This is a genomic window from Corallococcus terminator, assembly GCF_049194865.1.
Taxonomy (GTDB): Bacteria; Myxococcota; Myxococcia; order Myxococcales; family Myxococcaceae; genus Myxococcus; species Myxococcus terminator_A.
The window spans coordinates 1-57,671 of the sequence record NZ_JBLZWL010000109.1; the positions used below are offsets into that span (position 1 = coordinate 1).

Annotated in this window: 44 protein-coding genes (1 of these 44 running past the window's edge); 21 read left to right on the plus strand and 23 right to left on the minus strand. The window is 69.9% G+C overall.

All coding sequences use genetic code 11. The features are described 5' to 3' along the window. Positions 1 to 12 precede the first annotated feature (12 nt). Positions 13 to 141 carry a MetQ/NlpA family ABC transporter substrate-binding protein gene (locus tag ACN469_RS32720; RefSeq protein WP_498774772.1) on the plus strand — a complete coding sequence of 43 codons (129 nt, stop codon included), beginning with the start codon at positions 13 to 15 and terminating at the stop codon, positions 139 to 141. Positions 142 to 157: 16 nt separating this feature from the next. On the opposite strand, the gene ACN469_RS32725 is transcribed toward ACN469_RS32720, so the two are convergent. Next, entirely contained in the window at positions 158 to 1,582 is a 1,425-nt protein-coding gene (locus ACN469_RS32725; RefSeq protein WP_498774365.1) for a sigma-54-dependent transcriptional regulator, read from the minus strand. Beyond that, entirely contained in the window at positions 1,579 to 3,039 is a 1,461-nt protein-coding gene (locus ACN469_RS32730; RefSeq protein ID WP_498774367.1) for a sensor histidine kinase, read from the minus strand. The genes ACN469_RS32725 and ACN469_RS32730 overlap by 4 nt, the downstream gene beginning before the upstream one ends. A 1,414-nt stretch (positions 3,040 to 4,453) precedes the next feature. Here ACN469_RS32730 and ACN469_RS32735 point away from each other — a divergent pair. After that, the gene (locus tag ACN469_RS32735) at positions 4,454 to 4,669 is read left to right on the plus strand and encodes a hypothetical protein (protein WP_498774369.1); all 216 of its coding nucleotides are present in this window, start codon (positions 4,454 to 4,456) and stop codon (positions 4,667 to 4,669) included. A gap of 665 nt (positions 4,670 to 5,334) precedes the next feature. Further along, positions 5,335 to 5,544, plus strand: coding sequence for a hypothetical protein (locus ACN469_RS32740; protein ID WP_498774371.1), 210 nt, complete (start codon positions 5,335 to 5,337; stop codon positions 5,542 to 5,544). Positions 5,545 to 5,566: 22 nt separating this feature from the next. Here the strand turns inward: ACN469_RS32740 and ACN469_RS32745 are convergent, their stop codons facing one another. Continuing rightward, positions 5,567 to 6,526, minus strand: a complete 960-nt coding sequence (locus tag ACN469_RS32745; protein ID WP_498774373.1) for an alpha/beta fold hydrolase — start codon at positions 6,524 to 6,526, stop codon at positions 5,567 to 5,569. 96 nt (positions 6,527 to 6,622) lie between these two features. Here ACN469_RS32745 and ACN469_RS32750 point away from each other — a divergent pair, with 96 nt between their 5' ends. Beyond that, a complete protein-coding gene (locus ACN469_RS32750; RefSeq protein WP_498774375.1) occupies positions 6,623 to 7,558 on the plus strand; it encodes an MBL fold metallo-hydrolase in 936 nt (311 codons plus the stop codon). A gap of 31 nt (positions 7,559 to 7,589) precedes the next feature. Next, complete coding sequence (locus ACN469_RS32755; RefSeq protein ID WP_498774377.1) at positions 7,590 to 9,353, plus strand: M14 family zinc carboxypeptidase; 1,764 nt, start codon at positions 7,590 to 7,592, stop codon at positions 9,351 to 9,353. 142 nt (positions 9,354 to 9,495) lie between these two features. On the opposite strand, the gene cglD is transcribed toward ACN469_RS32755, so the two are convergent. Further along, complete coding sequence (gene cglD / locus ACN469_RS32760; RefSeq protein ID WP_498774774.1) at positions 9,496 to 12,882, minus strand: adventurous gliding motility lipoprotein CglD; 3,387 nt, start codon at positions 12,880 to 12,882, stop codon at positions 9,496 to 9,498. A gap of 217 nt (positions 12,883 to 13,099) precedes the next feature. Here cglD and ACN469_RS32765 point away from each other — a divergent pair, with 217 nt between their 5' ends. Together ACN469_RS32765 and ACN469_RS32770 are read left to right on the plus strand one after the other, a co-directional pair. Next, positions 13,100 to 13,897 carry a TIGR02266 family protein gene (locus ACN469_RS32765; protein ID WP_498774379.1) on the plus strand — a complete coding sequence of 266 codons (798 nt, stop codon included), beginning with the start codon at positions 13,100 to 13,102 and terminating at the stop codon, positions 13,895 to 13,897. 3 nt (positions 13,898 to 13,900) lie between these two features. Further along, positions 13,901 to 14,830, plus strand: coding sequence for a serine/threonine-protein kinase (locus ACN469_RS32770; protein WP_498774381.1), 930 nt, complete (start codon positions 13,901 to 13,903; stop codon positions 14,828 to 14,830). Between the two features lie 10 nt (positions 14,831 to 14,840). Here the strand turns inward: ACN469_RS32770 and ACN469_RS32775 are convergent, their stop codons facing one another. Together ACN469_RS32775 and ACN469_RS32780 are read right to left on the minus strand one after the other, a co-directional pair. Beyond that, positions 14,841 to 18,734, minus strand: coding sequence for an AAA family ATPase (locus tag ACN469_RS32775; protein ID WP_498774383.1), 3,894 nt, complete (start codon positions 18,732 to 18,734; stop codon positions 14,841 to 14,843). Continuing rightward, on the minus strand, positions 18,731 to 19,975 hold the full coding sequence (locus tag ACN469_RS32780; protein ID WP_498774385.1) for an exonuclease SbcCD subunit D C-terminal domain-containing protein: 1,245 nt from the start codon (positions 19,973 to 19,975) through the stop codon (positions 18,731 to 18,733). The genes ACN469_RS32775 and ACN469_RS32780 overlap by 4 nt, the downstream gene beginning before the upstream one ends. Positions 19,976 to 20,211: 236 nt before the next feature. On the opposite strand from ACN469_RS32780, the gene ACN469_RS32785 reads away from it, so the two are divergent. Beyond that, the gene (locus ACN469_RS32785; RefSeq protein ID WP_498774387.1) at positions 20,212 to 20,847 is read left to right on the plus strand and encodes a hypothetical protein; all 636 of its coding nucleotides are present in this window, start codon (positions 20,212 to 20,214) and stop codon (positions 20,845 to 20,847) included. Here ACN469_RS32785 and ACN469_RS32790 read toward each other — a convergent pair. From ACN469_RS32790 to ACN469_RS32805, 4 genes are all read right to left on the minus strand, one after another. Beyond that, complete coding sequence (locus ACN469_RS32790) at positions 20,838 to 23,630, minus strand: PQQ-dependent sugar dehydrogenase (RefSeq protein WP_498774389.1); 2,793 nt, start codon at positions 23,628 to 23,630, stop codon at positions 20,838 to 20,840. The genes ACN469_RS32785 and ACN469_RS32790 overlap by 10 nt on opposite strands. A gap of 39 nt (positions 23,631 to 23,669) precedes the next feature. Next, the gene (locus ACN469_RS32795; protein WP_498774391.1) at positions 23,670 to 25,553 is read right to left on the minus strand and encodes a hypothetical protein; all 1,884 of its coding nucleotides are present in this window, start codon (positions 25,551 to 25,553) and stop codon (positions 23,670 to 23,672) included. A gap of 9 nt (positions 25,554 to 25,562) precedes the next feature. Beyond that, positions 25,563 to 26,288 (minus strand): lysophospholipid acyltransferase family protein, encoded by a 726-nt coding sequence (locus ACN469_RS32800; RefSeq protein ID WP_498774393.1) that lies wholly within the window; start codon positions 26,286 to 26,288, stop codon positions 25,563 to 25,565. Between the two features lie 125 nt (positions 26,289 to 26,413). After that, positions 26,414 to 28,522, minus strand: a complete 2,109-nt coding sequence (locus ACN469_RS32805; protein WP_498774395.1) for a PAN domain-containing protein — start codon at positions 28,520 to 28,522, stop codon at positions 26,414 to 26,416. A gap of 211 nt (positions 28,523 to 28,733) precedes the next feature. On the opposite strand from ACN469_RS32805, the gene zwf reads away from it, so the two are divergent. The 3 genes from zwf to gnd are packed head-to-tail and all read left to right on the plus strand — an operon-like array spanning position 28,734 to position 32,402. Then, the gene (gene zwf, locus ACN469_RS32810; protein ID WP_498774397.1) at positions 28,734 to 30,275 is read left to right on the plus strand and encodes a glucose-6-phosphate dehydrogenase; all 1,542 of its coding nucleotides are present in this window, start codon (positions 28,734 to 28,736) and stop codon (positions 30,273 to 30,275) included. Then, positions 30,272 to 30,943, plus strand: coding sequence for a 6-phosphogluconolactonase (gene pgl / locus ACN469_RS32815; protein WP_498774399.1), 672 nt, complete (start codon positions 30,272 to 30,274; stop codon positions 30,941 to 30,943). Before zwf ends, pgl begins: the two co-directional genes overlap by 4 nt. Positions 30,944 to 30,965: 22 nt before the next feature. Beyond that, positions 30,966 to 32,402 (plus strand): NADP-dependent phosphogluconate dehydrogenase, encoded by a 1,437-nt coding sequence (gnd, locus tag ACN469_RS32820; protein WP_498774401.1) that lies wholly within the window; start codon positions 30,966 to 30,968, stop codon positions 32,400 to 32,402. Positions 32,403 to 32,445: 43 nt separating this feature from the next. Here gnd and ACN469_RS32825 read toward each other — a convergent pair whose 3' ends face one another. The 4 genes from ACN469_RS32825 to ACN469_RS32840 form a co-directional block, all read right to left on the minus strand. After that, positions 32,446 to 34,092 carry an acetate--CoA ligase gene (locus ACN469_RS32825; RefSeq protein ID WP_498774403.1) on the minus strand — a complete coding sequence of 549 codons (1,647 nt, stop codon included), beginning with the start codon at positions 34,090 to 34,092 and terminating at the stop codon, positions 32,446 to 32,448. Between the two features lie 147 nt (positions 34,093 to 34,239). Beyond that, positions 34,240 to 35,673 carry a zf-HC2 domain-containing protein gene (locus ACN469_RS32830; protein WP_498774405.1) on the minus strand — a complete coding sequence of 478 codons (1,434 nt, stop codon included), beginning with the start codon at positions 35,671 to 35,673 and terminating at the stop codon, positions 34,240 to 34,242. Further along, positions 35,670 to 36,227, minus strand: coding sequence for an RNA polymerase sigma factor (locus ACN469_RS32835; RefSeq protein ID WP_498774407.1), 558 nt, complete (start codon positions 36,225 to 36,227; stop codon positions 35,670 to 35,672). Before ACN469_RS32835 ends, ACN469_RS32830 begins: the two co-directional genes overlap by 4 nt. Positions 36,228 to 36,401: 174 nt before the next feature. Then, entirely contained in the window at positions 36,402 to 36,578 is a 177-nt protein-coding gene (locus ACN469_RS32840) for a hypothetical protein (protein ID WP_498774409.1), read from the minus strand. Positions 36,579 to 36,726: 148 nt separating this feature from the next. Here ACN469_RS32840 and ACN469_RS32845 point away from each other — a divergent pair, with 148 nt between their 5' ends. After that, complete coding sequence (locus ACN469_RS32845) at positions 36,727 to 37,737, plus strand: cupin-like domain-containing protein (protein WP_498774411.1); 1,011 nt, start codon at positions 36,727 to 36,729, stop codon at positions 37,735 to 37,737. Between the two features lie 12 nt (positions 37,738 to 37,749). Here ACN469_RS32845 and ACN469_RS32850 read toward each other — a convergent pair whose 3' ends face one another. Then, entirely contained in the window at positions 37,750 to 40,497 is a 2,748-nt protein-coding gene (locus ACN469_RS32850) for a CHAT domain-containing protein (protein WP_498774413.1), read from the minus strand. A gap of 491 nt (positions 40,498 to 40,988) precedes the next feature. Between ACN469_RS32850 and ACN469_RS32855 the strand changes: the two genes are divergently transcribed. Continuing rightward, positions 40,989 to 42,038: a heparin lyase I family protein gene (locus ACN469_RS32855; protein WP_498774415.1), complete on the plus strand. Its 1,050-nt coding sequence runs from the start codon at positions 40,989 to 40,991 to the stop codon at positions 42,036 to 42,038. Positions 42,039 to 42,149: 111 nt separating this feature from the next. Here ACN469_RS32855 and ACN469_RS32860 read toward each other — a convergent pair whose 3' ends face one another. From ACN469_RS32860 to ACN469_RS32870, 3 genes are all read right to left on the minus strand, one after another. Next, positions 42,150 to 43,691, minus strand: coding sequence for a DHA2 family efflux MFS transporter permease subunit (locus tag ACN469_RS32860; RefSeq protein ID WP_498774417.1), 1,542 nt, complete (start codon positions 43,689 to 43,691; stop codon positions 42,150 to 42,152). 2 nt (positions 43,692 to 43,693) lie between these two features. After that, positions 43,694 to 44,941, minus strand: coding sequence for an HlyD family secretion protein (locus ACN469_RS32865; protein ID WP_498774419.1), 1,248 nt, complete (start codon positions 44,939 to 44,941; stop codon positions 43,694 to 43,696). 108 nt (positions 44,942 to 45,049) lie between these two features. Continuing rightward, positions 45,050 to 45,571, minus strand: coding sequence for a MarR family winged helix-turn-helix transcriptional regulator (locus tag ACN469_RS32870; protein ID WP_498774421.1), 522 nt, complete (start codon positions 45,569 to 45,571; stop codon positions 45,050 to 45,052). 167 nt (positions 45,572 to 45,738) lie between these two features. Between ACN469_RS32870 and ACN469_RS32875 the strand changes: the two genes are divergently transcribed. Next, the gene (locus ACN469_RS32875) at positions 45,739 to 45,972 is read left to right on the plus strand and encodes a hypothetical protein (RefSeq protein ID WP_141643471.1); all 234 of its coding nucleotides are present in this window, start codon (positions 45,739 to 45,741) and stop codon (positions 45,970 to 45,972) included. 37 nt (positions 45,973 to 46,009) lie between these two features. After that, a complete protein-coding gene (locus tag ACN469_RS32880) occupies positions 46,010 to 46,561 on the plus strand; it encodes a metal-dependent hydrolase (RefSeq protein WP_498774423.1) in 552 nt (183 codons plus the stop codon). A 10-nt stretch (positions 46,562 to 46,571) separates the two neighbouring features. Here the strand turns inward: ACN469_RS32880 and ACN469_RS32885 are convergent, their stop codons facing one another. Then, positions 46,572 to 47,678: a tetratricopeptide repeat protein gene (locus ACN469_RS32885; protein WP_498774425.1), complete on the minus strand. Its 1,107-nt coding sequence runs from the start codon at positions 47,676 to 47,678 to the stop codon at positions 46,572 to 46,574. Positions 47,679 to 47,691: 13 nt separating this feature from the next. After that, complete coding sequence (locus ACN469_RS32890; RefSeq protein WP_498774426.1) at positions 47,692 to 48,885, minus strand: D-Ala-D-Ala carboxypeptidase family metallohydrolase; 1,194 nt, start codon at positions 48,883 to 48,885, stop codon at positions 47,692 to 47,694. A gap of 350 nt (positions 48,886 to 49,235) precedes the next feature. Here ACN469_RS32890 and cobT point away from each other — a divergent pair, with 350 nt between their 5' ends. Genes cobT through ACN469_RS32905 form a run of 3 tightly spaced genes read left to right on the plus strand, consistent with a single transcriptional unit; the run spans position 49,236 to position 51,737 of the window. Continuing rightward, complete coding sequence (gene cobT, locus ACN469_RS32895) at positions 49,236 to 50,297, plus strand: nicotinate-nucleotide--dimethylbenzimidazole phosphoribosyltransferase (RefSeq protein ID WP_498774428.1); 1,062 nt, start codon at positions 49,236 to 49,238, stop codon at positions 50,295 to 50,297. 52 nt (positions 50,298 to 50,349) lie between these two features. Continuing rightward, positions 50,350 to 51,090: an adenosylcobinamide-GDP ribazoletransferase gene (cobS, locus tag ACN469_RS32900; protein WP_498774430.1), complete on the plus strand. Its 741-nt coding sequence runs from the start codon at positions 50,350 to 50,352 to the stop codon at positions 51,088 to 51,090. 26 nt (positions 51,091 to 51,116) lie between these two features. After that, a complete protein-coding gene (locus tag ACN469_RS32905) occupies positions 51,117 to 51,737 on the plus strand; it encodes a histidine phosphatase family protein (RefSeq protein WP_498774432.1) in 621 nt (206 codons plus the stop codon). Positions 51,738 to 51,746: 9 nt separating this feature from the next. Here ACN469_RS32905 and ACN469_RS32910 read toward each other — a convergent pair whose 3' ends face one another. Genes ACN469_RS32910 through ACN469_RS32920 form a run of 3 tightly spaced genes read right to left on the minus strand, consistent with a single transcriptional unit; the run spans position 51,747 to position 54,351 of the window. After that, the gene (locus ACN469_RS32910) at positions 51,747 to 52,691 is read right to left on the minus strand and encodes a FecCD family ABC transporter permease (RefSeq protein WP_498774434.1); all 945 of its coding nucleotides are present in this window, start codon (positions 52,689 to 52,691) and stop codon (positions 51,747 to 51,749) included. Continuing rightward, complete coding sequence (locus tag ACN469_RS32915; RefSeq protein WP_498774436.1) at positions 52,688 to 53,482, minus strand: ABC transporter ATP-binding protein; 795 nt, start codon at positions 53,480 to 53,482, stop codon at positions 52,688 to 52,690. The genes ACN469_RS32910 and ACN469_RS32915 overlap by 4 nt, the downstream gene beginning before the upstream one ends. Continuing rightward, a complete protein-coding gene (locus tag ACN469_RS32920; protein ID WP_498774438.1) occupies positions 53,479 to 54,351 on the minus strand; it encodes an ABC transporter substrate-binding protein in 873 nt (290 codons plus the stop codon). The genes ACN469_RS32915 and ACN469_RS32920 overlap by 4 nt, the downstream gene beginning before the upstream one ends. 62 nt (positions 54,352 to 54,413) lie before the next feature. On the opposite strand from ACN469_RS32920, the gene ACN469_RS32925 reads away from it, so the two are divergent. The 3 genes from ACN469_RS32925 to ACN469_RS32935 all read left to right on the plus strand — a co-directional run. Continuing rightward, complete coding sequence (locus tag ACN469_RS32925; protein ID WP_498774440.1) at positions 54,414 to 55,886, plus strand: cobyric acid synthase; 1,473 nt, start codon at positions 54,414 to 54,416, stop codon at positions 55,884 to 55,886. Positions 55,887 to 55,949: 63 nt separating this feature from the next. Continuing rightward, on the plus strand, positions 55,950 to 57,215 hold the full coding sequence (locus ACN469_RS32930; protein WP_498774442.1) for a hypothetical protein: 1,266 nt from the start codon (positions 55,950 to 55,952) through the stop codon (positions 57,213 to 57,215). 148 nt (positions 57,216 to 57,363) lie between these two features. Beyond that, positions 57,364 to 57,671 carry the start of an MXAN_6577-like cysteine-rich protein gene (locus ACN469_RS32935; protein ID WP_498774444.1) on the plus strand. The gene runs 1,303 nt beyond the window's last position, so only the first 308 of its 1,611 coding nucleotides appear in the window; its start codon is at positions 57,364 to 57,366; its stop codon lies off the right edge, out of view.

Here is a 57,671-nt window from a genome sequence, read left to right on the forward strand (position 1 = left end):
CCGTATGCGAACGTGCTCGTCGTCCGGAAGGGCGACGAGTCCCGCCCCGAGGTCCGGGTGCTGCTCAAGGCGCTCCAGTCCGGCGAGGTGCGCCGCTTCATCGAGTCCCAGTACGGCGGCGCGGTGGTGCCAGCGTTCTGAGGCGTGTGGTGGCACGTCACTCGGAGCGCTTGAAGTCCTCCGAGCGCACTGCGTAGCGCTTGAGCAACCGGTGGAGGCTCTCGCGCTCCATGCCGGCGCGCTCGGCGGCGTGGGTGACGTTGCCGCTGAACTCCTGCATCAACGCGGTGAGGTACTCGCGGGACACCGTGTCGCGGGCGCCGTCCACCGCTTCGCGGTAGGGCAGCTTCGCCAGGGATTCGGCCGTGGCCCTCACGCCCGGAGCCGTGGCGCCCGAGGTGACACCGCGTGACGTGGCCACCTCGGGAGGGAGGTCCTCGGGAGTGATGCGGGTGCCTCGAACCACGGCCACGGCTCGCGCCACCGCGTTCTCGAGCTGGCGCACGTTGCCCGGCCAGTCGTAGGACGCGAGCGCGCGCAGGGCCTCGGGGGTGAAGCTCTCCACTTCCGGCCGCCCGGAGCGGGACAGGAAATGCATCGCGAGCAGCGGGACGTCCTCGCGTCGCTCTCGCAGCGCGGGCAGGCGCACCGTCACCACGTTGAGGCGGTAGTAAAGGTCCTCGCGGAAGCGGCCCGAGGCCACCTCGGCGGACAAGTCACGGTGTGTGGCCGCCACCACGCGGACGTCCACCTTCACCGGCACGGTGGTGCCCACGCGGCGGACTTCCTTCTCCTGGAGGGCCCGGTTGAGCTTCACCTGCACGGGCAGCGGCAGATCGCCAATCTCGTCGAGGAAGAGCGTGCCGCCGTGGGCCTCCTCGAAGAGTCCTGGCTTCGCCACCGTGGCGCCAGTGAAGGCACCCTTCGCATGGCCGAACAGCTCGCTCTCCACCAGGTCCGCGGGGAGCGCGCCACAGTTCACCGCCACGAAGGGCTTCGCGGCACGGGGGCTCTCCTTGTGGACGGCCCGCGCGGCCAGCTCCTTGCCCGTGCCTGTCTCACCCGTGAGCAGCACGGTGAGGTCCCTCGCCGCGACCTGGGAGAGCAGGCCGTGCAGGGCGTGCATCGCGGCGCTCCCACCCAGCAGCCCGTGAAGTTCGGGGGCCGACGCCAGCCGGGCCTTCAGTCCCGCGGCCTCACGTCCCTGGCGACGCTTCTCCAGCGCACGTGCCACGACGAGCGCGACCTCGTCAGGGTCGAACGGCTTGGAGAGGTAGTCGTAGGCGCCTTCCTTGATGGCCTCGACGGCCTTGGGGATGCTGGCGAACGCGGTGACGAGAATCACCTCCGTGTCGGGCGCGCGGCGCTTCACCTCACGCAGCACGGCGAAGCCGTCTGCTCCGGGCATCTGGATGTCCGTCACCACCACGTCGAAGTCGCGCGAGGCCAGGAGGGACATGGCCTGCTCGCCGTCAGCAGCCTCCGTCACGACGTAGGCGTCGCCGAGGATGCGGGAGAACAGCTTGCGCATGTTCTCCTTGTCGTCGACCACCAGGACACCCGGTTGGATTTGCGTGCTCACGCCATCGCCTCCCGCTCCGCTGACACGGGAGGCAGGCGCAGCGTGAAGCGCGCACCTCCCAGCGGGCCTGTGTCCGCTTCGATGCGTCCTCCGTGGGCCTCCGCGATGGCCTGACTCACCGCGAGCCCCAGGCCCGTGCCCGTGGACTTGGTGGTGAAGAAGGGCTCGAAGAGGCGGCGGCGGTCCTCGGGCTTCACACCGGGGCCGGAGTCGGAGACGGCCACGCTGGCGCCGCCGTCCTTCGCGGGTGCGATTCGGACCTCGACGGTGCCACCGGTTCCGGCGGCCTCGGCGGCGTTCTTCACCAGGTTGAGGAGCACCTGGCGCAGTCGCGAGGGCTGGGCCCACGCGCTCGCCGAGCCCTCCACACGCACGTCCACCTGCCCGAGTCTCTCGGCCTCACGCAGCCTCGCCACCACGTCCTCACACGTCTCGCGCAGGGGGATTTGCTCCACCGGGCCCTGGCCCGGACGGGAGAGGTCGAGGAGTCCTTCGACAATCTGCTGGCAGCGCACGGCCTCCTCCTCCACCACTTTCAGGTCCTCCGCCAGGGCGCCTTCCGCCTTGCGTTGGAGGATGCGCACATAGCCGAGGATGACGCCGAGCGGGTTGTTGATTTCGTGCGCGACACCCGCCGCGAGTCGGCCGACGCTGGCGAGCTTCTCGTGTTGGACGAGCTGGGCCTGATGCGTGCGCAGGGCCTCGGTCATCCGATTGAACTGCGCGGCGAGTCTGCCGAGTTCTCCCGGGTCGTCCTCGGGGATGCGGATGTCCAAATCTCCCTGGGCGAGTCTCGCGGCGCCTTCGGACAGACGTGCGACGGGGCGGGCCACGGAGTTGCCGATGTAGATGCCCACGCCCACGGCGAACAGCGTGGCGCCGCCGAGGAGGAGCAAGGCCCAGCGAAAGCTGGTGTGCTCGACGGCGGCGACGTGTTCCTCGAAGGAGCCGATGGACGTGTCGAAGCGGCGAGCCAGGGCCTCCGCGCGGGCCTGGATGAGGGACACGCGCTCCAGGGCGCGGCCATGGGCGGCGGTGACGGCGGCGTGGTCCTTCGCCAGCACGGCGGGCAGGAGCGTTTCGCGGTACAGGCGGTCCAGCGCGTCACCGTTCTCCTGGATGTCCGCCACCCAGGCGCGCTCCTCGGCGTCTTGAGCCTGCTCTCGGAGCTTACGGGTGAGCGTCTCGACGCGTGCTCGCGACTCCTCGTGGAAGTGAACGTGGCTGGCGTTGCCGAGGATGATGGTGTGGGCCAGATGCGCGTACTGGTCTCTGACGGCGGTGGCCAGCTCGAGTGCTTCACGAACCCGGCCGCCGGCTTCGCGCAGCTCGTGCGACGCATCGTGAATGTCCGCCAGCCGAGCGAGCGCGAAGCCCGAGGCGGCGGTGAACAGCGCCACCAGCGCCCCGAAGGCGAGCAGCAGCTTGCGAGTCGTGGAGCCGGAGGTGGGCAGCATCGCGTTCTATATAAGGGAGTGCGAGGCCGTGTGGGTGAGCGATGTCGGCGCGTGCACAGTCTCACTCGCCCCATCACCCAGGTTGGCTCCGGGACTTCCTACCTTCGGTAGAATGCCTGTGTCGTTTCCTCAGTTGGGGGGACACAGCGATGCCATGGCCGACCATCTGGGTCTGTGCGCTGTCCTGCGCCGTCATGGGCTGCCCGGAGGTGCACCGACGTGACGGCCTCGTGGACCGGGCCGCGCATCAGGATGCGCTGGAGAGCATTCCCACGAACTGCTCAGCGGACGACTTCAGGGGCTTCTGCACCAACGGTCGCGAGCAAAGCGAAGAGTGCATCCGAAGGTGCGGCGAGCAATGAACGTGCGAACGATGTTGGGAGCAGGCATCGCATTGTTGATACCGCTCCCCCTTGTCCTCACGACAAGCAGCCTGCTGCAACCAGACTTTCCTGAATACGTCAAAGGCCGGCGAGTCAGTCCAGTGTTCACGCCAGAAGAACGCTCACGATTCCAGACCTACCATCGAAACTGCGGTGCAAAAGTGGGGTGCGAACCGCCACTGGGTTGCCTCTTCGATGAGCGTGCTCGCGCGCTCTATTGCGCGGACAGCCAGTGCTTCACCGATGCGCAGTGCCCAGATGGCCATGCCTGTCGACTCATCGCCACCGCGAGACAGGACCCCGTGGTGCGACACTGCGTGCCCGTGGGCATTCGCAAGGAAGGCGAGCGATGCGTGGAGATCTCCGACACCCAGGAAGGCGCCTGTGGCCCCGGACTGCGTTGCTCCAGTGAAGGAAGCTTCTGCGGGCGACCGTGCAGTCTGGATGACGCAAACACCTGCCCATCCCACTTCTTCTGCGTGGACGACTATCCCGAACCGCTCTGCCTCCCCACCTGCGAGAAGAGCGGCTGCCCCGAGGGACAGCACTGCATCCGCCACGAAGAAGGCGCCTCCGCGTGCGCCAGGGTGTTCGGCCCACAGTGCCAACAGACACCCTGCCCCTCGGGCCAGACGTGCGAGTTCAGGCACGCCTCCCGGTTCCCCGACCGCATCTGGTCCGAGTGCGAAGAGCGCTGCGGCAAGGACTTCCCGCCCTGCCCCGACGGCCGCGTCTGCGACGGCTGGTCCTGCGAGCAACCCTGCGACCCCAAGGGTCCCAACATTTGTGACGAAGGCTACCGCTGCTTCCAACGCCGTCCCTCGAATCCCTGGGTCTGCCACCCCGACTGGTGACGCCGTTCCCTTCAACTCAATCCGATAGCCACAAACAACCGCGCGACTCCGCATGAATCACTGGTAAGGAGAGTTCGCAGTGTCCTTCCATACACAGTCGCGAAGCCCCCTCGGCAGCCAAGAGCCAGCCTTCTGCAAACTGACTTCGCAGCGCATCCTCTCCCGGGGGACACAGCGATGCCGTGGCTGACCATCTGGGTCTGTGCGCTGTCCTGCGCCGTCCTGGGCTGTCCCGAGGTCCACCGGCGTGACGGCCTCGTGGACCGGGCCTCGCATCAGGATGCGCTGGAGAACATCCCCACGCGCTGCTCCAGCGTGGAGCTAGAGCGCTACTGCGGCGGCGAGGCCGCGAACGACCCGGAATGCATCCAACGCTGTGGTGAAGCGGAATGAACTGGCGAACACCCATGTGGGTCGGTGTCTCGCTGCTTCTTCCACTGCCGTTGGTACTCATCCTCGGCGGCACACTTCAACCTGAGCGGCCGGAACATCATCGAGGGCGCCCTGTCAGTCCCCTTCTCTCAAAGGAAGAACACGGCACCCTGCGGACCTATCACCGGAACTGCGCCCGGAGCACCGACTGCGATGCACCGCTGGGTTGCCTCATGGATGCGCGAGCACATGCCCAGTACTGCGCCGACAGCCAGTGCATCACCCATGCGCAATGTCCGGATGGGCAGCACTGCCAACTCCTCGCGACGGAGGGCCAAGGCCCCATGGTGCGCTACTGCCTGCCACCAGGTATCCGCTCGGAAGGAGAACGATGCATCAAGGTTCCTGCCACTCGGGAAGAAGCCTGCGCACCTGGATTGCTCTGCGGAAGTCGCGGAGGTTTCTGTGCACGCCCCTGTGCACTGACCGAGCCGGAAAGCTGCGCTCAAGACTCCTTCTGCGCGGACACTCAACCCGAACCGCTCTGCCTCCCCACCTGCGAGAAGAACGGCTGCCCCGAAGGCCAGCACTGCATCCGCCACGAAGAAGGCGCCTCCGCGTGCGCCAGGGTCTTCGGCCCCCAGTGCCAGCAGACACCCTGCCCTTCGGGCCAGACGTGCGAGTTCATGCACGCATCCCATCTACCCGACCGCATCTGGTCCGAGTGCGAGCAACGCTGCGGCAAGGACTTCCCGCCCTGCCCCGATGGCCGCGTCTGCGACGGCTGGTCCTGCGAGCAGCCCTGCGACCCCAAGGGCCCCAACACCTGCGACGAAGGCTACCGCTGCTTCCAGCGCCGCCCCTCCAGTCCCTGGGTCTGTCACCCCGACTGGTGACAGACCCGAGCCCACCTCGACGTCACGCGGGCAGCGACTTCAAGAACGACAACAGCGCCGCATTGACCTCGGCAGGGCGCTCCTGCTGAACCCAGTGCCCCGCGCCGGGAACAACGAGCACGTCCTTCAAATGAGGCACCAGCGGCTTCATCACCTCCACCGGTGCCAGCGCGCGCCCCGGGTCCTTCTCTCCCGTGATGAACAGCGCCGGTTGCTCGATTCGCAACGTCGCCAGTTCCGGCAGCTCCTCCCAGTCCCGGTCCATGTTGCGATAGCGGTTCAACCCACCCCGGAACCCACTGCCCTCGAGCTCCTTCACGAAGTACGCGACATCCTCCTCCGTGAGCCAGGCGGGCAACGTCTTGGGCGTCTCGAGGCCCGTGAGAAACCCGTCCCCCTGCTTCCTCGCGCGCACCAACTCCGACGTCGTGTCGAAGCCCGCGACGCTGCCCGCCAGCACCGTGCGCACCGTCCGCGACACATCCGCCTCCAGCTCCGCCTCCGCGACACCGGGCTGCTGGAAGTACTGGATGTAGAACCACTTCTCTCCAAACACCGCCTTGAAGAGCTGCGTGGGCGGCATGGGCGTACGCCCCAGATGCGGAACACTCATGCCGACAACAGCCCTGAAGCGGTCCGGATGAAGCGCGGCACAGGTCCACGCCATCGCCGCACCCCAGTCGTGCCCCACCACCACCGCCGTCTTCTCCCCGAGCGCATCCAGCAGCCCCACGAAGTCCGCCACCAGGTTCTTCATGCTGTACGCCTCGACGGACCCCGGCTTGTCGCTGCGTCCATAGCCTCGAACGTCCGGCGCGACGGCGCGATAGCCCGCGGCCGCGAGCGCCGGAAGCTGATGCCGCCACGAGTACCAGGACTCCGGCCACCCATGGAGCAACAGCACGAGTGGCCCCTTCCCTGCCTCCGCGACATGAAGGCGAATCCCATTCGTCTCGAGCGTGCGATGTGTGATGTCGACCATGGTAGGGGCTCCATTCCCCTTGCGAACTGCACCGTCCCGCGAGCATGACAGACGCGCGGAGCCTCGGGCTCCGGTGTCTTTCGAGGAGCACGCATCATGGCTTTACGCTTCAAGAACCTGGACGGCAGCGGCCCTCAGCCGTTCAGCAGCGTCTTCAAATGGGCAGTGGCCGACAAGCTCTCCGGCCGCCGCCGCAAGTCGCCCGACCATGCGCCCGTCCCCCGCGTCGAGCCGGACCTCGCCCTGCTCGCCACGCCCCCCGCTCCCGGCGAGGGCGCGCGCCTCACGTGGCTGGGCCACGCAAGCTGGCTCGTCCAGCTCGACGGCCTGTCCCTCCTCATCGACCCCGTGCTGCGCGACGCCATCAACGTCGTCATCCACCGCAACGTCCCGCCCGGCGTCCCCATCGACAAGCTGCCGCCCATCGCCGCCAGCCTCGTCTCCCACAACCACTACGACCACCTGGACCTGCCCACGCTCACCGACGTGGGCGCCCCCATCGTCACCGGCCTGGGACACGCCCCCGTGTTCAAGGGCTCCAAGCTCGCCGTCACCGAGTTGGACTGGTGGCAGTCCACTCAAGTCGGCCCCGTCACCGTCCACTACGTCCCCTCGCAGCACTGGAGCCGACGCGGCCTCAACGACGCCAACGAGATGCTCTGGGGCGGCTTCGTCGTCGAGGGCTCCAGCGCCCGCGTCTACCACTCCGGTGACACCGCCTGGTTCGACGGCTTCCAGGAGATTGGCCGCCGCTTCCCCAAGCTCGACGCCGCCCTGCTCCCCATTGGCGCGTATGACCCGGAGTGGTTCATGAGCCGCCAGCACATGAACCCCGAGGAGGCCGTCCGCGCCTTCGAGGCGCTCGGCGCCCGGGAGTTCCTCGCCATGCACTGGGGCACCTTCAAGCTCACCGACGAGCCGCTCGACGAGCCGCCCCGCCGCCTGGACGCCGAGTGGAACCGCCGAGGCTGGCCACAAGAACGCGTCCACGTCCTACCGGTGGGTGGAACGCTCACCGTGCGAGGCGGTTGAAACCCACCGGGGCCTGTGTTGAGGGGTGGCCATGCTCCTCGCCACCGCCCTCTCCCTGGCGCTCTCCCAGGCTCCACCGCCGCTCACCACCGCGTCCGAGCAGAGCGGCTGGACTCGCACCGGCCGCTACCCCGAGGTGGAGTCGCTCTGCCGCGCCTTCCCCAAGGCCTTCCCCGGCAAGGTGCGCTGCGACACGTTCGGCACCACGCCCGAGGGCCGGCCCATGCTCGCCCTCGTCGCCAGCGCCGACGGCACCCTCACGCCCACCGCCAACACGAAGAAGAACCGCCCCGTCGTCTTCTTCCAGGGCGGCATCCACGCCGGTGAAATCGACGGCAAGGACGCGGGCTTCGCGCTGCTGCGCGACATCCTCTCCAACAAGACGCTGCCGGGGGTCCTCAAGGGCGTCACCGCCGTCTTCGTCCCCGTCTTCAACGTCGACGGACACGAGCGCTTCGGCCCCAACAACCGCCCCAACCAGGTGGGCCCCGAGGAGATGGGCTGGCGCGTCACCGCGCAGAACCTCAACCTCAACCGCGACTACGCCAAGGCGGAGAGCCCGGAGATGGTGGCCCTGCTGCGCTACCTGCACTCCTGGAACGCGCTCGTCTACGCGGACCTGCACGTCACCGACGGCGCCAAGTTCGAGCCCGACGTCGCCGTCGCCATCGAGCCGCAGCAGTCCGGCCCTGAGAGCCTGCGCACCCTGGGCGTGAAGCTGCGCCAGGAGCTGTTCCAGGAACTGGAGACGCAAGGGCACCAGCCCCTGGAGTTCTACCCCTCGTTCCTCGAGGACGATGACCCGACGTCTGGCTTCGCCTACGGCGTGCCGCCCCCGCGCTTCAGCCACGCCTACGCCGCCGCGCACCACCGGTTCGGCGTGCTGGTGGAGACGCACTCGTGGAAGCCCTATGCGCAGCGCGTGAAGGCCACGCGCAACGTCGTCGCCGGCCTCTTGCGCCTCGTCGCCCGCGATGGCGCCGGGCTGATGAGCGCCGTGAAGGCGGTGGACGCGGAGGCCCAGGCCGGCAAGGTGCGCGACGTCGTCGTCGCGTGGAAGAACACGTCGCAGAGTCACCCCATCGCCTTCCGAGGCTACGCCTACGAGCGCGGCGCCTCTGACGTCTCGGGCCAGACGTGGATTCGCTACGACGACTCCAAGCCGCAGGTGTGGAACGTGCCGTACTTCGACAAGGTGGAGCCCGCGCTTACCCTCTCCATCCCCTCGGGCGGCTACCTGGTGCCGCCGTCCCACGCCGCCTGGGTGGCCCAGAAGCTCACCACCCACGGTCTGCGCTTCCAGCGCCTGTCCCGCCCGACGCCCGCCTCCGACGTGGAGGTCTTCCGCGCCACCGAGGCGAAGTGGAGCCCCCAGTCCAACGAGGGCCGGCAGACGCTCTCCGTGAAGGGCGCGTGGGAGAAGCAGTCCCAGGCACTGGCCGCGGGCGCGCTGTACGTCCCCACCGCGCAGCCGGGCGTGGAGCTGGTGGCCCACCTGCTGGAGCCCACCGCGCCGGACTCGCTCCTCGCGTGGGGCTTCTTCAACGCCCACTTCGAGCAGAAGGAGTACGTCGAGGACTACGTGCTGGAGCCCTTCGCGCGGGAGCTGCTCGCCAAGGACGCCACCGTGAAGGCCGAGTGGGACGCGAAGCTCAAGGACCCCGACTTCGCCAAGGACCCGCGCGCGCGCCTGCGCTTCTTCTACGAGCGCCACCCCGCTCGCGACACTCAGCACCGCGTCTACCCCATCCTCCGCACCGCCACCGCGCCCACGGGCCTCACCGCCGGCCGGTAGCCAAGGGGCTTCCGGGCCTCGTCGCCCGGGCTCACAGTGCCCTGAAACACGAAGGCCCCGGAGGCGCGCCGCCACCGGGGCCTTCTTCATGCTTCGAGGAAGCACCGGCCCTCAAGAGGAAGGCCGGCGCTTCACGTCACCGTCAGCCGATGATGCCTTCGCAGACGCAGGTGCTCGGGTTGCACGCCGTGTTGGACGGGCAGCCGCCGCAGTCCGCCTTGCACGCGCAGGAGCACGAGGCCGCATCCGGCTGAGCCGTGGAGCCGCAGCTCAGCGACGACGTGTCACACGCGCAGGCGCACACGTTCGGGTCGAACTTGTAGCCCGCCGCGCACGTGGCCGTCTGGACGCACGAGCACGCGCACGTCGCCGAGTTGCACGACTCATACGTGCCGCACGTCCCGCCGCAGTCCGAAGCGCACGTGTAGGCGCACACCGCCGGGTCCGTGTTGCACACCTGGCCCGGAGCGCCACCCCCACCACCGCAGTCGGACGGGCACTCGCACTTGTCCGTCGTCCGGTTGCAGGAGAGCTTGCCGTCGCAGTAGTCCGCTTCCGTCGCGTCGTAGTACGGGTCCGCGCGGCACGGAGGAGGCACGCCGTTGGCGTTCGTCGTCCGGTCGCTCCAGTAGCGGTAGGACACAGCCGCTCCCGTGGTGTCCGCCTGCGGGCGGCAGCCGCCGAAGAACGACAGCGTGCGGTTGATGCCATCCACGTCGAAGCCGTTGGTGCGGCTGCGCGGCAGGTCCGACGCCGTGGGGCACGCCACCGCGTCCGCCACCGCGGCCACCGACACCTTCACCGACGCGCCGATGGGCGGCTGCTGCGTGCGGTAGCCCACCGACGCGATGACGCTGTCGATGATGCCGTTGATGGTCGTGGTGATGGAGGTGGAGTTGCGGATGCTGCCCACCACGCCGCCCGTCGCCTGGATGATGTCCAGGTGCTTCGGGTTGCGGGGGTCCTCCTGGTTGTGACACCACGTCGCCGTGCTGCTGGTGGCGAACTCCGGCGGGCAGATGATGCCGTGGACCTGGATGACCTGGTTCAGCGGGTTCTTCGTCGCGGGCGTGGTGCCGGTGCTCCTGAAGTACTGCTCGAAGGTCGCGATGGAGTCCGACGAGTAGTCGTGCGTGTCCGTGAGGATGACGACCACCACCTTGGCGCCCTCGCGGATGCGCGAGTCCGAGGACGTGCCATTCGGCACGAGCACGTTGTTGATGGCGGACCGCGCCGCGTCCATGGGCTTCTCATCGCCCCAGCCGCTCAAACCCACCCAGCACGACTGGTTGTTCGTACAGGTGGTGGGCGTCGTCCCCGTGGGGATGGTGAGGTTGTTGCACTGGCCGGTGGCGCAGGTGCTGTTCTGCGTCAGCCACGCACGGAACTGGTTGACGTTCCGCGTGAAGCCACGCACCAGGTTGCGGTTGACGTGGTTGTTGTTGGTGGAGGTGTAGCTGGTGGTGATCATCGCCAGACGCCAGTCCAGCGTGGAGTTGGCCAGCTTGTTCGCCACGGCCGTGGCCGCGTCCGCCAGCGACTGCTGCGAGCTGGACATGGAGCCGGAGTCGTCCACCACGAAGAGGAAGTCCACCACCGCCTGGCGCGAGGTGAACAGCTCGCACTGCACCGCGTCCGCGTCACCGAACTGCGCCAGCGCCGAGCCGCCCGCCGTGTCCGCCAGCGCGAAGAGGCTGCCCTGCTCGTTGTATTGAGTCGTGGGGGTAATCGCGAGCACCACCAGCACGCTGTCGTTGGAGCGGTGGACGTACTGCGCCTGGATGGTGAACGGACCGTTGATGCCCGCCGTGCCCGCCAGCGAGCCGGCGCTGTTGGGCACCAGTGACCGCACCAGCGTGTTCGTCTGCTCCTTCAGGTCATCGCCGCCCGCCAGCGAGTAGCGCGCCGCGAGCGCCGCGTAGCCGTCCCAGGTGGTGAAGGTCTGCGCGTAGTCGCTCGTCGCGGTGGAGAACGCGCTGCCGCGGATGCCCGCCTCGTCGCCCGCGGGCGTGGTGGAGCCGCCCACCTGGGGACGCTTGTACGCAATCAGCGTCACCTGCTTCGTGTCGTCCCAGCCGATGACGCCCACCGTGGAGCCCGCCACGGTGATGTTGGTGATGTTGGCGTTCTTGAAGGTGGCGGGCAGCGCGAGCCGCACGTCCGCGCCGTTGTCCTCCTTGAAGGTGACAGGGCGCAGGTTGTTCGCGCGGCACGCCTGACCCGCCGGCGTGTTGGGCGCGCCGTCCGCCGGGTTCTTCGGGTCCAGCTCGCCCTGATTCACCTGGCCGTTCTGGTTCGCGTCCTCCGCGCCGTCCGCGATGCCGTCACCATCCGAGTCCGCCGTCGTGGGGCTCGTGGTGGTGCTCGGGTCCACATCCCCCGCGTAGCCACAGTCCTTGCGCGGCGCCGCGGCCGTCGTCACACCGCGCTCCAGGCCGTCGCGCAGGCCGTCGCCGTCCGTGTCCGGGTTGGTGGGGTCCGTGTCGCTCCCGTCCACCTTGCCGTTGCCGTTGGCGTCCTCACCCAGGAAGCCATCCCTGCCCGAGCCATCCTGCAGACCGTCACAGTCCGTGTCCGTCAGGCGCGGGTCGGTCTCGTTCGCGTCCACCTTGCCGTTCTTGTTCTCGTCCTCGATGCCGTCGTTCAGGCCATCGCCGTCCGTGTCCGCCTTGTCCTTGTTGGTGCCGGTGGCAATCTCCACCGCGTCGGGGATGCCGTCGAAGTCCGCGTCGGGGATGGAGGCGGCGCAGTCAGCCACCTTCGGGTCCGTCTCGCCGCTGTCCCGCACGCCGTTGCGGTTGCGGTCCTCCTCGCCGTCGCTGCACGAGTCGCCGTCGGTGTCCGGATTGAGCGGGTTGGTGCCCATGGTCCGCTCCTGGCTGTCCGACAGGCCGTCGCCGTCCGTGTCGCGCTTGCGCGGGTCCGTCTCGCCGGGGCTCACCGTGCCGCTCTGGTTGGCGTCCTCGATGCCGTCCGCCAGCCCGTCACCATCCGAGTCGATGGCGTTGGGGTCCGTCTCACCCACCTCCCGGGCGCCATTGCGGTTGGTGTCCTCCAGGCCGTCGGGGATGCCGTCGCCGTCCGTGTCCGCCTTCACCGGCGAAGTCACCGAGGTCGGGTCCATGTCCGCGCGGAAGGAGCAGCCGGTGTTGATGCTGGAGGTGCGACCCACTTCCACGCCGTCGCGAATGCCGTCGCCGTCGGTGTCACGCTTACCCGGGTCCGTCTTCAACCCACCCGCGTAGACGTTGGCGAACTCTTCCGCGTCCGTGAGGCCGTCGCAGTCGGAGTCCTTGGTCGGGTTCTTGCTGTCGTTCACATCCGTCGGCACCGTCCCCGGGTCGGGGTCCGGGTCAGGCTCGACGCCCGCGTCCTCCGGCGGCGGCGGGCCACTGTCCGGGATGGTCGTACCCGCGTCGTCGTCACCATTTCCGGGGGGCTTGGGGTCTGGGTCTGAATCACCGCAGCCGGCCAGCAACGAAGCTGACACGAGCACGCAGGCAATGAGCCGGGCGAAGGGCATGCGCATCATTCGACTCCATGGCCCTGACTCCGGGGGGGTTGCGATGAGTCAGGGGAAACCGAAGTCTATGAAGACTTGGGCTTTTTGGTCAGGGACTATTCCCCTGCGTACGAGTTCTCCGTCGCTCTTCGTATGCTCGCTGTCCAACCTCATGGGCGGATTGCGCCATGACTGTTGGCGAACAGAGTTCGCGGGGTGGGAAGCGTCGGTTATCGTCTCTTTCGTGCCTGTCTTCGGTCTCGCGGCATTGTGGAATAGAGGGGCTTCACCAGAACGCGCCGCGGCGGTGGTGGAGGGGCTTGGCGAGCTGCTGCCCTCCGCTCAATCGATGCAGCTCGTGGTCGCCGTGCAGGCCGAGCAGGCCGGTATCGAGCTCAAGGTGGAGGCCCCTGGCTATCCGCGTGCCGCGGTGGAGCGGCTCGCCGACGAGGTGAAGCGCAGTGGTGGCACCTTCGTGGAGCTGTGGCGCCTGCCCAAGCCGGAGCGCGATGCGCTTCGCAACAACACCTTCGCGGGAGGACGCGCCTTTGGGGGTGACGAGCGCACCGCCGCCGCGCGCGCGTTGGAGCAGCAGGTGAGCGCGCTGGGCACCCGGCCCGAGGCGCCCGCGCCTCCCGCGCCCCCGGCGACACCGCCCGCGGTGGCCACGCCCATGGCGGAGGATGATCCACGCCGTGTGCCCTCCGCGCCGTTGGGGAGTCCCCAGCGGCGGGGCCGCCGCTTCGCGGTGCGACTGGAGCTGGAGTTCCGCACCGAGCTGGACTTCGTGCGGGAGCACGCGCTGAACATCTCCAACGGGGGACTCTTCGTGCGCACCGCGCACCGGCCTCCGCCCGACAGCGTCGTCACCGTGGACGTGAGGCTGCCCAACGGAGACCACCTGCAGGGTGAGGCCGTGGTGGTGCACGTGCTGGATGACCCCTACAGCGGCGGCGTGGGGCTCGCGTTCCTCAATGACGACGCCACCTTCTCCCGGACGCTGGACGGCTACCTGGCCAGCCTGGTGGGTGGGGCGAACTGAGTCATGGACGTCGTGGTGGAGACCTGGCCGAGGGACTGTGGCCGCTTCGAGTTGCTGTCCCGCCTGGGACGCGGCGGCATGGCGGAGGTGTTCCTCGCGCGCGTGAAGGAGGGCCCGAGGGCCGGAGAGCACGTGGCCCTCAAGCGCGTGCGTCCCGAGCGCTCGCGCGACGACGAGGCGCATGAGCAGCTCCTGCATGAAGCGGAGCTGGCCCGGTGCCTGCGCCACCCGCACATCGTCGGCTTCGTCGAGTACGGTGAGCTGCCCGACGGCGGCTATCTCGCGCTGGAGCTGGTGGAGGGGCCGGACCTGGGACGCGTGCTGGCGCAGTGTCGGCGGCGGCACATCGAGCTGCCCATCGACATCTCCGTGCTCATCGTCCGGCAGGTGCTGGAGGCCCTGGCGCACGCCCACAAGGCCACGAGCACCACGGGCCGCCCGCTGGGCGTCGTGCACTGTGACGTGTCGCCGCACAACGTGCTGCTGTCGCGCACCGGTGAGGTGAAGCTGGCGGACTTCGGCGTGGCGCGCTCACGGGCGGGGATGGCGCTGGATGCGCGGCGCCTGGGCAAGCAGCACTACCGCTCGCCGGAGCTGCTGGCGGGCGAGGTGTCCGTGGCGGTGGACCTGTGGGCCACCGCGGTGCTGCTGTACGAGCTGCTGTCGCTGGAGTCCCCCTTCCCCTCCGGCCCCGGCGAGGAAGTGGAGTCCGCCATCCGGCATGGCCGGGTGAAGCCGGTGCGGATGCAGGTCCCCGAGGTGTCGGACGCGCTCGCGCTGGTGCTGGACCGCGCGCTGGCGCCCCATCCCTCGCAGCGCTTCAGCTCCGCGGAGCAGTTCGCGCGAGCCCTCGCGGCGCTCTCGGATGACCGCGTGGCCACCCCGCTGGCCGTGGCCGCCGTGGTGCGGGGGTTGATGGGCACGGGCACGTGAGGCGCGGGCCTCACGCGAGCTGCTGAACCGCGACGTACGGCAGGCCCAGGTCCCCCTCCACCACCAGCCGGCTGCGGCCGCCGCCCTGCTTCACCACTCGCACCTGCACGCCAATGCGCTCGGCCAGTCCGGAGACGTGGGAGATGATGCCCACCTGTCGCCCCGTGGCCTGGAGCGCGTCCAGCGTCGCCAGCGCCACCTCCAGCGTCTCCGGGTCCAACGTCCCGAAACCCTCGTCGATGAAGAGCGTCTCCACCTGCGTGGTCTCCGAGGACAGCGAGGCCAGCCCCAGCGCGAGCGCCAGGGACACCAGGAAGCTCTCACCACCGGACAGACTGGCCACGCCGCGCACCTCGTCGCCCATGTCCCCGTCCACCACCTGGAGGTCCAGGTCATGCCCGGGCACGCGCATCAGCCGGTAGCGCCGCGCCAGCTCTTGAAGGTGCGCGTTGGCGTGCAGCAACAGCGCATCCAACGTGAGGCTCTGGGCGAAGACCTTGAAGCGCTTTCCATCATGCGAGCCGATGAGGTCGCCCAGCGCCTTCCACACCTCACCCGCGCGCCTGCGCTCCGCGATGGCCTGCGCCTCACTGCCGTGACGGGCCCGGGCCGAGTCGTCCGCTTCCAGCCGCGCACGCAGCATCGCCTCCGCTCGTCGCCGGACCTCCACGTCTCCACGAAGACGCTCACGGGCGGTGGTCGCTTCTTCCTCCGACAGGCGCGGCGGGCCGCTCGCCTCGTGACTCGTGCGCCGCTCGCGACGCTCGTCGTGCACCGCGCGCGCCTGGGCCTGGGCCTCGCGCAGCACGGCCAGCGCCCGAGCCTCCGCCTCGCACCACGCGGCGTCGTTCGCCAGCAGCGCCTTCACCACGTCCAGGGAGACACCCTGGGCCGCCAGCCGTTGCTCCAGCTCCTCGTGGGCCAGCGCGAGGGACTCCTGCGCCCGAGCGAGGTCTCGCGCGGCGTCCTCTTCACGGGCCAGCGCCACGCCCTCCGCCTGACGCGCTGATTCAGCCGACTCGCGCGCCTTCTCGTAGGCCGCCAGCGCGGAGTCCACCTTCGCTCGCAGCTCCGCGCGGACCTCCTCCGTGGGGCGCCCATCCAACAGCGCCGCGCGAGCCCGTGTCGCGGCATCCCGGGCCTGTTCCTTGAGCGCGGCTTGCGCGGCGTCCTCCTCGGCGCGACGAGCACTCATGTCCAACGAGCCCTGGGCGCGTGCGCGGTCTCGCTGCTCCGCTTCCTCAAGGTCCTTCGCCTTCTTGACGGTGTCTTCTCGGTCCTTCCACATGAAGACGCGCTTGCCGCACTTCTGCCGAAAATCCGCGGGGTCGGTCTCCAGCTTGGCCTCCCATCCCGCGTCCGAGGCGAAGATGGGGGACACGTCCGAGAGGACCTGGCGCACCGTCGCGTCCGCCACCTCCATCCGAGTCAGGACCTCCTTCAGCGCACCTTCCGCTCGAGTGAAGGACTCCTCCGCGCGCCGGAGCGCTTCGGAGGCCACCTCACGTCGATTGCGCTGCGCCTCCAGCGCCGCACGCGCCTCGCGCGCCGTCCGAGCCAGTCCCTCGGCGGCTTCTTCTTGGGCCTTCAGCGCGGCCAGCTTCGCCAGAACGTCAGCGACCATCGCCTCCAGCCAGGTTCCAGCCTCTGGTGCAGAGCCCATTTCAGGCGCGGCATCGCGCGTGTCGACGCTCCGCGGGCGCACGCCTTCGCCACGCCGTGACGCAGCCTCCGCGCCCACCCGAGCCATCGCCTCCTGCTCCCCATCCAATGAGGCCGAACCGTGCGCCCCCTGGGCCTGAACCCGTCGCCACTGCTCGCGACCCCGTGCCCACCCGTCTCGGTGCTCTACACAGCGGGCCGCCGCGCCCTCGCGCCGTGACTCCGCTTGCGTGACTCGCGCTCTCGCCGCCGCCTGCCTCGCGCTCGCGTCCACCTCTTCTCGCGAGCACTCGTTGCGCTCGGACTCCAGCGTCTCCACGCGCGCGGCGGACTCCGCCACCAACCCCGCCAGGGCAGGCACCTCGTGCCGATAGGGATGCTCCGTGGCACCACACAGCGGGCACGCCTCGCCCTCGCGCAGCAGCGCCCGCTGCGCCACGTGGCCCTGCGTCGCCTGCGCCACGGACAGCGCACGACGCGCTTCCTTCAGCGCCGCTTCACGCTCCAGCCGTCGAGTCCCCGCGTCTCGCACCGCTCCCGACGCGGACTCTGATTCCTCCTGGGCCGCCGCCGCCTCACGCGCGGCGTCTCGCGCCTCCGCCTCCCCCGCGCACAACCCCTGACGGGCCGACTCCAGCGCGCGCAGCGTCTCCTGCCTCGCGAGCAGCGACTCCCGCTGCACCCGGCGCTCCACGCCCGTCCCCTCACCCAGCGAAGCCTCCGCATGGGTCGCCGCCGCCTGCACCCGCGCCTCGGCCTCCGCCGCCGAGTCCCGCTCCTGACGCCTCGAGCGCTCCGCGTCTCGCAGCAGGTCCACGTCCCCGCGCAGCTTCTCCACGGTCGCCCGCGCTGTCCGCCCCTCGCCCAGCGCCACCTCGTACCGCTCCAGCTCGCGCTGCCAGCGCGGCCACTCCCTCGCCAGCGGCTCCCAGTGGGCCTTCTCCGACAACCAGACCCGAGCCCCCTCACCCGCCACCCGCGCGGCCTCCTCGCGGACCACGACCTCCTCGAGCACCGACCGGGCCTTCGCCGCCTCGTCCTCCGACACCCGCGCCCGCGCTCGCGCTTCCTCCGCTTCACGCGTCGCCGTCGCACTCCGCGCATCCAGCTCCGCCGCCGCCTCCAACGCGGGCGTCGCCACCTCCAACTCCGACCGCGCTGTCCCCCGCCCCTCCTCCGCCACCCGCAACGCCCCCGACAACCCGGCCGTCCGAGCCTTCGCCTCCTCCACCTCCGCGCCTCGAGTCCGGCGCGCGACGTCCGCCTCCTCCCGCCGCCGCCGAGCCCCTTCCGCCGCCGTCACCGGCCCCCGGAACGCCTCCGCCGCGCGGACCTCCTCCAGCTTCTTCGCCCGAGGCGCCGCCGACGTCAGGGCCTCCGTCGCGCGCGCCTCCCTCGCCTCCGCCTCCTGCTGCGCGACCACCAGCGCCGTCCGCTCCGCGTGCCACGCCGCCGCGCCCTCCGCCTCCCCCAGCCGCGCCTCCACTTCCTTGCGCGCCTGCGCCTCCTCGACGAGCCGCCCCTCCGCCGCGCCGCGCTCCCCCGCCTCCATCAACGCAATCGCCGCCAGCCCCTGCTCGCGGCGCGCCAGCTCCTCCTGCTCACCCTTGTTCTTCTCGTGGGCGGCCATGGACAGCCGGCTGTACACCTCCGTGCCCGTCATCCGCTCCAGCAGCTCCGCGCGCTCGCTCGCATCCGCCTTCAGGAACGCCGCGAACTCACCCTGCGCCAGCAACGCCGAGCGGCGGAACTGGTCGAACGACAACCCCAGCCGCTCCTGGATGGCCGCCAGCACCTCGCCCTTGGTGCGGCCGAACTGCTGCCCCGTGGCCACCTCCGTGAGCGTCATCTCCTGCGGCCGGAAGCGCCCCTCCGCGCGACTGCGCGCGCGCCACACAGACCAGCGCGCCCGGTAGCGCTTCCCATCCTTCCCCTGGAAGTCCACCTCCGCGAAGCCCTCGCCCGCGCCCCGCCGCAGCATCCCGCGCACGTCGTACGCGGACAGCCTCGCCTCCTCCTCCTCGTCCGCGCGCCCCACCGGCACACCACCGCGTCCGCCCAACCTCGGCGTCCGGTCGAACAGCGCCAGACACAGCGCGTCCAGCAGCGTGCTCTTGCCCGCGCCCGTCGCGCCCGTAATCGCGAACAGCCCCAACCTGTCGAGCGGCGGCCGGTCCAACTCCAGCGCGAAGTTCCCCGCGAAGCTCGTCAGGTTGTTGCCCCGGATGCAGAGGACCTTCATGGCGCGTCCTCCTGCACCTGGGTCAGCAGCGTGTGGAACGCCTCCAGCAACACCTCCGAGGGCGCCTCCTCGTAGTCCCGCGCATACCGCGCCCGGAAGACGTCCTCGGGCGTGCGCTCTCGCAGCGACAGCCCTGGACTCACCTCCGCCAGCGCGCCTCCCGTGCCCGTGTACGCGGGCGTCAGCTTCACCAACCGCGCCGCGCGCCCTTCCAGCGCCTTCTCCACTTTCTGCCGCAGCGACGGCTCCGGACGGGGCAGCGACACACAGACCTCCAGGTAGGGCCTCCGCCACTCCTCCGCGTCCGCCTCCAGCGCCGGCAGCGCCTCCAGCAACGCCAGCACGTCCTCCAGCGTCGCGGCATCCCGCGCCGGCACGCGCACCATCTCCGCGCGACGCGGCACCGGCAGGGACTGCACGCCCTCCAGCACGTCCCCTTTCAAGTCCACCAGCAACACCTGGTGCCGATACCCCGCCTCCGACAGCGACAACGGCAGGGGCGAGCCGCTGTAGCGAACGCCCTCGCGCCCGCCCACGCGCTGCGCCTTGTGCAGGTGCCCCAGCGCAACGTACGCGACGTCGTCCGAGAACAGCTCCACGGGCAGCGCATGCTGATTGCCGCCCAGAATCTTCCGCTCGCTGAGCACCGACAGCTCCGAGCCCGTCATGTAGCAGTGGCCCATGGCCACCAGCGCCTGCCCCGGCTGACGGCGGTGCCTCGCGGCCTCCAGCACCTCCGAGTACACCGCGCGCACGCCCTCCACCAACCGGTCCCCCGCGTCCTCCGCCACCGGCGGCAGGTCCGCCGGCCGCAGATAGGGCACCGCCGCCACCCACGCCCCCACGCGCCCCTTCGCGTCGTGCAACGGCACCAGCAGCCGCTCCAGCTTCAACGCCCCCTGCTCACGCGGCAGCCCGCCCACCACCTTCACGCCCAGCGCCGCGAACAACGGGTCCGGCGCGTCCAGCCGCGCCGCCGAGTCGTGGTTGCCACCGATGACGACCACGTCCAGCCGGGGCAGCCGCCGCCGGGCCTTGGCCACGAACTGGTACCAGGCCGCCTGGGCCTCCGCGCTGGGGTTGGAGGTGTCGAAGATGTCGCCGGCCACCAGCAGCGCGTCCACCGCCTGGGCCTCCAGCGTGTCCAGCAGCCACTCCAGGAACGCGCCGTGCTCCGCCTCCCGCGAGACGTCGTACAGCGTGTGTCCCAGGTGCCAGTCCGACGTGTGCAGCAAGCGCATCCCGCGTTCACCCTCCCTCACCCCTCGGCACTCAGGCCGCCCGGCAGCCTCCTCCGGGGAAGCCGCCTGCTCCAAGCGCCGGGCGCCTGCTCCCTTACACGCTCCCCCTGACATGCGGGCAAGCACCTGGAATTTCGCGCCTTTGCGGCCCCACCCGGCCCCACGCGTCCTACAGGCCCGGTGAACCCCCAGGGGAGACTGGCCGAGCCCGTCCCGTCGGGGGGATGCTTTCCTCCATGGAATCCCCCCTCTTCCCCGTGCTCGCGCTCCTGGGCACGGCGCTCTTCGCCGTGCTCGTCCTCGCCCTCGCCGCCAGGGACAAGCGTCGGCAGCGCAAGGCGTGGCTCGTCTTCGCGACGCGGCGAGGCTGGAGCTTCACCAGCTCCAAGGACTTCATGGAGGTGCAGGGGCTCCACCACGAGCGGCAGCTCTCCCTGCTCACCGAGGTCCGCGGCCGGGGCCAGGGCACGTACCAGGTGATGGTGCTGCGACTGGACGTGAGCGACCTCGTCCCCCAGGAGCTGACCCTGGAGACCGAGGGACTGGGCGACAAGTTCCTGAAGCTGTTCGGCACGCGCGACGAGGAGCTGGGTGACGTGGCGCTGGACTCGGCGCTCGACCTGAAAGGCCTCTCGCCCGAGTCGCGCGCCCTGCTCACCACGCCCCAGGTGGGCGAGCACCTGCTGCGCGCCCATCGTCACTACCAGCGCTGCTCCATCGTCGCCGGACTGCTGGAGGCGGAGCACCGGGGCGTCCCCCAGTCCACCGAGGCGCTGGAGACCCACATCGCTCCGGCGCTCGCCCTGGCCGACACCCTGATTCAGGCGGCCGGGCGAGCACCGGTGCTCAAGGCACGCGTTCGTCAGTCCTGACGGCGACGGCGGCGCGACATCGCCAGCGCGGCCAGGGCCACCCACGCGAGCGGGCCCACCGGCGCGGCGCCACAGCCGCAGCCGTCATCCTCCCCCGGCAACTGAGTGACGGGCCCGGCGTCCGGCTGTGCACCCGCGTCCGGTGACACTCCCGCGTCCGGCTGTGCACCCGCATCCGGTGACACTCCCGCGTCCGGCTCCGAGCCCGCGTCCGGCTGCTGCGGCACCAGCGTGCAGTCGCCGTCACCGACACACACCTTCACCTCGACCTCGTTCCGGTTCCCCGCGGTGTCCACCACCGCGAACTTCACCAGGTGGCCACCAGGCGACAGGTCCGTCGTGTCCCAGCGGTTGTGCTCGCCGCCGAAGTGGAAGTGGTTGTCCGTGCGCTCATCGACGTAACGCTGCACTCCGTCGACGAAGAACTCAGCGCGCGTGCAGCCGTAGTCGTCGATGCAGTCGCCGTAGAACTCCGAGGACGCACCGGACACGCGCTCCTCCGCCGTGGGACGCGTGAGGACCGCGCGGGGTGCCTCGTCCTCCTTAACGACGATGGAGAAGGTCTGCGTCGCGTCCGGGGACACGGTGTTGGCCACGCGCACCACGACCTCCACCGTCATGGCCGTGGTGGGCGTCCAGGAGATGAGGCCCGTGGCCGCGTCGATGGACATGCCCGGCGGCGAGGTGGTGAGCGAGTACGTGGGCGTTGGCCGCGCGCGCGCCTCCACGTCGTAGCGGTACGGGTTGCCCACCACCGCGGTGGTGAGGGACGTGGAGGTGATGACGGGGGCCAGTGGCTCGTCGTCCACCTCCGTCACCGTCACGGTGCGCGAATCCAGGCTCGGCGATGACGCGGTGGATGACACGGTGAAGGTGGCGACGCCATCCGCGTTGTCGGCGTCCTGGGCGGCGCTCAGCGTGACGGTCTGCGGCGTGTTCCAGTTGGCCGTCGTGAAGGTGAGCGAGGCTCCGGACTGCACGGAGAGGTCCGTGTCGCCCGCGGTGCGCGCCACGGTGACGGTCGCGTTCCTCACGGGCGCGCGGGTCAGCGACACGTCGAACGTCGCCGTCCCACCCTCGGTGATGCTCACGTTGCTGGACGAGAGCACGAGCTGCGCGGAGTTGTCCTCGATGGTGGTCGCGAGCACGGACTCGGAGGTGAGCCCGCTCGACGCCACGGTGAAGGTGGCCGTGTCCACGACCGCGTCCGCGTCCTCCAGCGCCTCGATGGTCACGACGCGGGGAACGCTCCAATCCGCCGGCGTGAAGGTGAAGGTGGAGACGCCGGACAGGCGCAGGTCGGTGCTGCCGCCCGCCGCCCGGAAGGCATCCACGACTATCGGGGCCGAGGGAGCCTCCGCCAACCGCACGGTGAAGGTGGCCCGGCCGCCCTCCACGACGCGCGGGTAGAGCCCGGTCACCACCAGACGCTGTCCGGTCATGGTGGGAACGATGCGGCGCAGGTGTCCGCCGGAGACGCCGATGGTGTACAGCGCCCCGTCCGGTCCCACCGACGCGTCGACATACGCGCTGAAGCTCGTCCCCCAGAGGTCCACCGTCGCCACGGAGTTGTCCTGCGCCAGCGTGGCGCGCATGAAGTTGGTGGAGACGTAGTCGCCGAAGAAGTAGTTGCCTCGGTATTCGGCCGGAAAGAGCGTGGAGTCGTAGAAGACGCCGCCGTTCATGCAGCCGCCCAGGCGTTGGGTCTTCGCGGTGCCACCGCCGCTGCTGACATCGGGCAGGCCCGCCTGCGTCACCGTGAAGGTCGTCGCGCTGGGGACGCTGGCGACGTAGAAGTCCCCGTTGAAGGATGCGTCCGTGACCCCCTCGAAGGTGAGCTTCTCGCCCTTGCGGAAGAGGTGGTTGCCCGTGGTCGTGAAGGTGGCGATGCCGCCCGCGCGCACCGCGCCCGCCGGGGTGAGGTTGCGCGTGTCCTGGTTGCTGGTGCGGTACTTGATGACAGGGGTGATGTAGTCGTTTCCGGACGGCTGGTTGTTCTCGTAGTCGTCGTAGCCAGCGTGGTTGCGCCGGTTCACCACGAAGGTCTGCTCGTAGCCGTCGCCCACCACGTTGACCCAGAGCAGGCCGGTGCTCGGCTGGAAGGTGAGCGTGAACGGATTGCGAACGCCGCGCGCCCAGACGTACTCGTTGTTCGGCCCCACGCCATCGTTGAACGGGTTGTCATTCGCCGGGGTGCCGTCGCGGTTGGCGCGGTTCACCTTCGCCGCCATCAACGTGAGGTCCGCGTCCACGCCGGTCCTGTTGCCCAGGTCTCCGACGGCGAAGTACAGCTTGCCGTCCGGCCCGAAGCCGATGCCACCACCGTCGTGGTTCTCTCCGCGCGTGGGCAGCCGGGAGACAATCACCGTGCGCGCCGTGCCCGTGCCGTTGGAGTCCGTGTAGCGGACAATCTGCTGCTCCGTCGCGGAGACGGTGACGAAGATGTAGACGTAGCGGTTGACGGTGTAGTTCGGGTCGAACGCGATGCCGATGACTCCACACTCGCTGTTGGTGTGGACGGTCGGCTCCGTCGCGAACAGGCTCGTCACCAGCGCGGTGCCACCAGCCTGCGTCGTCTGCGGCAGGCCGTTCACCGTCGAGACCACCCGGATGGCCCCCGACTTGATGGTGATGAACAAGCGCCCGGAGCCGTCGGGTGCCCACGCCATGCCCGTGGCTTCGCTCAGGGCGCTCGACGTGTAGACGGTTTCGGTGAAGCCGGTGGGTACAGCGGCCCAGACTGGCGCGGCGAGCAATAGGAGCAGAATCAAGAGGTGGCGCATGGCCCGGAAGATACAGCACGGAGAGCGCGCACCCCGTACCTACCAGTCGGTGCCGGTGACCCGATACATGACGGCGGAGCTGAGAGGACAGTCGAAGAGCCGCTCGAAGGCCTGGCCCCGTGCGCGCAGCAGACGCTCGGCGGGACTCTCTCGACGCACGCTCACCCAGCGCGGACGCAGGGCACGAAGCTGGTCGAGGTACACGCCGTCATTGCCCTCGTGATTGACGTACTCGACGCGGTTGCGCAGGTCCTCCGTCCAGTACTCGCCCAGGAAGGACGTCGCGCTGTCGTAGGCCACCACGTCACCGGGGCGCAGCTCCTGCTCGCGCAAGCGCATCGCCTCCAGCGGCCACAGCCAGCCAATCTGCAGACGAATCCGGTCCTCGTCCCGCACGTCCGGCGCGGCGCGCGGGCCCACCGTGGGCAACACCCGGTAGCCCACGGCGGCCTTCGCGAAGGACGCCACGCAGAGGAAGGCCGCGAGGGCGGACAGCGGCGCCTGGAGGTAGCGCGTGCCCAACTGCCGGTGCAGCACGGCGAACGCGACCAGCCCCGCGGCGGGGAGCGCCAGCGTGAAGCGGCCCCACCACGCGGCGGGCACCAGCACCGCCAGGCCCGCGAGCAGCGGCAGCGACAGCCGGAACCAGCGCTCGCGACTGAAGAGGGCCGACGCGCTCACCCACAGCAGCGCGGGCAGGAGCAGGTACGGAAAGAGCCAGCCAAACGCGCGCTCGCGCACGTCGGGCCAGTACATCCCCTCTCGCGCGCTCCAGTTGTCCACCATGCGCTCGAAGGCCCCGGGCGCGCCGAAGAAGGCCGGCGGGCCGGCAATCTCGTCCGCGCCAATGGGGCCCACCAGCTCACGGCCCAGCACGCGCATTCGCGCGGGCCAGAACGGATTGCCAGTGCGCGCGGCGTTCTCCACGTACGTGGGCGCGCCCAGCCAGAGCAACAGCAGCACCGCGAGCCCCGCCTGCCCCAGCGTCCGCCACCGCGCGCCCTTCGCGCGCCGCAGGACGAGCCCCCCACGCACGAGCAGCAGCGGCGACAACAGCGCGAGGTGGAAGAGTCCCGTCACCTTGGTGCCCGCGTACAAGCCCAGCGCCAGCAGCGTCAGCGTGCGCGCGACGGGGCTCCAGTCCTTCTCGGTGAGGAAGTAGAAGGCGGTGATGAACAGCGCGCCCGCCACCACGTCGGCGTGCGAGGTGTGCAGTTGGAGGAACACCGCCGGCAGGGCGAGCCACATCGCCCCCAGCGACGCGGACAGCGCGGGGCTCGCGCTCGCCCGGCGACAGAACGCCGCCACCGCGAGCGCACCGAGCAAACCGAAGGGCACCTGCGACAAGTCATCCAGGCGCGTGTGCCGGGGCAGCAGCACGTTCCAGACGGAGAGCAGCTCGGTGAGCTCGGGGTAGCCGTTGACGTACCAGACGGAGGTGTCCACCCAGGTGATGCCACCGGTCTGCACCGCGTAGTTCGTCTTGGGGACGTGGTACCAGACGACGTCCCAGGCCCAGTTGGGGAAGTACCAGGCGATGACGCTGGAGAGCACGAGCGCGCACGCCGCGGGCAGCAGCGCCCAGGCGGCCAGCTCCTGGCGCCGATAGACGTCGCGCAAGAGCCGCACCGGAGCCCCCAGGTCCGCGCGCAGCCGGGCGAACAGCTCCGCGACACCGACGCGGAGCACCGCCACCGCGAACATGGCCCCGTGGAGCACGAGCCCCGCGACGGCGAGCCGCACGCGGCCCAGTTGTCCCAGCAGGCCGAGTCCCTGGACACAGGTGAGGATGCTCGCGGCGCCGAAGAGGAGCGCGGCCATCCAGCGCTCCGGCGTGGAGCGCTCACGCAGCAGCGCGGAGGCCAGCGCCCAGGCGGCGACCACCGCCAGCCAGGTCTCCACGCTCCAGAGCAACCAGCCCATGCGCGTGACTCAGCGGCCCACGGCGAGGGTGCGCTCGTACAGCGTGCGCACCCGCTCCGCCAGCTCCGCCGCGTCCTGTCCCAGCGACTCCGGCGGCAGGGCCGGCAGCACGCGCACGCGCATGGACGCCCGCGCGTTCATCCAGGGACCATCTCCATCGAGCAGCTGCGTCGTGCCCTCCACGACGATGGGCACCACCGGCACGTGCTCCTCCAGCGCGAGTTGGAAGGCTCCGCGCTTGAACGGCAGCCGCTGGTCGCCCTTCGCATAGGTGCCCTCCGGGAAGATGAGGACGGGCATGCCCCGGCGCAGCCACTTGCGGCACGGGTCCAGCAACTGGTGCATGGCGTTGGACGAGCCCCGGACGATGGGCACATAGGCCAGGAGCGTCATCATCCAGCCCACCACCGGGAGGGAGAACAGCGACGCCTTCGCCACGAACTTGTACGGGTGGTTCAGCCCCATGACGGCGAGGATGTCCATGGCGGACTGGTGGTTGACCACGATGACGCACGGGCCCTTGGGCAGGTGCTCCTTGCCCTCGAAGCGCGTGCGCCAGCCCGGAGACGCGTGCAGCCACAGCCAGTGGCACCAGCCACACACCAACCAGTGCAACATCCGGCGGTCCCGGTCGATGGGGTACGTGACGAGCAGCAGCAGCGCGCCCAGCGTGAAGAGCACGGGCGCCGTGAGCAGGAAGACAACCCAGAACCAGACGGTGACGAGGTACTTCATCGAGGAGGGCCAGAAGGCTCGAGGCGGGAGGTCATCATCGGACACCGGACATAGCGTGCCGGGAGGGGGTGATACAGCCACCTCCGCCCGGACACGCGCAGACGCCTGCCCGGAGGGCGAGCGACTCAGGGCAGACGATACCCCGAATGGCACCCGCTGAACGCATAGGACGTAGGCACCGCGTTCTTGAGGTAGCACCGGGCCTGCACCCCCTGGATGCCCGGCGCCACATAGGTGTAGGCAAGGCAGCCAGTCTCGTTCGCGCAGGCGTCCTCGCAGAGCACCGGGTCCGCCACGGGCATGTTGAAGAAGCGGATGTCCGAGCCCGGCCGGTCGATGCCCGGCTCGACGGTGAAGCGCGGCTGGTCCTGGATGTCGATGTTGTCCACCAGGTATGAGCCCGTGCCCGACGTGACGCCGAACTGGACGTTGTTGTCGTTCGTCTTCGCCCGGAAGCTGGGCGTGCACGCCGAGGCCCAGGATGCGCCAGGGCTGAAGGTCTGCCGCACCCGCTCCTCACCGGAGGAGACCACGCGCATGACACCGCCCATGCCCGACGACTCCTGACGGTGGTCGAAGCAGAGGCGGTAGCGGTGGGCCCCCACCAGCGCGAACTGCCGGTTGCGGATGGGCCAACCCGTGGGGGCGCTGGCGTCGTACTTCACGCGCAGCGCCCAGTCCGTCTGGGAGCCGGAGTTGACGCCTCGCGGGACGACGCGCCCCCGGCCGCCGGTGACGTCGTTGCGCCAGTGGAAGCGCAGGTCGGCGGTGTCCAGGTTCATCATCGCGCCCTTGCGCACCACGTTGACGGCCGCCACCCGCGCGGTGACCCAGGACTCCGTGCCAATCATCACCTCGGCGCCATTGACGGTGGGCAGCGTCACCTCCATGGCGTGCATGCTCCAGCCCGTCCCCGGCGGGCTCCACAGCCAGTTGCCCTGGACATGCGTCGCGCTGGTCACCGGGTCCACCCAGCGGATGCCGAACCAGAGGGCGTCATCGTAGAGCGCCGACGCGGTGTCCAGTTGGAGCGAGAGGCGGTACGTGCCCGCCGCGAGGTTGAGCCGCTGATGCCTCAGGATGGGCTGGGTGACAGGGCTTGTCCCCGCCTTCACGAGGTGGGCCGTGCGGTCCGTGGTGTTGAACGTCACGGTGATTCCCGGGTCCGTGCCGGGCGTCCACAGGACATTGCGCCGCTCGCTGTCGAAGTCGAGCGCGTACCACGTCCGGGCGTTCTCTCCGCGCAGGCGCTCCAGGTCCTCCTGGAGGTCGATGAGCTTGTCCGCGTCCTTGTCGATGAGGCCCGTGTAGTTCGCCGGCGTCAGGCCCAGCGCGGAGATGTTCGCGGTGTTGCGAGTCGCCGGGTCCCTGCCATCGACGGTGCCATCCAGCAGATAGCGCGCGATGGACAGCGCGTTGCGTCCGGCTCCGTCGGGCACGCCGGTGGACAGCGGGCCCACCACCAGCTTGTGGGAGGTGGCGCTGAGCTGCCCCGAGCCGCTGGCTCCGTAGTTGCTCCACAGGCTGGTGCTGATGCCGATGGGGCGCTCGTTGCTGGTGGTGTAGTCCGGCAACCCCGTCGAGGGGTTGACCTGGACGTTGGCGGGGTCCGTCGTGAAGGTGCCCCAACCGGTCGTCGAGGTGATGACGCCCTTGGACAGGAAGCGGACGTCGTATTGGGCGGGCGTGGGCGTGTCGAGCGGGTTGCCCCAGATGCTGTAGACGGGAGCGCCCACGCTCAGCGTGCCCGTGTCGAAGTCGAGGTAGCCGTACTTGTCACCGGGGCTGACGCCCGAGGCATTCGGCGGACAGTGGTAGAGCACCAGGTCGGAGCTGTGCCAGGTGCTGTAGAGCATCTTGCAGTTGAAGTCCTCGAAGCGCTTGGCGGTGTTGTTGTCCTGCCCGTAGGTCAGGAAGCTCAGCGTCACGTTGGCCGGTGCGCCGCAGTGGCCAGCGGTGAGCATGAAGTTGGGGCCAATCATCGACGCGGAGCAGATGATGGTGCCACCTCCGGGCTGATACCAGACGGGACTCGCATAGCTGGACTTCGCGATGTCCGGGTCGTCGTACCAACGCCACACGGCCTCGGCCACGCCGCCGGACTGCTCGGCGACAATGGGCTGGGTCCGCGTCCCGAGGCCGCCCCCTGGAGCCTCCCCTGTCTCCCCGCCGCCACAGGCCCACAGCAACAACGCGCTCCCACAACAACCCAGGACGCCACGCAGTCTTTTCATGACGGGAACGCTACCAAGGCTCGGTTGACCCGTGCGGCCTCTGCTTCCCCCTGTTAGAGCAGTTCCCTCGATGGCGACGGGGCCGCCTCGGGCGCGCTTTCGGACGCGCCAGACGTCATGCGCACATCACTGCATGCACTCTGGCTTGCCGCGAGGCGATGAGAGCGGCGTATGGTGGCCGCCCACGAAGTCACTCGGAGGAGGCAGCGGAATGGACGCGCAGGGCCTGCACATCGAGACGCACCCCCGAGAGGGAGACCCGCTGCTGCGCGCCACGCGCCCGGACCCGTGCACGGTGGTGCTCTTCGGAGCGACGGGAGACCTGGCGCAGCGCAAGCTGTTCCCCGCCCTCTTCGAGCTGGCGCGCGCCAACCTCCTGCCGGACCACTTCTCCGTCGTCGCCTTCAGTCGCTCGCAGCTCGACGACGAAGCCTTCCGCAACCACGTCAAGGAGGGGCTGAAGAAGTTCGCGCGCACGCAGCCGCTCGACGAGACGACGTGGCAGAAGTTCGCCCCGCGCCTGGAGGGCATCTCCGGCGGCTATGACGACCCGGCCGCCTTCAAGCGCCTGCGCGAGCGGCTGGAGCAGGTCGCCCAGCGCCAGGGCACCGAGGGCAATCAGCTCTACTACCTGGCCACGCCCGCCTCCACCTTCCCCCAGATTCTGCACAGCCTGGCCGGCGCCGGACTGGTCAAGCGCGAGGAGCACCCCCTCCAGAAGCCCTGGCGGCGGCTGGTCATCGAGAAGCCCTTCGGTCACGACCTGGAGAGCGCGCGCGAGCTGAACCGCGAGCTGGCGGCGGTGCTGGACGAGAAGCAGATCTTCCGCATCGACCACTACCTGGGCAAGGAGACCGTCCAGAACATCCTGGTCTTCCGCTTCGCCAACGCCATCTTCGAGCCGCTGTGGAATCGCAACCACATCGACCACGTGGAAATCACGGCGGCGGAGGCGATTGGCGTGGAGGGCCGCGGCGGCTTCTACGACGAGACGGGCGTCATCCGGGACATGGTGCAGAACCACCTGCTCCAGGTGCTCGCGCTGTGCGCCATGGAGCCGCCGGTGTCCTTCGGCGCGGAGGACATCCGCGACGAGAAGAACAAGGTGTTCCGCGCGCTGCGCCCGGTGGAGGGCAAGGAGGTGGCGCGCTCCGTGGTGGCCGGCCAGTACGAGGGCTATCTCAAGGAGAAGGGCGTGAAGCCCGACTCGCGCACGCCCACGTACGTGGCCATGAAGCTCAGCGTGGACTCGTGGCGCTGGGAGGGCGTGCCCTTCTACCTGCGCGCGGGCAAGGGCCTCAAGAAGCGCATGACGGAGGTGTCCATCCACTTCAAGTCGGTGCCCATCGGCCTGTTCTCCGGCGAGGGCGCCACCTGTCAGCGCCTGCAGCCCAACGTGCTCACGCTGCGCATCCAACCCCAGGAGGGCATCGCCCTCTCCTTCGAGTCCAAGGTCCCCGGCGAGGACGTCAACATCGCGGGCGTCACCATGGACTTCAACTACGAGGAGAGCTTCCAGAAGCCGGTGCCGGAGGCGTACGAGCGGCTGCTCCTGGACTGCATGCGCGGCAACGCCACCCTCTTCGCGCGGCAGGACAGCGTGGAGCAGGCGTGGGCCTATGTGACGCCCATCCTCCAGGCCCTGGAGTCCGGCGAGGGCGGCACCGTGCACCCCTACACGACGGGCACCTCCGGTCCGCAGGCCGCCGCCGCGCTGCTGGCCCGCGACGGGCGACGGTGGACGCAGCTATGACCGCGCTGCCTCCGCGCATCGTCCCGCCGGAGAACCTGGCCCTCGCCGCCGCCGAGTGGATGGCGCGCTCACTCCAGACGTCGCTCGCGATGAACCGGCGGGTGAGCCTGGCCGTGTCGGGGGGAGGCACGCCGGGGCCCGCGTACCGGGAGCTGTCGCGGCTGGTGCTGCCGTGGGAGCGGGTGGACCTGTACTTCGTGGACGAGCGCTTCGTGCCGCCGGACGACGCGGAGAGCAACTACCGCATGGTGGAGGAGACGCTGATTGCTCCGCTGCGGCTGTCGCCTTCGCAAGTGTTCCGCATGGAGGGCGAGCGCGGGGACCGCGAGGTCGCCGCGCGGGAGTACGAAGCGCGCCTGCCGCCGATGCTGAACGTGGTGCTGCTGGGGATGGGAGAAGACGGGCATACGGCCAGCCTCTTCCCCGGCCACCCGGCGCTGGAGGAGAAGAGCCGGCGCGTGCTGTCGCTGGTGGGCCCCAAGCCGCCGCCCTGGCGGATGACGCTCACGATGCCGACGCTGCTCTCATCGAGCGCGGTGCTGATGCTGGTGGCGGGCGCGGGCAAGCGGGAGACGGTGCGGCGGGCGCTCGCGGGCGACCCGGCGCTTCCAGCGGCCCGGGTGACGAATGCGCAGTGGATGTTGGACTCCGCCGCCGCGGGACGGTGAGCGGGCCATCTTCGGAGGAACCATGAGTGCGGCAGCGAGCGCCCAGGCGGGCGCGCAATTCGGCGTGGCGGGAATGGGCGTCATGGGCGCGGCCCTGGCCCTGAACATCGCGGACCACGGCTTCCGGGTGACGGCCTGGGACCGGCATCCGGAGCGCATCGACGAGATGCACAAGAAGTACGGGCATCCGGAGATGAAGGGCACCGCGTCCCTGGAGGAGTTCGTGTCGCGGCTGGAGTGCCCCCGGCGCATCCTGCTGATGATTACGGCGGGCGCGCCGGTGGACCAGATGATGGAGCGGCTGTTCCCGCTCCTGTCGCCGGGCGACGTCATCATGGACGCGGGCAACTCCTGGTTCCAGGACACGCGGCGACGCGAGGAGCTGTGCAAGACCAAGGGCTTCCACTTCCTGGGCATCGGCGTGTCCGGCGGAGAAGAAGGCGCGCGCAACGGCCCGTCCATCATGCCCGGCGGCCCTCCGGAGGCGTACGCGCTGGTGCGGCCGGTGCTGGAGGCCATCGCCGCGCGCACGGATGAGGGCCTGTGTGTCACCCACGTGGGGCCGGATGGCGCGGGCCACTTCGTGAAGATGGTGCACAACGGCATCGAGTACGCGGACATGCAGCTGCTCGCGGAGACGTACGACGTGCTGCGCCGGGGCCTGGGCCTGTCGGCGGAGGGCGTGGCGGACCTCTTCACGCAGTGGAACCAGGGCATCGCCGAGTCCTTCCTCCTGGAGACCAGCATCAAGGTGCTGCGCAAGAAGGACGCCGAGACGGGCAAGCCGCTGGTGGACCTGGTGCTGGACAAGGCCGGGCAGAAGGGCACGGGCAAGTGGACGGTGCAGGTGGCGCTGGACTTGGGCGTGCCGGTGCCCTCCATCGCCGCCGCGCTGGATGCGCGCAACCTGTCCTCGATGAAGGACCAGCGCGTGGCGGCGAGCCACAAGCTGAAGGGCCCCTCGGAGGCGCTGTCCGCCGAGGAGAAGGCGCAGCTGGCCGCGTGGGTCCATGACGCGCTGTACGCGGCGCGCGTGGTGACGTACGCGCAGGGCATGCGGCTCATCCAGGCGGCGTCGCAGGAGTACAAGTGGAACATCTCCCTGGCGGAGATGGCGCGCATCTGGCGAGGCGGCTGCATCATCCGCGCGAAGCTGCTCACCCCGCTGCGCGAGGCCTTCACGCAACAGCCGGAGCTGCCCAACCTGCTCGTCTCGGACGCCTTCGCGCCGGTGCTCGAGAAGCTGTCGCCGTCGTGGCGAAAGCTGGTGGGCACGGCGACGAAGCTGGGCATCCCCGTGCCCGTGTTCAGCTCGTCACTGGCGTACCTGGACAGCTACCGCAGCCCGGAGCTGCCGCAGAACCTCACCCAGGCCCAGCGTGACGCCTTCGGCGCGCACACGTACCAGCGCCGGGACAAGCCCGACGCCGGCTTCGTGCACTCGGACTGGAACAGCTAGCAACGCAGCCGGGCCTGGAAGCCTGGGCGCCGGGGTGACGTCCTCACCCCGGCTTCGGCGGCGTGGCGCGCAGCTCCGCGCGGCGAATCTTGCCGCTCACCGTCTTGGGCAGCTCGGTGACGAACTCCACCTCGCGCGGGTACTTGTACGGCGCCGTCGTCCGCTTCACGTGCTCCTGGAGCTCCTTCGCCAGCTCCTGTGACGGAGTGAAGCCCGGGGCCAGCACCACGTAGGCCTTCACGCGCTGGCCAATCTTGTCGTCCGGCACGCCAATCACCGCCGACTCCGCCACCGCCGAGTGCTCCAGCAGCGCGGACTCCACCTCGAACGGCCCCACCCGGTAGCCGGACGTCTTGATGACGTCGTCCGCGCGGCCCACGAACCAGAAGTAGCCCTCCGCGTCTCGCAGCGCCCTGTCCCCGGTGACGTACCAGTCGCCCCGACGGCAGGCCGCGTTGGCCGCGTCGTCCCCCAGGTACTCCTGGAACAGCCCCACCGGCCGCTCCGGCGCCACGCGCACCGCGATGTCACCCTCCTGCCCGTCCGGCACCTCCTGTCCCGTGTCGTCGATGACGCCCACGGTGAAGCCCGGGGACGGCTTGCCCATGGAGCCCACGCGCGGCTCCACCGAGGGGAACATGCCCACCACCACCACCGTCTCCGTCTGCCCGTAGCCCTCGCGGATGTGCAGCCCCGTGGCCGCCTTCCACGAGTCGATGACCTCCGGATTCAGCGGCTCGCCCGCGCTCACCGTGTGGCGCAGCGCTGACAGGTCAACGCCCTTGAGGTCCTGGAGCACCAACGCGCGCCACGCGGTGGGCGGCGCGCAGAAGGTGGTGACGCGCTGGGACTCCAGCATCTTCAGAATCTTCCCCGCGTCGAAGCGGCCCCGGAAGTCATAGACGACGTTGCACGCGCCCTGACTCCACGGCCCGAACAGCTTGCCCCAGGCGCACTTGGCCCAGCCCGTGTCACTCAACGTCAGGTGCCGGTCCTCCGGCGTCAAATCCAGCCAGTACCGGCCGGTAATCACGTGGCCCAGGCCGTAGCTGGCGTGCGTGTGCAGCACCAGCTTCGGCATGCCGGTGGTGCCGGACGTGAAGTAGATGAGCAGCGGGTCCTCCGCCCGCGTGGGAGTGAAGACCTGGCCATGCGCGCCGGTGCCCATGGTGCCCGCCTCGTAGGAGACCCACGGCGCGGGCGCGCCCTTGCCCACCGCGACCCAGGTCTCCACGCGGCCGGTGCCCGCGAGTCCCTCGAAGCGCTCCAGACAGCTCATGTCCGCGATGACCGCGTTGGCGTCCGCGGCCACCAGCCGGTAGCGGATGTCCTTGACGGTGAGCATGGGCGTGCCGGGCATGAAGACGATGCCCACGCGGATGCAGCCCAGCACCAGGAACCACCACTCCGGTATCCGGGGCATCATGATGAAGACGCGGTCGCCCTTCTTCAGCCCCAGGCCCGCGAGGAACTGCGCGGCGTGGATGGACCGCTGCCGCACGCCCTGCCACGTGAAGCGCTGCTCTCGGCCGGACTCGTCGGACCACAAGAGCGCCAGCGACTCCGGGCGCTCGGCGGCGTGCCGGTCCACCACGTCGGAGGAGAAGTTGAAGTGCTCGGGCCGCTCCCACCGGAAGTCCCGGTGGGTGGCCGCGTAGTCGCTCATGTTGCGAGGCGCGGACGGAGGCATGCGGGCGAGCCTGCCACGCACCAGAGGCCCCCGTGCTCGCGCCGCGCCGCGTTCGCACGGTGGACAACAGCGCGACGCCCCAGAACGAAGAAGGGGCCGGCCCCGGAAGGACCGACCCCTCGACAGCTCAGCAAACGGCGCGTCCGCTCAGTTCAGCTCCATGCACGGGACGATGTTGCCCAGCCCGTTGCACGTCAGCATCGCGTCCATCAGCTGCTTCTCCGCCAGCGCCGTGTGGCCCGCGGCCAGCTCGCGGCGGATGCCCTCGCGCTCGGCCAGCAGGTGCAGCCACGGGTCCGGCGTGCCCTCGGCGAAGCCCTTCAGCGCGGTCAGCGCCGTGGCGTCCACCACCGCGCTCCCCGTCTGCACCAGCGCCCCGAAGTAGATGTCCCGCTCCCCCGAGCGACGCAGCGACTCCAACAGCGCCGTGGCGTCCTTCTTCGTCTCGCGCTCCCTCAAGAGCCCCGCATACCCCTGCGCCAGCGGCGCCCTCGCGGCGAAGTCCCGCGTCGCCACCTGCCGCACGTAGTCCTGCAGCACCGAGCCCCCACCCAGCGTGTCCAGCTCCCGAGCCAGCGGCAGCAGCGCCTCCACGCCCTCCTTCGTCGTCACGGTGCGGACCGCCTCGTACAGCGCCGCGCGCGCCACCACCGGCCGCTGCGCGAGCTGCTTGGCGTCCCAGGGCGCGTCCCCCGTCAGCGTCAGCCACGCATCCGAGACTTGCCGCCGCCACCGCACCCGCTCCTCCGCCAGCTGCGTGCGCAGCTCCGCGGCCATCCGCCGCGCCTCCGCGCTCCAGCCCTCCTCACCCAGCGAGGCCACCGTGTCGAACGACGCCGCGGCCCTGTCCAACAAGTCCCGCTCGCGCAGCACCAGCGCGCGGTTCCACAGCGCCTGCGCGTGGTTCGGGTTCTGCCGCAGCGCGCTCGTCAGCAGGCCCAGCGCTTCCTCGTACCGCTGCCGGCTCAGCGCCACCACCGCCTGGTCATTCGCCTTGTCCGCGGACTCCGGCTCCCGGCCGAGGAACGCCTCCGCCTGCTGCCAGTCTCCGCGCAGCGCATACGCCGCGGCGATGCCCCGGAAGTCGTGCCGCTCCTCCAGCTCCGCCAGCGGACGCAGCGGCAACATCTCTGTCGCCTGGCTGGTGCCGCGCATCGGGCTGTAGGGCAGGAAGCGGTCCGCCTTCGGGTGGCTCAACCGCGCCTCGAAGGTGCGGGAGTCCGCGCTCGCCAGCCATACCTCGCCCGGAATCTCCGGCGGGGCCTGAAAGCGGAACACCCCCACCGCCGCCAGGCCCGCCGCCAGCGCCAGCGGCACCGCCGCGCGGTAGACCTGATGGAGCCTGGCCCGCAGCGGCACCACCTTCGCGGACACCGGCGCCACCACGTCCGTTGTCTCGGCCACCGGCGCGGCGCCACCCAGCGCCCGCGCGGCCAGCAGCTCCAGTTGCAGCAAATCCCTCAGCCCCGACTCACACTCCGCGCACCGCGTCAGGTGCTGGCGAAAGGCCTCCGCCTCCGTGGCGGAAAGCTCTCCGTCCACGAAGAGGTGCAGTCGGTTGTTGGTGCATGGCGTCGTCATGAGCTCGTTGCCCCCCGCTCCCGGGCCACCGCTACCTGTGGCAGCAGCAAGTCCTTCAGGTCCCTGCGAGCCAGGGTGAGCCAACTGCCCACCGTGCCCACGGGAACGTTGAAATGCTCGGCGATGGCGTTGTAGCGCTTGCCCTCGGCGTGCAGCCGGTAGGCGTCGCGCAGGTGCGGCTTCAGCCGCTCCACCGCTTTCTGGAACTCCTCGGTGCTGACCAGCTCCCAGTTCTCCTGGGCCTCCCCCTGCGCCACCCCCTCCTGCACCAGGGCAAGGTGTGGCATCCCCCGCGACTCCGTACGCTGCCTGCGGCAATAATCCAGGAAGCGGTTGGTCATCGTCGTGCACAACCACGCCGCCGCCGCCGCGTCCGTCCGGTCCTTCAACGCCTCGAATTCGTTCATCCCCCGCTCGAAGGTCTCCTGGACCAGGTCCTCCGCCTCCAGGCTCGAGCGGGCGGACAACCGGCGCGCCAGACCCAGAAGACTGGGCCGGTGCTGTCGGATGAACGCCTCGTAGCGCCTCCGCTCCCGGTTGAAGAGATTTGCCATGTTGTCCTACATGCTCGCGCGGCAGGTTTCCCAGTCAAAGACGCGAAGGCGCCCGTTCCTTGAGAAAAAAGTGCAAGGACACAGACAAGCAAATGCCCGGAGGGGGGTCATTCCCGTCCGGGCATGGATCTCCAGGGGTGGGGTGCGGGCCCCGCCGCTGGTGAGGGAGGCGGCCTAGCGGGGCTCCGGAGCGGAGGCCAGGGCGGGGGTGGACGGCATCGGCAGAGGCTTGCGCTCGCGCTGCACCCCCACCTCGGTGGCGCAGTCCACGTAGTTGTTCTTCACGTGGGCATCCGCGGCACTCGACTCGACGACCTTCGCACTCGGGGACTGCTTGGAACCAGGCGTCATGCGCTCGCTCCTCGTGCTGGGATACAGGCAGCACGTACAAGTTGCTGGTGGATGAAACTTTGAAGCTGTCGCCGTCCTTAACATGCTCCGCTGCGATTCCGTGAGAGGGCGGGGGGTGGTTTGAGTCATGAAATCCAAGGATTTCTAAATGAGCGCGGATACGTCCCGGTTGGCTTTGGAGTGGCAGGTCTGGCTGGTGGAGAACCTCGCGCTGGGAGTGACGCGGGAGGAGGCGTGTCGCGCGTTGGTGGGCGTGGGCGTGAGTGAAGACGTGGCCAGGGAAGAGGTGGCGCGCGTGGAGGCGCACCCGTTCTTCCAGGCGTGTCAGCGGTTGGGGCGGCGCTACGGCTGGCTGGAGTCCGTGATGGATGTCTACGGCACGCTGCACCGGCAGTCGGGCGGGCATGCGGCGCTGGAGCGGCGGGAGGGGCTGAGCGCGGACGAGTTCTTCACGCGCTACTACTTCGGGCATCGGCCGGTGGTGCTGACGGGGCAGATGAAGGACTGGCCCGCGCTGGAGCGCTGGACGCTGCCGTACCTGGCCGAGCGCGTGGGCGACGCGGAGGTGGAGGTGATGACGCGCCGGGAGTCCAACCCGGACCACGCGCCCGAGCCGGAGAAGCACCGCGAGACGATGCGCTTCGCCGACTACGTGCACCGCGTGGCGACGGGCGGCACGACGAACGACTACTACATGGTGCCGCGCAACGAGAACTGGCAGCGCGACGGCTTCAAGCCCCTGCGCGACGACGTGCGCGCGCCCCCGGGCATCATCGACGCAGAGCTCCGGCCGGACATGATGACGCTGCTGCTCGGCCCCGCGGGCACCGTCACCCCGCTGCACCACGACAACATGAACGTGATGCTGGCGCAGGTGATGGGGCGCAAGCACATCAAGCTCATCCCCTCCTTCCAGCGGCACCTGATGTACCCGCGCTACGGGACGTTCAGCCACGTGGACGCGGCGCGGCCGGACACCGAGCGCTTCCCGCTGTACTCGGAGGCGCACGTGGTGGAGGCGGTGCTGGAGCCCGGGGAGCTGGTGTTCATCCCCGTGGGCTGGTGGCACTGGGTGCACGCGCTCGACGTGAGCGCGTCCGTCACGTTCCATCACTTCCTCGTGCCCCAGGGGAACACGTACCTGCCCACGCCCCTCTGAGGGCGCGCGGGCTCAGTCGGACGTCTCCACCAGCAGCACGTGGTGCGTCCAGCCGTTGCGGGCGTCGCGCGCGAGCCACTGCTGGCGCTCGTCGCGCAGGGCCACCGCGGGCGCGGTGCCTCCGCGGATGCGCTGGCGCACGCCGTCGAAGAAGCGGCCCGCCGCGTCGGGGATGTCCACGGTGGAGGCGAGCACCGCGCGCGCGCCCGCCTCGATGAAGGCGGCAGGCAGGCTGAAGGGCTCGTGGGTGGTGGTGGAGGCCAGCCGGCCCGCGCTGCACGCCGCGAGGAAGACGAGCGGCGAGGCCGCCAGCTTCTGCTTCCGGACGATGTCCGCTGTCAGCGCATAGCGGCCGTTGCCCTCGGGCGACAGCACCACCAGCGAGGCGTCGGAGAGGACCGGGTCGCTGATGCCGTGCGCGTGAATCTCGATTTCCGTCGCGTCCGACATGCGGGAGAGCACGCGCGAGGGCGTGGCCTCCGAGCCCGACAGCAGCTCCAGCTCCGCGGGCTCCGACCCGGTCGGCGGCGTCCACGTGGGCAGCCGGGGCAGTTGCAGGAGCGCGGGCGCCTCCACGCTGGAGACCACCAGTCGTCGGGACGTGGGCGCCCCACCGGGAGGCGGCAGCGTACGTCCCATGCGGAAGCTCCAGGGCTGCTCCGCGGGCAGCAGGTCCGTGCGTCCGAAGATGGGCGCCCAGGCCAGCACGTCCACCTGGGGGCAGCCTCGCAGCGCCTGCCGCAGGCGCTCGGGGACGAGCTGCGCGCTGGTGCTCGCGGCGAAGGGCGCCTTGCGGTCTCCCTGGTAGTCGCCCACCAGCTCACCGCCCGGGCCCCGCGCGACGGCCACGGAGCGCTCGTTGTGCACGGCGGCGGCCAGCGCGCACGTCGCGGGCACCTGCGTGCCGAGCTGCTGGGCCATCAACTCCAGCACGCGCGCGTAGTCGCCGGTGCGCCCCGCGTCGGTGACGAGCGAGGAGTAGCTCAGCGTCCAGGACTCGCGCGCCAGCACGTCGGTGGCCGGCAGCTTCCGCGCGTCCTCGATGGCGCGCGTGAGCAACTCCACGCCCCGCTCGTGCTCCCGGTCCAGCGCGAAGCGGCCCTCGATGTAGCGCGCGTACACCGCGTCGCCGGGCATCGGGTTGTTGACCCGCGCGACGTCGAACACATGGCGCAGCCGCTCCGCGTCCTTCGGGTCCGGACGCGCGCGCGCCATCTCCGCGAACGTCGCTCCGAACATCAGGTCCAGCGGCGCCTGGGGGCACGCGGCGGCGGCGGCCAGCGAGTCACGCGCGGCCTCCGGACGCAGCGACAGGTAGTACGTGTGGGCCCGATTGATGTGCGGCCAGTAGCAGGTGTCGATGCGACCGCCGCGCGCGGACCACTCCTCCACGTAGGCGATGGCGCTGGAGAAGTCGCCGCGGTCTCTCGCGATGTGGTTGAGGTTCTCCAGCGCCGTCAGCTCCAAGTCCCACTCCTGGAGCTGGCGCGCCCAGGACCAGGCGGTGCGCGTGTGCTGCTCGGCCTCCGTCAGCCGCCGCAGGTCCGCGTAGAGGATGCCCAGGCGGATCTCCAGCTCCACGCAGCGCGTGGAGAAGGCGCCCTCGCGGCAGCGCTGGAGCGCGTTGAACAGGCGCTGCTCGGCCTTCCACCACTCGCCGTCCGCCGTCTCCTTGCGCGCAAGCTCCCGCTCCAGGAAGAGGTTGAACCAGGAGTCCTGCTCACGCTGGGCGCGAGACACCAGGTCCGGCAGGTAGCGCAGCGCGGCCTTGTTGTGCAGCGCCAGCCCCACGAAGAGGTCGTCCTCCCCCGAGGCGCGCACCGACTCCACCAACGACTCCGGCGCGCTGACGCGCTTGCGCACCAGCTCCGCGTAGCCCTTCGCCAGCTCCCCCCGGCGGGCGAAGTCGCGGGAAGCGACGCGCGTCACGTAGTCCCCGAGCGAGGTGCCCCCCTGGATGCGGTCCAGCTCCCGCGCCAGCGGTATCAGCGCCAGCACGCGCTCCTTGGAGGGCGCCGCGCGGACCACGTCATAGAAGTGCTGTCGCACGACGCCCGGGCTCTGACGCGCCTCGTGGAGGGGCAGCGGCGCCTGTGCATCGTCCATCAGCGCCAGCGTCGCGTCGCGCGCGCCGCGCCACCTGCGGGCCCGCTCCTGCGTCTCCTCGCGCAGCGTCAGCGCGTGCGCCTTCGCCTCGCGGCTCCACCCCTGCTCTCCGAGCGCGGCCACCTTCTCGAAGGTCTCCGCCGCCTTCATGGTGAGGCCCATGTCGCGGAGCACCAGCGCGCGGTTCCACAGCGCCTGCGGATGCTGGGGCCTGGACGCCAGCACGCCGTCCAAGAGGCGCAGCGCCTGCTCGTGGGCTCCCTTCGCCAGGTGCACGGCGGCCAGGTCACTGTCGCGGTCCGGGGACGCGGTCATCCGCTCCAGGAAGGAGCCGGATTGGTTCCACTCGCCCTGCAAGCCGTACGCGGCGGCGATGCCCGCCCAGTCGCCGTCCTCCTCCAGCCGGGCCAGCTCTTTCAACGGGATGGGCTCGGGAGGGATGAGACAGCCACCGGCGGAGACGCGCGGGCGATAGCGGTCGGCCTCCGGATAGGTGAGTCGGGCCTCGATGCGCGCGGATGCTCGGCGCTCGGCCCAGAATCGCGTCTCCACCCCGTTCCCCCCGGACGGTGTGCGCGCGAGCAGGAAGGTGACAACGAGCACGGGCGCGGCCAACGCCAGGACCAGGGCCTTGTCGTAAGTCGACTTCAACATGCTGCCCCCTCGGGCGGCCTCCCCCAAGCAGCCGCCCACGCGTTGGGTTCTACACCAACCCTCCTGCTGCCGCCGACTTTCGACGGAAATGAGACACCCGCACCCACGAGGACGACGTTCGGGAGTCCACGTCCGTCTCGTACGAACGGACATCCGGCCGAATCCTCGCGTGCGTGATGACGCAGGTCTGGATTTCCGGTGCAACGGCAGACGTGCGGGACAACGACACCTCCTCAGGCCGAGCAGCAGACGAGCACGACGCGACGCGAGGTGGCCCGAGCACCCACCCACGACGCGGCGCTCCATCCCCCGGAAATCACTGTCGCGGATGACAATTGGCGAGCGAGGACGAAGGCGCCGTGTCGCTTCGTGCCACTCCGAGCAAGCAGACGAGGCCTCGAAGTCCTGGGGGTTGGCAGCCAGTCACGAGCGGGAAGTAGCACGCCCGGCCGGGTGTCCCCATGCGCCAACCCGGAATGAAAGGACCTCGTTTGACCGCATTCCTTCGACTCGCCGCCCTGATGTTTGTGGTTCCCTCACTCGCTTCCGCTGAAGTGGTGTGGAAGGGCGACTTCGAGACCGGAAACATTTCGCAGTGGACGCGCTCGCAGAGCGTCTCCAACAGCCGCCTCCAGGTGGTGACGGACATGGTGCGCGAAGGCCGCTATGCCCTGAAGGCCACCGTTCGCCAGGGCGATGACCCCATCGGCGCGAGCGGCCACCGCAACGAGCTGCTCTACATCAGCGAGGAGAAGACGGGCTCCACGTACTTCTACAAGTGGAGCACGCTGTTCCCGCAGAACTACCCGCTGTCGGACGGGTGGCAGGTGTTCGCGCAGTGGCACCAGGAGGGCTGCTGTGGCTCGCCGCCACTGGAGTTCTTCGTGAAGGGAGACCGGATGTTCCTGCGCGTGGGCGGCTCCGAGGCCCCCATCGCCTGGGAAGGCCCCCTGTCCCGGGGCGCGTGGCACGACTTCGTGCTCCAGGTGAAGTGGTCGTCCAACGCGAAGGTCGGCTTCGTTCAGCTCTGGCACAACGGGAAGGTGGCGCTGCCGAAGAAGATGGGCGCCACGCAGTTCGGCAGCGAGATGAACTACCTGAAGCTCGGCCTGTACCGCGAGGACAGCATCAAGCCCGAGGCGAGCGTGTACCACGACGGCTTCACCATGAGCACCGCACTCGAGGATGTGATGCCGCCCGCGCCGGTGCCCGAGCCCGTCCCCGAGCCGACTCCCACGCCCACCCCGACGCCGGACCCCACGCCGACTCCGACTCCGACTCCGGAGCCCACCCCTACCCCGACTCCCACGCCGCCGGTCATCTCCGTCCCCACGCTGCCCGGCACCGGCGCGCCGAACGTCGGCGTGGTCAACAATGACAATGGCACCAACAACCCGATGGACGAGAGTGGCCCGCAGGGCTGTGGTGCTTCGGCCACGGGCGGGGCGCCGTTCGTCGCCGCCACCGCGCTGCTGGCCATGGCCGGGCTCTTGAGCCGTCGTCGCAAGCCCGTGGAAGTCCGCGCCCGTCGTCAGCGCTGAGACGAACCGGCGGACTCTCTTCCGCCTCCTGGAAAACGAAAGCGGGTCCGTTCCTCGAGAGCGGACCCGCTTCTTGTTTTCAGCGCGTGTTCGGCGCGAGCCGCCGGGGCCTCAGTGAGCGCCTTCCACCTTCACGCCGGGATTGGCGCGCTGGAGGAGGAACACCAGCACCAGTGAGCACGCGAAGATGGCGGTGAGCACGGTGAAGTTGGCGTTGAAGGCCCGCACCAGCGCCTGCATGTTGATGCGCTGGCTGAACAGGCCGTAGGCGGCGGACAGCGGGTCCGTCACCCGAGCGCCCACCGCGGCCTTGAGGGCGGCGAGCTGCTCCTGCGTCACCTGGCTGTACGGGTCCACGTGCGACGTGAGCGCCGTGGTGTTCACCTTCGTCAGCCGGTTGAGCGCGCTGCTCATCCACGCGGTGCCGATGGAGCCACCCAGCTCGCGCGTCAGGTTGAAGAGCCCCGCCGCGTTGCCGCGCTGGTCCGGCCGCAGGTTGCTGAGCGCCATCACCGACAGGGGCACGAAGATGAAGCCCATGGAGCAGGCGCGGATGAACACCGGGGTAATCAGCGCCGCCTCGTCCGCCGTGCTGCTCAAGTGGCCGTTGGTCCACAGCGACAGGCACATGCCGACGATGCCCAGGCCCACCAGCCAGCGCCCATCCAGCTTGCCGCCGAACTTGCCGATGAGCGGCATCAACAGCACCTGGATAAAGCTGCCCTTGAGGAACACCAGGCCGATGTCGAGCGCCGAGTAGTGCATCACCGTGCCGCAGAAGAGGCTGAAGAGGAACGAGCCTCCGAACAGCGCGGTCCCCACGAGGAAGTTCACCCCCGTGGCCGCCGCATAGGAGCGGTTGGCGAACACCCGCAAGTCCACCACCGGCTCGGGGGTCTCCAGCTGGTGGACGACGAAGGTGATGAGCGCCACGCCCGCCACCACGGCGAGCACGGTGATTTTCACGCTGTCGAACCAGTCCTCGCGCGTGCCCTCCTCCAGCACGAACTGGAGCGCCGCCATGCCCACCGCGAGCAGGGCGATTCCCCAGCGGTCCACGCGGGCCGTGGAGGGCACGAAGTCCTCTTGCCCGATGTGGCGCCACGCCATGTACGCGGCGAACAGGCCCACCGGCAGGTTGATGAGGAATATCCAATGCCAGCTCGCCACCTCGATGAGCAGGCCGCCCACGGTGGGCCCCAGGAGCGGCCCCGTCACCGCGCCCAGGCCGAAGAGCGCGCCGGCCATGCCGTGCTCCTTCTGCGGATAGCGCGCGAAGAGGATGGCCTGCGACGTGGGGATGATGGCGCCGCCCCCCATGCCCTGGAGGATGCGGAAGACCACCAGCGAAGGCAGGTTCCACGCGAGGCCACACAGCACGCTGGCCGCGGTGAAGATGAGGATGGACGCGGTGAAGTAGCGCCGGAAGCCGAAGCGCCGCTGGAGCCAGCCCGTCATCGGGATGACCACCACGTTCGCCATCATGTAGCCGGTGGACACCCAGGCAATCTGGTCCAACGGCGTGCCGAAGCTCGCGCGGATATCGCTGAGCGCGACGTTGACGATGGAGATGTCCAGCACGGACATCAGCGCCGCGGCCATGGCGGCGATGGTGATACCGGCCTTGGAGCCGGTGATGACGTCGCCCTTCACGACTAGTTGCTCCTCGTGTCGACGGTGACGACGGCGCTCATGCCCGGCTTGAGCGCGACCTTCGACTCACCGTCGAAGCGGATGAGCACGGGGATGCGCTGCACCACCTTCACGAAGTTGCCGGACGCGTTGTCCGGAGGCAGCAGTGCGAAGCGCGCGCCGCTGGCGCCGGCCAGGCTGTCCACGTGGCCCTTGAAGGCGTGGCCGCCAAACGCATCCACCTCCACCTCCACCGGCTGACCCGCCTTCATCTCGCCGACCTGGTCCTCCTTGAAGTTGGCCACCACCCACACGTCGTCCTGCGGCACCACCGCCATCAGCGGACGCTCCGGGCCCACCATCTGCCCCACCTCCACCGTGCGGCGGCTCACCACGCCGTCCACCGGCGCGCGCACGTGCGTATAGGAGACGGCCAGCTCCGCCAGGTGCAGCGCCGCCTGGGCCTGCTTGAGCTTCGCGTCGGACAGCTTCACCGCCGCCTGCGCCGCCTGCACCTGCACCGGCCCCGTCTCCGCGGCGGCGAGCTTCCCCTGCGCCGTCTCCAGTCCACCGGAGGAGCCCTGCACCCCCGCCTGCGTGGAAATCAATCGCGCGCGCGACACGTCCAGCAACGCCTTCGCCTGGTCATACGCGGACTGCCGCGCGTCCAGGTCCGCCTGCGTCACCGCGCCCTCCGACTTCAGCGCCTTCACGCGCGTCATGTCCGCGTCCGCCAGCTTGAAGCGGGCCTCGGCCGCCGCCACGTCCGCGTGCGCCTGGTCCTGCGCGGCCCTGGACGAGCTGATGCCGCTGCTCGCCTGCACCACCCCACCGCGCGCTTGCCGCAGGTTCGCGCCGGCGTTGGCCTCGGTGAGCGAGAGCTGCGACTGCGCGTTGGACGCCTGCGCCTCCGCGCTCGACACGTCCGCGCGAGCGACCTCCAGCTTCGCGTCCAGGTCCGTGGAGTCGAGCTCCACGAGCACGTCGCCGGCCTTCACCGCCTGGTTGTCGCTCACCAGCACCTTGGCCACCATGCCGGACACGCGAGGCGACACGTTGGCGATGCGGCCCTCCACCTGCGCGTCATCCGTGGACTCGTGGCCACGCGTCAGCACCCAGCGGGCGCCGCCTCCCACCAGCGCCAGCGCGACGAGGGCGGGCAACACCTTCTTCGCTCGCGAGCGCGGCGCGGCGGGCTCCTTCGCGACGGAGGGGAGGTTCTTCGGAACATCGGGGTCCTGCGCATCCAAGGAAGGGGAAGCAGTGCTCATGGTGGTTCTCAAAGGTTCAGCGAGTCGATAATTTGGTGGCTAACCATCTGGCTGCGGCGGGTCATCCGCCGGATTTGGCAGAGGGGAATCAAGGGGTCAGGGGGTGGCTCAGGGCTCCCGGAAGGCCGGGATGCCGGTGGAGACCTTGGCCAGCAGCTCGCGCAGGGTGGCGCGCTCCTGCTCGCTCAACGGCGACATGAGCGCGGCCACGCGACGGTAGTGCTCGGGGAGCATCCCTTCGAGCAGTTGCCGGGCCTTCGGCGTGAGGTGCACGGTGTACATGCGGCGGTCTTCCGGGTGGTCCTCCCGGGAGATGAGGCCGTCCTTCTCCAGCGTGTCGAGCAGGCCCGTCATGGTGGCGCGGCTCACACATGAGCTCTCCGCCAGCTCCGCCGGAATGAGCCCTCGGCCGTCCTCCGTCTCGCTGGTGGAGAACAGCCGGACGAGCACGGTGAAGCGCCCCTTCGACAGCCCATGCCGCGCCAGGCTGGCGTCGTAGGCGTCGGACAAGTCGTTCGACAGGCGCAGCAGGGTGATGCACGTCTCCAGCCCGCTCGAGTCGAGCTGCGGGAAGCGTTTCGCCAGTCGCTGCAACCGCTCGAAGCGGGTGATGGGAGGACTCACGCTCATCTCGATGCCCGGCGAAAGAATGTCGCCCGCAAGTCGTAAGGCCCCTAACTAGTGCGCGCAACAAAAATCCGCGAGGGGGGCTCCAGAAAGAGACAGGCAGGGCTGCTCGCCTGCCCTGGAATGAAGCCAGGCCCCCGAAGGGGCACGTGCACCGTTATGAAGGGGGCGTGCTCGACGTGAAGGACCCCACCGTCCAGGAGGCGCTGCGCCGTGCCTCCGAGGAGGCCGGGCTGCCGGACTACCTGCGCAGCTGCGTGTACGGCCTGCTCAGGGACCCGGAGGGGGACTGGTCTCCGTGCTGTGGTGGAGGCTGCCAGCCGTGCTCGGCCACGCTGGCGGACGTGGCGGTGCGGACGCTGGAGTTGTTGGGCACGCCCCGGCGCTCGCCCGTGCCCACGTGAGCGCGAGGCCCTGCGGCTGACGTAGGCTCGGGGCTTCATGAATCCCCTCGTCCATGCGGAGTTCTCGTGGCTGGCGGCGCAAGGACTGCGCGAGCGCAGGGACCGCATCCTCGTCACCTGCGCGGGGCTGGCGCCGGACCTGGACGGGCTCACGCTGCTCGGGGGCGAGGAGCTGTACGTGCGCTATCACCACGTGCTGTTCCATGGCTTCGTGGGCGCGCTCGTCACCGCCGCGGCGTGCATGGCGCTGGGGCGACAGCGGCTGCGCGTGGGGCTGCTCGCGCTGGGGACCTTCCACCTGCACCTGCTCTGCGACCTCGCGGGCAGCGGGCCCGGGTGGCCCATCTACTATTACTGGCCCATCAGCTTCCGGGAGTGGTTCTGGCAGGGGCAGTGGAACCTGTCCTCGTGGCAGAACGCCGTCATCGGACTCTTCACCACGCTGGCGTGCTTCGCGTGCGCGCTTCGCTGGCGAAGGACGTTCGTGGAGCTGCTGTCCCCGCGCTGGGACGCGGAGGTGACGAAGACCTTGCGGCGACGCTTCCTCGGAGAGCGCGAGCCGTCGGCACCGGAGAGCGTGGAGCGCTGAAGTCCGGACCTCACGGCTGACGGCAGTCGCGCCGCAGGGTCTCCACCTGGTCCTGGGGCATGGCTCGCACGGTGGCGGGCGCGAGTTCCTTGAAGCGCTCGCACTTCTCCTTCGAGTCGGACTCCTGCTCCAGATGCTGGGTGGCCACCTGCGCGGCCTGCGTCGGCTCGCCCTTGTCTTGATAGAGGCGCTCCAGCATCACGTGCGCCCCCTCCACCTTCGGGTTCTCTTCTATCTGTCGCTTCGCGGCGACAATGGCCTCGTCGACCCGACCCTGGCGCTCCAGCTCCGTGGCCTGCTGGAGTGACGCCGTCTCCGTGCAGTACGGGAGCAGCGCTTTCACCTTCTTCGACAGCTCCGTCTTCTGCTCGTACAGCTTCGGGTCCGCGGCCCGCCAGACCTCGCAGCGCGTGGCGCGACGCTCGCCCTGCATGAGCGTCGACACGCGCTCGGTGACCTGGGTCGCGTCCTTGGGGCGCCCCACGTCCTCCAGCCGCTTCGCGAAGTCCAGGTGCGCCAGCGCGTCGCTCGAGTCGCGATAGGGGCTCACCTCCAGGTGCTTCTGGTAGCTGCGCACCGCCGCGTCCACCTCTCCCACCGCCAGCTCCGTGCGCGCCAGCTCCCGGTTCGCCTGCGGATGGGCGGGGTTCAGCTCCACCGTGCGCCGCAGCAGCGGCAGTCGCCCCGCTTCGTCCTTCTGTCGCAGGCTCAGCTCCCAGTACGGCCTCGCGTCCTTCGACCCCAGCTCCACCTGTCGCCGGTAGATGTCCAACGCGCGCTGCCGCAAGTCCCCTTGGGAGCGCGCCTGCGGTGACTCGCGAAACGACGTGTTCCAGTACGCCTGCGCCAGCGCGAGCTGCACGTCCTGCTGGTCCGGGTTCTCCGCCGCCGCCTCCTGGAGCAGGCCGATGGCCTTCGCGCAGCCCGCCTTGTCGAAGCCGTCCGAGGGACAGTTTCGCTGCGCCAGTCGGATGCCCTCCTTCGCCGTGGGCGACAGCGTGGCGGGTGTCGCCACGGAGGGCTTGGCCGCCGCGGAGGGCGGCGGGGATGGTGGAGTCTGGGCCAGCACGGGCGAGAGCAACCCCCACCCCGCGACGAGTAGAACCTTCGCGCTCATCTGTCCTCCTGGCTCAACGCTGGATGTGGACGTGGTCCGCCGCCGGGTCATTGCAGTCGAGGAACGTCACCGGCCCGTTCTCCGTGAAGCTGTCTTCCTCACCCACCACCCGGATGCCCGCCAGCTCCACCAGGCACATGAGCTGCCGCGCATCCCTGCCCGGAATCACCATGGAGCGCGGGTCGATGTCGAGCGCGCGCCCCCGGGTGTGCCGACTGTTGATGGAGCCCGAGCCGATGAACCGGTTGCGCTGCGGGTTGCGGAACGCGCTGGTGATGAAGGGCTCGATGCTGATGGTCGTGGCGCGGTTGTTCGCGCTCGTGTCGGCCCGCCGATTCGGTCCAGCGAGGATGGAGCCCGCGCACAGGCCGCCCACGCGGAGCCCCGAGCACACGTCATCTCCGCTGGGAGTCGTGTCCCCCAGGGGTCCGAGCATCAGCACCGAGGGCCCGGGCGACACCACCACCGTCGCGGAGCTCCTCGTCACCGTCCCCACCGGCACCACCTGCACGTCATCCTTGAGGAGCTTGTTCAGCTCGGCGTCCACGTCCTGGAGCAGCTTGTCCAGGTCGCCCGGCGTCTCCTCGGCGATGAGCGTGTAGTTGCCCCGGTTGAGCGTCGTGTTCCCCGGCACGCGGACGTTGGCCAGCGTCGGCTGGAAGTCCGTGTCGTAATCCACGTACTCCTGTCTCAGCGTGTCCGTCTCGTCCTGGCGCAGGAACGACGACGGAGGCAGCTTCACCTCCAGCTTCCCGCCATCGTCCAGGTCGAGCGTGCCCACCACCTCGTACTCGAGCGGAGGATTGGGGTCTCGACTGCCGGCCACCGACTGCGAGGACTTGCCACGGAACGTCAGCTCCGCGCCCGTCGCCGTGGCGGGCTCCGGGGGGCCGGTGCGCGTGCCCACCGGCGCCACCGTCCACTTGATGCGGTCCACCAGCCCCGCCTCGCCTCCCGTGACGCGTGCGCGGACCACCAGCTCCTCGCTCGTCACGAACGACGTGCGCGTCGGCGTGCCCTCGCGGCGCGTGAAGGCCTCCATGATGGCCAGCGACACCGGCTCGCTACCGCTCGGCGTCTTGACCTCCACCAGGGGCGGAGGCTCTCCACTGCCTCCCGTGCCCGTCGGTTCCGTCTCGCCCTCGCACTTGCAGCTCGCGACGAGCGCCAGCAGCGCGGGCCACCACCATCGTGCATTCCTTTTCACGAGCGCATCCCCCCGCCACCCCAGAACCCGGGACAGCCGTGCAGCGGTCCGCGCACTTTCATCCGCGCCGCGCCGCGCGCCAGGGGTCCGCGCATCCGGCCTGTCACGGACCCGACGCGCTGGCGCTCAACCCCTCACTGCTCGACGGTGCGCCCGCCTCACGGGGCAACCCGGCCCACCGGCTCACACGGCCCTGGAAGGCAGGCCCCGCGTGGAGTGCGCGACAGCACACGTGCGTGCGGGCTTGTGTCCACCATCGTTCAGGGCCGTGCACCCGGTTCCGCCGACGGACATTGCCTCGTGGCCTCGCGCGCGCCTAGCTTGAAGGGGTTTCCCTCGAAGGGGGCTCCATGTCTGCGTACCGTGACGTGCTCGCCAGGATTCCCGAACCTGACGCCGAGGCAGGCAGACAGTGCCAGGGCCTGCTGGACATGAAGACGAAGCCGCAGGGCAGCCTGGGACGCCTGGAGGAGCTGGCGTGTCAGTGGGCCGCGCTGCGTGGCGAGCCCGCGCCGGCGATGCCTCGCAAGGGGCTGCTGGTGATGGCGGCGGACCATGGCGTGACGGAGGAAGGCGTGAGCGCCTACCCCACCGAAGTCACGGCGCAGATGGTGGCCAACTTCGCCCGGGGTGGCGCCGCCATCAACGTGCTCGCGCGACAGTACGGCGTGCGCGTGGAGGTCGTCGACATGGGCGTGCGCGTGCCGGTGGATGGACTGGAGGGCGTGCGCATGCACCGCCAGGGCCCCGGCACGGCCAACTTCGCCCGAGGCCCCGCCATGTCACGCAAGACGGCCGAGGAGGCCCTGAGCGTGGGCGCGGCGCTCGCGCTGGAGTTGGCGGACTCGGGCGTGACGCTGCTGGGCCTGGGTGAGATGGGCATCGGCAACACCACCGCGTCGGCGGCGCTCACGTGCGTGCTCGCGGGGGTGTCACCCGACATGGCCACCGGGCGCGGTACGGGCGTGGACGACGCGGGCCTGTCGCGCAAGGTGGACGTGGTGCGGCGCGCGCTCGCGGTGAACCAGCCGGACGCGGCGGACCCGCTGGACGTGCTCGCCAAGGTGGGCGGCTTCGAAATCGCGGGCCTCGCGGGCGCGGCGCTGGGCGCGGCCTCGCGACGGGTCCCCGTCATGCTGGATGGCTTCATCTCCTCTGTCGCCGGGCTGGTGGCCGCGAGGCTGTGTCCCAAGGTGATGCCCTTCCTGCTCTCCAGTCACATGTCGCGCGAGGCGGGCCACCGCAGGGTGCTGGAGGCGCTGCGGCTGCGCCCCCTGCTCGACCTGGGCCTGCGACTGGGCGAGGGCACTGGCGCCGTGATGGCGATGGGGCTGGTGGACAGCAGCCTGCACATACTGCACGAGATGGCGACGTTCGCCTCGGCGGGGGTGGCGGAGAAGAGCCGACGCTGAGGCTCGCTCCGCTGGCCGAAACGTGGCAGGAGTCGCGGCACGCACCGCGCCCATGAAGCGACTCCTCGCCAGCATCTCCTTCCTCACCCGCATCCCCGTCCCTGGAGCCGCCACGTTCGACGCCGCCGACGTGGGCCGCGCGACGCTGTGCTTTCCGCTGGTGGGCGCGCTCCTGGCCGCACTGCTCGTCTGCGTGCGACTGGCGCTCTACCCCTTGCTGCCGTCGATGGTGACGGCCTACCTGCTGCTCGCCGTCTACGCGCTGCTCACCGGCGCGCTGCACCTGGACGGGCTGGCGGACATGGCGGACGGCTTCGGCGGCGGGCGCACGAAGGAGGACGTGCTGCGCATCATGAGGGACCACGTCATCGGCGCGTATGGCGGTGTCGCCCTGCTGCTGACCGTGGGCCTCAAGGCCAGCGCGCTCGCGGCGCTGCTGGAGCGCGGACAGGCGGACTCAGCGCTGGTGGTGGCGTTGGTGCTGGGCCGCTGGGGCTCCGTCCCTCAAGGGTGGTTGCTGCCCTATGCGCGGCGGAGCGGTGGCCTCGGCATGGCCATCACCGACCATGTCGGCCGCGTCGAAGTCGTGGGCGCCACGGTGCTGGCGCTCGGCTTCGCGCTGGGGTTGATGGGCTGGAAGGGCGGCGCGGCCCTGGTGCTGGTGGCGTGCGTGTCGGCGCTCCAGGGGCTCTGGTGCCGGAAGAAGATTGACGGCATCACCGGCGATACCATGGGCGCCAACACCGAGGTGTGCGAGGCGCTGGTGCTCGTGCTGGTGCTGGCGCTCGGCTGAGTCACTCGGAAGGAAGGGAACGCGGCGTGGACTGGCGAATGCCGAGCGGTGTGACGCGCATGATTCTGGTGCGGCACGGCAGACCCTCCGAGGAGATGAAGGGCCGGTGCTACGGGCGGCTCGACGTGGGCCTCGCGCCGGAGGGCCATGTCCAGGCGGAGCGGGCCGCGCGCCTGCTGGCCCAGGTGGAGTTCCAGGCCCTCTACTCGAGCCCCCGGCTCAGGGCGCTCGACACGGCGCGACGGCTGGCCGAGGACCGCGGCATGGACCTCCGCGTGGAGGAGGCCTTCCGCGAAATCGACTTCGGCCTCTTCGAGGGCCTCACCTACGAGGAGGCGGAGCGCCTGCATCCCGCGGTGTACGCGGAGTGGATGGCGCATCCCGAGCGGGTGCGGTTTCCGGAGGGAGAGACCTTCTCCGAGATGCGCGAGCGCGTCCGTGAAGGAGGACGCGCGCTGCGGGCACGGCATGTCGGTCAGTGCTTCGCCCTGGTGTCACATGGAGGCGTCAACCGCACGCTCCTCGCCGAGTCCCTGGGCATGGCGGACCAGCACCTGTTCCGACTGGACCAGGTCCACGCCGCCGTGAATGTCATCGACTTCCACGGTGACGAGCCGGTGGTGAAGTTGATGAACGCGGAGCCCTGACCCCTCGGCTCAGGGCGACTTGCGCGCCACCAGGTAGACGAGGAGCGGGGTGCCCAGGGCCGCTGTCACCATCCCCACGGGAGGCTCCTTGCCGGGCAGGATGAGGCGGGCCACCGCGTCACAGAGCACGAGGAAGCTGGCTCCCACCACCACGGAGCACGGCAACAGCACGCGCCGACTCACGCCCAGCGTCCTCCGGACGATGTGGGGGACGATGAGCTCCACGAAGGCGATGGGGCCGCACCACGCGACACAGCCCGCCACGCCCAGCGCGCCCAGGCCGATGGACGCCATGCGGACCGCGCGCACGTGGACGCCCTGCGACTCGGCGTGCTCCTCGCCAGCGATGAACACCTCCAGCGCCCGCGTCAGTGACAGCAGGCCCACGACCGACACGGCGGCGATGGGCAGCAACATCACGACGTTCTGATAACCCACCTGCGGCAGGTGGCCCATGGTCCACCGCATGGCCGCGAGCAGCTCCGCGGAGTCCGCCGAGAACTGCACGCCCGTGGAGATGGCGCCCGCCGCCATGGAGAAGGCGATGCCCGCGAGGACCAGGTCGTTCATCCGCACGTTGCGTCCCGCCGCGATGGCGGCCACCAGCAGGCTGACCCCCAGCGCGCCCGCGAAGGCGGCGGCGGTGATGAGCGGCAGCCCCCCCCACAGCGCGGCGCGAGCGCCCAGGACGATGGCCACCAGCGCGCCCAGCGTGGCGCCGGCCGTGGTGCCCACGGTGCTCGGCGCGGCGAGCGGGTTGGAGAAGAGGGACTGGTACACCGCGCCCACCAGCGACAGCGTGCCGCCCACCACCAGCGCCATCAGCGTCCGGGGGATGCGCAGTTGCCAAAGGATGAAGTCCTGGGCGTGCGGCGGCATGGGCGGCCCGACGAAGGGCGCCACGGCGACCACGAGCGCGCACACCACCAACATCACCACCAGCCGCGTCTTCATTCCCCACGCTCCAGGGACATGCCCACGAAGACCCGGCGGTTCTCGACTTCAACGCCCCGCATCCGCACGGAGAACACCCGGCCCAGGTGCTCGCCCAGGTCCGGTGCGTCGTAGTGCGACTCGAAGGCGACGCGGCCCTTCGACAAGCCCAGCACCCGAATCCGTCCCTCGCCGCCCGCGCGCGTCGCATGGGCGAGCACGTTGATGTCGTGGGTGATGCACAGCACGCCCAGCCCCGAGCGCCACATCTGCCCCACGAGCGCGTACAGCTCCAGTTGCTGGGCCGGGTCCAGGAAGTTGGCGGGCTCGTCCAGCATCACCAGGGGCGCTTCCTGCGCCAGCAGCGCCGCCACTGCGACGCGCTGCTGCTCGCCGCCGGAGAGCTCGGTGATGCGTCGCGAGGCGAGCGCCTCCGCCTGGACGCGGGCGAGCGCCGCGAGCGCGGCTTCCTCCGAGCGCCGGTGGGATTCCTTGAAGCGGTAGCGCGCGGCTGCCACGTGCTCCAGCGCGGTGATGGGCTCGGACACCTGGACGCGCTGGGGCAGCCACGCCAGGAACGCGGCGCGCTCCCGGGGCGAGAGGGAACCCGCGTCGCTTCCATTCATCGTGACGCGGCCCGCGTCGGGGCGTTGCAGCCCGAGCGCCACACGCATCAGCGTCGTCTTGCCCGCGCCATTGGGGCCCACCACGGCGACGAAGTCTCCCGGCGCCACGCGGAGGGACACATCCTCCAGCAGCGTCCGCTCACCCTTGCGCACCGTCGCCCCGGAGACCTCCAGAAGAGACGTCATGGGGTCTTCGCGTCGAAGCGCAGCGCGGCCTGGAGCTGCTCCACCACGTCCAGGATGCGCGGGCCGGTGGACTGCACGCCCGGGCCCGCCACCAGCTTCACCCTTCCCTCCTTCACCGCGCGCAGCACCGTCAGTTGCTTCCACGCGGCGAGCTGACGCGCCTCGGCCTCCGGCGTCGGGCGCGGGCCCTCTTGCAGCACCAGGATGATGTCCGGGTCCAACGTCATGAGCTGCTCGATGGAGATGTTGGGCGGACCAGCGGGGTCCTCGGCGACGGCGTTGCGCGCACCCGCTGCTTCGAGGGCCGCGCCGTGGAGCGAGCCCTTGCGGATGTACCAGATGCTGGAGAGCGCGGCCTCCGCGTCTCCAATCACCAGCAGTACCCGGGGCGCATCCGGTGGCGCCTTTCGCTTCAGCGTCGTCTCCACGCGCTGGGCCAGCTTCGTGGCCGCGTCCTCGCGTCCTGTCTGGCGGCCCAGCTCGCGAATCCCGTTGGCCACGTCGTCGACGGAGAGCCAGGGCAGCACCTTCACCGGGGCGAGCGCGGACAGGGAGCCCGCGGGTGCCTGCTTCACCTGCTCATCGATGATGAGGGTGGGCTTGAGTCGGGCGATGGCCTCGTAGTTGGGCGACAGCGTGGAGCCCACCTTGGGCACGGAGGCCGTCTCGGGGGGCCAGGAGGCCCAGTCGGAGAGGCCCACCACCTGCTCGCCCGCTCCCAGCACATAGAGCGTCTCCGTGATTCCTGGCGACAGCGAGACGATTCGCCGCGTCCCCGCGTCCGGAGTCTGGGCCGGCGCCGAGCGCTGGCAACCCATGAGGAGCGTGAGGGAGAGGACGAGCAGGGAGAGAGAGCGCGCGACGGACATGAGCGGCGAGGAACCCGTGAGAGGTTGGCGCCCTATAGTGCACGCGCGCCAGGAGGCCCGCCATGCCGAAGCATCCCCACCTCATGATTCAAGGCACGGGCTCGCACGTGGGGAAGACCACGCTCGTCGCCGGCCTGTGCCGCCTGTATGCCAACAAGGGGCTCCGCGTGGCCCCCTTCAAGTCGCAGAACATGTCCCTCAACTCCTTCGTCACGGAGGAGAACGAGGAAATCGCCCGAGCCACGGCGGTGCAGTCCTTCGCGGCGAGGCAGCGGCCCATCGTCCACATGAACCCGCTGCTGCTGAAGCCCAAGTCGGACAGCGTCAGTCAGCTCATCATCCACGGCCGACCACACCGGGACGTCGACGCGCGGGAGTACTTCCTCTCGGACATCCACCGCGCGCTGAAGCTCTCCGCCATCCAGGAGTCCATCGACCACCTGACGCGCCACTACGACCTGGTCATCGCGGAGGGCGCGGGGAGCTGCGCGGAGCCCAACCTGCGTCCGTTCGACGTGGTGAACATGGAGGTGGCGCACCGGCTCGACGCGCGGGTGTACGTGGCGACGGACATCGACAAGGGCGGCGTCGCGGCGGAGCTGCTCGGCACGCTGCGGGTGCTGGAGCTGGTGGCGCCGGAGGACTGTGAGCGCATCGCGGGCTTCATCATCAACAAGTTCCGAGGAGACCGGCAGGTGCTCCAGCCCGCCGTGGACTTCATCGAGCACCACACGAAGCGGCCTGTCGTCGGGGTGATGCCCTACCTTTCGCTGGCGCTGGAGGAAGAGGACCGCGTCCAACCCCGGATGCACGGCGCGCCGGAGATCGATGTGGCGGTGGTGTACCTGCCGCACATCTCCAACAGCACGGACTTCGACTACCTCCAGGAGGAGCCCCACGTGCGCGTCCGGTTCGTGCGCTCCGTGGACCAGCTCGGCGCGCCGGACGCCATCATCCTGCCCGGCACCAAGAACACCGTGGGGGACTTGCACCACCTGCGGCGCATCGGCTTCGAGCGGGCGCTCCAGGAGCTGAGCACCACCACGCCCATCGTCGGCATCTGCGGGGGCTTCCAGATGCTCGGGCGGGTGTTGCTCGACGAGGGGCGCCAGGAGTCCGAGCATGGCAGCACCACGGGCCTGGGGTTGTTGGACATCGACGTGGAGTTCCTCCCCGGCAAGACGGTCTTCAATCGTCACTACACGCCCACGTCTGACAATCCCTTCGCGAGCGCGGGCGGAGTGTCAGGGTATGAGATTCACTCCGGACTCGTCAGGTACGCGAGCGCGAGGCCGCTCTACACACATGCGAGTGGCGTGGACGGAGCGGTGCATGAGCGACTGCCCATCTTCGGCACGTTCATCCATGACCTGTTCAAGAACCCCCGCCTCAGTCGGGCGTTCATCGACTCGTTGCGCCAGCGCAAGGGATTGCCAGTCCTGACAGCGCCCCTGTGCAACCATGACACCCGTCGAGAGGACAGTTACAATCGCCTCGCAGCCGCCCTGGCCGAGCACATGACAACCTTTGCCTGACTCCATCCCGCCGAGGGGCGCTTGAGGATTCCCGACTGAAGCGCATGTAGGAGGAGGCTCAACATGAAGCTCGATGGATTCGTTCGTGTCCTGCCACGAGTGGTGCTGCTGTTTGCCTTGGCCTGTCAGCACGAGGCCTACGCACAGGAACAGGCCCAGGTCAGCACCGCCGACAGCAACCTCACCGCCCAGGTGCTCACCCCCGTGGGCACCACGTACCCCTATACCCAGCAGTTGCAGTGGTTGGACTCCGGCCGCTTCATCGTCGGGCGCCTGGATGGCTCCATGACGTTCTTCCGTCCTCCGGGTCCCACCGAGTGGGGACCCATGCTCACCGAGGTCCTGCGCACTCCCGCCAACCGGGGCGTGGAGATGATGGCCGTCCGCGACGCGCGGACCTTCGTCACCTCCAATGACAACACCACCATCACCCTCTGGCGCGAGCGGGACTCCGCGCTGCAAGAAGACGCGGAGCCCGCGCACCTGGACAGGCTCCCCCGCGCGTTCCGCTTCGAGAACTTCGCCTACGACGCGGACGTGGGCACCGCGAACAGCGGCGTCTTCGTCACCCACGCGAATCGCGAGTACCTGGTCACCGGCCACGAGAACGGCTTCGTCCTCATCTGGAGCGTCTCGCGCAACGGCCGCCAGCTCGCGGTGCTGAAGAAGCTCGACGTGCGCTCCCCCGACCCCATCCCCAGCCCCTTCCAGCTCTGGAACGTGCGCGACATCGTCTCGTGGCGCGATGGCATCGTCATCACCGGCGCGGAGGACGGCGACCTGGTGATGCTCCAGCTTCCCCAGGGCAACGTGCTCGCCCGCAAGCGCTACAACCCGAGCGCCCAGCGCGGCATCAACGGCCTGGCCATCCTCGATGACCACCTGGTCGCCGTGGCCTGCTCCGTGGGCTCCACGGACAAGAACACGTGGCTCTTCCGCGTGCGACCCGCCGAGATTCAGTCCCAGGGTTCCGTGGACCTGAAGCAGAACCTGGCCCTGCCCCAGTCCTTCGCGTTCCGCGCCGCCATGGCCCGCGTCGGCGGTCAGCCGTACGTCTTCGCCACCACGCAGGAGGGCCTCTTGTGGACCGTCCTCGTCACCCCCGACGGGCAGCTCCAGGTCCAGGCCTCCAGCTCCGTGGACTTCCCCCTCGGCGAGGCCATTGACTACAACCCGACCACGTCCCAGCTCGCGGCCGTGGGAGTGCTCGTCAACCTCTTCAACGTCGGCGTGCCCACCCCCGCCGCTCCCGGGCCTCGCAAGCAGGCTCCCACCATGGCTCCGCCCCAGGCACCTTCGCTGAGACCCGAGCCCGCTCCGGCGAACTGAGCCTCCCCGCGTCGGGCCCCGGCGCTCCGTGAGTGCTGGGGATTGGCGCGTCGAGCCACAACGGCGCCGCGTGTCTGCTATCGCAGCAGAAGTGGAGCGTCGGCCCGCGCTGGCGTTCTCTCTCTTCTCATCGAAAGGCGGACACCCCATGAATGCCTCACCCCTTCCTCCCGGGCGACACCTCGCGGCCCTGGTCTCCCTGCTGTCATGCCTGCTCCTGACGGGCTGCCCCAACGAAGGCGCCGTCTGTAGCGAGGGGCTCACCCGCTGCGGTGACACCTGCGTGGACCTCACCAGCGAGTCCGCGAACTGCGGCGAGTGTGGCAACACCTGCGGCGCCGGACAGCTCTGCGCGCAGAGCGCGTGCCGCTGTCAGCAGGGCGCCACGGCCTGCGGCGGCGCCTGTGTCGATACCCAGTCCTCGCCCGAGCATTGCGGCGGCTGCGCGGGCGAAGG

Coding starts and splice junctions, on each gene's coding strand:
- ACN469_RS32885 (WP_498774425.1), bottom strand. CDS start 47,678: ATGAGCGCGAAGGTTCTACTCGTCGCGGGGTGGGGGTTGCTCTCGCCC.
- ACN469_RS32745 (WP_498774373.1), bottom strand. CDS start 6,526: ATGGTCGACATCACACATCGCACGCTCGAGACGAATGGGATTCGCCTT.
- cobT (WP_498774428.1), top strand. CDS start 49,236: ATGTCTGCGTACCGTGACGTGCTCGCCAGGATTCCCGAACCTGACGCC.
- zwf (WP_498774397.1), top strand. CDS start 28,734: ATGGACGCGCAGGGCCTGCACATCGAGACGCACCCCCGAGAGGGAGAC.
- ACN469_RS32930 (WP_498774442.1), top strand. CDS start 55,950: ATGAAGCTCGATGGATTCGTTCGTGTCCTGCCACGAGTGGTGCTGCTG.
- ACN469_RS32735 (WP_498774369.1), top strand. CDS start 4,454: ATGCCGTGGCTGACCATCTGGGTCTGTGCGCTGTCCTGCGCCGTCCTG.
- ACN469_RS32870 (WP_498774421.1), bottom strand. CDS start 45,571: ATGAGCGTGAGTCCTCCCATCACCCGCTTCGAGCGGTTGCAGCGACTG.
- cglD (WP_498774774.1), bottom strand. CDS start 12,882: ATGCGCATGCCCTTCGCCCGGCTCATTGCCTGCGTGCTCGTGTCAGCT.
- ACN469_RS32850 (WP_498774413.1), bottom strand. CDS start 40,497: ATGTTGAAGTCGACTTACGACAAGGCCCTGGTCCTGGCGTTGGCCGCG.
- ACN469_RS32830 (WP_498774405.1), bottom strand. CDS start 35,673: ATGACGACGCCATGCACCAACAACCGACTGCACCTCTTCGTGGACGGA.
- ACN469_RS32730 (WP_498774367.1), bottom strand. CDS start 3,039: ATGCTGCCCACCTCCGGCTCCACGACTCGCAAGCTGCTGCTCGCCTTC.
- ACN469_RS32800 (WP_498774393.1), bottom strand. CDS start 26,288: ATGAAGTACCTCGTCACCGTCTGGTTCTGGGTTGTCTTCCTGCTCACG.
- ACN469_RS32780 (WP_498774385.1), bottom strand. CDS start 19,975: ATGCGCTTGCTGCACACGTCGGACTGGCACCTGGGACACACGCTGTAC.
- ACN469_RS32790 (WP_498774389.1), bottom strand. CDS start 23,630: ATGCGCCACCTCTTGATTCTGCTCCTATTGCTCGCCGCGCCAGTCTGG.
- ACN469_RS32845 (WP_498774411.1), top strand. CDS start 36,727: ATGAGCGCGGATACGTCCCGGTTGGCTTTGGAGTGGCAGGTCTGGCTG.
- ACN469_RS32770 (WP_498774381.1), top strand. CDS start 13,901: ATGGACGTCGTGGTGGAGACCTGGCCGAGGGACTGTGGCCGCTTCGAG.
- cobS (WP_498774430.1), top strand. CDS start 50,350: ATGAAGCGACTCCTCGCCAGCATCTCCTTCCTCACCCGCATCCCCGTC.
- ACN469_RS32825 (WP_498774403.1), bottom strand. CDS start 34,092: ATGCCTCCGTCCGCGCCTCGCAACATGAGCGACTACGCGGCCACCCAC.
- ACN469_RS32775 (WP_498774383.1), bottom strand. CDS start 18,734: ATGAAGGTCCTCTGCATCCGGGGCAACAACCTGACGAGCTTCGCGGGG.
- ACN469_RS32740 (WP_498774371.1), top strand. CDS start 5,335: ATGCACGCATCCCATCTACCCGACCGCATCTGGTCCGAGTGCGAGCAA.
- ACN469_RS32925 (WP_498774440.1), top strand. CDS start 54,414: ATGCCGAAGCATCCCCACCTCATGATTCAAGGCACGGGCTCGCACGTG.
- ACN469_RS32835 (WP_498774407.1), bottom strand. CDS start 36,227: ATGGCAAATCTCTTCAACCGGGAGCGGAGGCGCTACGAGGCGTTCATC.
- ACN469_RS32755 (WP_498774377.1), top strand. CDS start 7,590: ATGCTCCTCGCCACCGCCCTCTCCCTGGCGCTCTCCCAGGCTCCACCG.
- gnd (WP_498774401.1), top strand. CDS start 30,966: ATGAGTGCGGCAGCGAGCGCCCAGGCGGGCGCGCAATTCGGCGTGGCG.
- ACN469_RS32795 (WP_498774391.1), bottom strand. CDS start 25,553: ATGGGCTGGTTGCTCTGGAGCGTGGAGACCTGGCTGGCGGTGGTCGCC.
- ACN469_RS32805 (WP_498774395.1), bottom strand. CDS start 28,522: ATGAAAAGACTGCGTGGCGTCCTGGGTTGTTGTGGGAGCGCGTTGTTG.
- pgl (WP_498774399.1), top strand. CDS start 30,272: ATGACCGCGCTGCCTCCGCGCATCGTCCCGCCGGAGAACCTGGCCCTC.
- ACN469_RS32785 (WP_498774387.1), top strand. CDS start 20,212: ATGGAATCCCCCCTCTTCCCCGTGCTCGCGCTCCTGGGCACGGCGCTC.
- ACN469_RS32840 (WP_498774409.1), bottom strand. CDS start 36,578: ATGACGCCTGGTTCCAAGCAGTCCCCGAGTGCGAAGGTCGTCGAGTCG.
- ACN469_RS32880 (WP_498774423.1), top strand. CDS start 46,010: ATGAATCCCCTCGTCCATGCGGAGTTCTCGTGGCTGGCGGCGCAAGGA.
- ACN469_RS32920 (WP_498774438.1), bottom strand. CDS start 54,351: ATGTCCGTCGCGCGCTCTCTCTCCCTGCTCGTCCTCTCCCTCACGCTC.
- ACN469_RS32910 (WP_498774434.1), bottom strand. CDS start 52,691: ATGAAGACGCGGCTGGTGGTGATGTTGGTGGTGTGCGCGCTCGTGGTC.
- ACN469_RS32865 (WP_498774419.1), bottom strand. CDS start 44,941: ATGAGCACTGCTTCCCCTTCCTTGGATGCGCAGGACCCCGATGTTCCG.
- ACN469_RS32750 (WP_498774375.1), top strand. CDS start 6,623: ATGGCTTTACGCTTCAAGAACCTGGACGGCAGCGGCCCTCAGCCGTTC.
- ACN469_RS32915 (WP_498774436.1), bottom strand. CDS start 53,482: ATGACGTCTCTTCTGGAGGTCTCCGGGGCGACGGTGCGCAAGGGTGAG.